61 protein-coding genes, 4 tRNA genes and 3 pseudogenes (1 of these 68 cut by a window edge) are annotated in these 54,686 nt (G+C 60.9%); 53 read left to right on the top strand and 15 right to left on the bottom strand.

Annotation, left to right across the window (positions count from 1 at the left end; translation table 11 throughout):
- Positions 1-694: 694 nt before the first annotated feature.
- The gene (locus G5V57_RS29715) at positions 695-1,624 is read left to right on the top strand and encodes a LysR family transcriptional regulator (RefSeq protein WP_165172166.1); all 930 of its coding nucleotides are present in this window, start codon (positions 695-697) and stop codon (positions 1,622-1,624) included.
- Here G5V57_RS29715 and G5V57_RS29710 read toward each other — a convergent pair.
- The 6 genes from G5V57_RS29710 to G5V57_RS35455 all read right to left on the bottom strand — a co-directional run bounded on the left by G5V57_RS29710 (position 1,614) and on the right by G5V57_RS35455 (position 6,159).
- Positions 1,614-2,075: a DUF302 domain-containing protein gene (locus G5V57_RS29710; RefSeq protein WP_165172164.1), complete on the bottom strand. Its 462-nt coding sequence runs from the start codon at positions 2,073-2,075 to the stop codon at positions 1,614-1,616. The genes G5V57_RS29715 and G5V57_RS29710 overlap by 11 nt on opposite strands.
- Positions 2,076-2,154: 79 nt before the next feature.
- Entirely contained in the window at positions 2,155-3,351 is a 1,197-nt protein-coding gene (locus G5V57_RS29705; protein WP_165172162.1) for an MFS transporter, read from the bottom strand.
- Positions 3,352-3,448: 97 nt separating this feature from the next.
- Entirely contained in the window at positions 3,449-3,925 is a 477-nt protein-coding gene (locus G5V57_RS29700) for a cupin domain-containing protein (protein WP_165172160.1), read from the bottom strand.
- Positions 3,926-4,179: 254 nt separating this feature from the next.
- Entirely contained in the window at positions 4,180-5,082 is a 903-nt protein-coding gene (locus G5V57_RS29695; RefSeq protein WP_165172158.1) for a LysR family transcriptional regulator, read from the bottom strand.
- 176 nt (positions 5,083-5,258) lie between these two features.
- A complete protein-coding gene (locus G5V57_RS35460) occupies positions 5,259-5,609 on the bottom strand; it encodes a LysR family transcriptional regulator substrate-binding protein (protein WP_371744688.1) in 351 nt (116 codons plus the stop codon).
- Positions 5,596-6,159: a LysR family transcriptional regulator gene (locus G5V57_RS35455; RefSeq protein WP_371744687.1), complete on the bottom strand. Its 564-nt coding sequence runs from the start codon at positions 6,157-6,159 to the stop codon at positions 5,596-5,598. The genes G5V57_RS35460 and G5V57_RS35455 overlap by 14 nt, the downstream gene beginning before the upstream one ends.
- Before the next feature lie 137 nt (positions 6,160-6,296).
- On the opposite strand from G5V57_RS35455, the gene G5V57_RS29685 reads away from it, so the two are divergent.
- The 8 genes and pseudogenes from G5V57_RS29685 to G5V57_RS29650 all read left to right on the top strand — a co-directional run bounded on the left by G5V57_RS29685 (position 6,297) and on the right by G5V57_RS29650 (position 14,291).
- Positions 6,297-7,124: a 3-hydroxybutyrate dehydrogenase gene (locus G5V57_RS29685; protein WP_165174326.1), complete on the top strand. Its 828-nt coding sequence runs from the start codon at positions 6,297-6,299 to the stop codon at positions 7,122-7,124.
- A gap of 13 nt (positions 7,125-7,137) precedes the next feature.
- A pseudogene (locus tag G5V57_RS29680) lies at positions 7,138-8,213 on the top strand (patatin-like phospholipase family protein).
- A gap of 274 nt (positions 8,214-8,487) precedes the next feature.
- Complete coding sequence (locus G5V57_RS29675) at positions 8,488-8,757, top strand: DUF2282 domain-containing protein (protein ID WP_165172156.1); 270 nt, start codon at positions 8,488-8,490, stop codon at positions 8,755-8,757.
- Positions 8,758-8,835: 78 nt separating this feature from the next.
- Positions 8,836-9,798, top strand: a complete 963-nt coding sequence (locus G5V57_RS29670) for a DUF692 domain-containing protein (protein ID WP_165172154.1) — start codon at positions 8,836-8,838, stop codon at positions 9,796-9,798.
- On the top strand, positions 9,791-10,552 hold the full coding sequence (locus tag G5V57_RS29665) for a DNA-binding domain-containing protein (RefSeq protein ID WP_165172152.1): 762 nt from the start codon (positions 9,791-9,793) through the stop codon (positions 10,550-10,552). Before G5V57_RS29670 ends, G5V57_RS29665 begins: the two co-directional genes overlap by 8 nt.
- 89 nt (positions 10,553-10,641) lie before the next feature.
- Positions 10,642-11,022 carry a DoxX family protein gene (locus tag G5V57_RS29660; protein WP_246737747.1) on the top strand — a complete coding sequence of 127 codons (381 nt, stop codon included), beginning with the start codon at positions 10,642-10,644 and terminating at the stop codon, positions 11,020-11,022.
- 7 nt (positions 11,023-11,029) lie between these two features.
- Positions 11,030-12,316: an NAD(P)/FAD-dependent oxidoreductase gene (locus G5V57_RS29655; RefSeq protein WP_165172150.1), complete on the top strand. Its 1,287-nt coding sequence runs from the start codon at positions 11,030-11,032 to the stop codon at positions 12,314-12,316.
- On the top strand, positions 12,267-14,291 hold the full coding sequence (locus G5V57_RS29650; protein ID WP_165172148.1) for an adenylate/guanylate cyclase domain-containing protein: 2,025 nt from the start codon (positions 12,267-12,269) through the stop codon (positions 14,289-14,291). Before G5V57_RS29655 ends, G5V57_RS29650 begins: the two co-directional genes overlap by 50 nt.
- Positions 14,292-14,544: 253 nt before the next feature.
- Here the strand turns inward: G5V57_RS29650 and G5V57_RS29645 are convergent, their stop codons facing one another.
- The 4 genes from G5V57_RS29645 to rlmB all read right to left on the bottom strand — a co-directional run bounded on the left by G5V57_RS29645 (position 14,545) and on the right by rlmB (position 17,959).
- The gene (locus G5V57_RS29645) at positions 14,545-15,285 is read right to left on the bottom strand and encodes a haloacid dehalogenase type II (RefSeq protein WP_165172146.1); all 741 of its coding nucleotides are present in this window, start codon (positions 15,283-15,285) and stop codon (positions 14,545-14,547) included.
- Between the two features lie 381 nt (positions 15,286-15,666).
- Positions 15,667-15,741: transfer RNA gene (locus G5V57_RS29640), tRNA-Thr, on the bottom strand.
- A gap of 66 nt (positions 15,742-15,807) precedes the next feature.
- Positions 15,808-17,031 (bottom strand): MFS transporter, encoded by a 1,224-nt coding sequence (locus G5V57_RS29635; protein ID WP_256378617.1) that lies wholly within the window; start codon positions 17,029-17,031, stop codon positions 15,808-15,810.
- Positions 17,032-17,194: 163 nt separating this feature from the next.
- Complete coding sequence (gene rlmB / locus G5V57_RS29630) at positions 17,195-17,959, bottom strand: 23S rRNA (guanosine(2251)-2'-O)-methyltransferase RlmB (protein ID WP_165172135.1); 765 nt, start codon at positions 17,957-17,959, stop codon at positions 17,195-17,197.
- Positions 17,960-18,127: 168 nt separating this feature from the next.
- On the opposite strand from rlmB, the gene G5V57_RS29625 reads away from it, so the two are divergent.
- The 12 genes and pseudogenes from G5V57_RS29625 (at position 18,128) to rpoC (ending at position 31,534) form a co-directional block, all read left to right on the top strand.
- Positions 18,128-18,212: transfer RNA gene (locus G5V57_RS29625), tRNA-Tyr, on the top strand.
- Positions 18,213-18,276: 64 nt separating this feature from the next.
- Positions 18,277-18,350 (top strand) — tRNA-Gly (locus G5V57_RS29620).
- 36 nt (positions 18,351-18,386) lie between these two features.
- A complete protein-coding gene (tuf, locus tag G5V57_RS29615; RefSeq protein WP_165172133.1) occupies positions 18,387-19,577 on the top strand; it encodes an elongation factor Tu in 1,191 nt (396 codons plus the stop codon).
- A gap of 11 nt (positions 19,578-19,588) precedes the next feature.
- Positions 19,589-19,664, top strand: a tRNA-Trp gene (locus tag G5V57_RS29610).
- An 18-nt stretch (positions 19,665-19,682) separates the two neighbouring features.
- A complete protein-coding gene (gene secE / locus G5V57_RS29605) occupies positions 19,683-19,877 on the top strand; it encodes a preprotein translocase subunit SecE (protein ID WP_165172131.1) in 195 nt (64 codons plus the stop codon).
- A 4-nt stretch (positions 19,878-19,881) separates the two neighbouring features.
- Positions 19,882-20,415, top strand: coding sequence for a transcription termination/antitermination protein NusG (gene nusG, locus G5V57_RS29600; RefSeq protein ID WP_165172129.1), 534 nt, complete (start codon positions 19,882-19,884; stop codon positions 20,413-20,415).
- Positions 20,416-20,606: 191 nt separating this feature from the next.
- Positions 20,607-21,041, top strand: coding sequence for a 50S ribosomal protein L11 (gene rplK / locus G5V57_RS29595; RefSeq protein WP_165172127.1), 435 nt, complete (start codon positions 20,607-20,609; stop codon positions 21,039-21,041).
- Position 21,042: 1 nt separating this feature from the next.
- Positions 21,043-21,744 carry a 50S ribosomal protein L1 gene (rplA, locus tag G5V57_RS29590; protein WP_165172125.1) on the top strand — a complete coding sequence of 234 codons (702 nt, stop codon included), beginning with the start codon at positions 21,043-21,045 and terminating at the stop codon, positions 21,742-21,744.
- A gap of 329 nt (positions 21,745-22,073) precedes the next feature.
- The gene (rplJ, locus tag G5V57_RS29585) at positions 22,074-22,592 is read left to right on the top strand and encodes a 50S ribosomal protein L10 (protein ID WP_165172123.1); all 519 of its coding nucleotides are present in this window, start codon (positions 22,074-22,076) and stop codon (positions 22,590-22,592) included.
- Between the two features lie 52 nt (positions 22,593-22,644).
- Positions 22,645-23,019, top strand: a complete 375-nt coding sequence (rplL, locus tag G5V57_RS29580; protein WP_165172121.1) for a 50S ribosomal protein L7/L12 — start codon at positions 22,645-22,647, stop codon at positions 23,017-23,019.
- Between the two features lie 141 nt (positions 23,020-23,160).
- Entirely contained in the window at positions 23,161-27,258 is a 4,098-nt protein-coding gene (gene rpoB / locus G5V57_RS29575; RefSeq protein WP_165172119.1) for a DNA-directed RNA polymerase subunit beta, read from the top strand.
- A gap of 105 nt (positions 27,259-27,363) precedes the next feature.
- Positions 27,364-31,534 (top strand): annotated as a pseudogene (gene rpoC / locus G5V57_RS29570) (DNA-directed RNA polymerase subunit beta').
- 77 nt (positions 31,535-31,611) lie between these two features.
- Here rpoC and G5V57_RS29565 read toward each other — a convergent pair.
- The 5 genes from G5V57_RS29565 to G5V57_RS29545 all read right to left on the bottom strand — a co-directional run bounded on the left by G5V57_RS29565 (position 31,612) and on the right by G5V57_RS29545 (position 36,113).
- Positions 31,612-32,337, bottom strand: coding sequence for an HAD family hydrolase (locus tag G5V57_RS29565; RefSeq protein WP_165172117.1), 726 nt, complete (start codon positions 32,335-32,337; stop codon positions 31,612-31,614).
- Positions 32,338-32,573: 236 nt separating this feature from the next.
- Positions 32,574-33,284: an AraC family transcriptional regulator gene (locus G5V57_RS29560; protein ID WP_165172115.1), complete on the bottom strand. Its 711-nt coding sequence runs from the start codon at positions 33,282-33,284 to the stop codon at positions 32,574-32,576.
- A gap of 16 nt (positions 33,285-33,300) precedes the next feature.
- Positions 33,301-34,044, bottom strand: a complete 744-nt coding sequence (locus G5V57_RS29555) for a sulfite exporter TauE/SafE family protein (protein WP_165172113.1) — start codon at positions 34,042-34,044, stop codon at positions 33,301-33,303.
- A gap of 130 nt (positions 34,045-34,174) precedes the next feature.
- Positions 34,175-35,479 carry an aspartate aminotransferase family protein gene (locus G5V57_RS29550; protein WP_165172111.1) on the bottom strand — a complete coding sequence of 435 codons (1,305 nt, stop codon included), beginning with the start codon at positions 35,477-35,479 and terminating at the stop codon, positions 34,175-34,177.
- A gap of 238 nt (positions 35,480-35,717) precedes the next feature.
- A complete protein-coding gene (locus tag G5V57_RS29545) occupies positions 35,718-36,113 on the bottom strand; it encodes a VOC family protein (RefSeq protein WP_165172101.1) in 396 nt (131 codons plus the stop codon).
- A 553-nt stretch (positions 36,114-36,666) separates the two neighbouring features.
- On the opposite strand from G5V57_RS29545, the gene rpsL reads away from it, so the two are divergent.
- From rpsL to rplQ, 32 genes and pseudogenes are all read left to right on the top strand, one after another.
- On the top strand, positions 36,667-37,038 hold the full coding sequence (gene rpsL, locus G5V57_RS29540; RefSeq protein ID WP_165172099.1) for a 30S ribosomal protein S12: 372 nt from the start codon (positions 36,667-36,669) through the stop codon (positions 37,036-37,038).
- Between the two features lie 14 nt (positions 37,039-37,052).
- Entirely contained in the window at positions 37,053-37,523 is a 471-nt protein-coding gene (gene rpsG / locus G5V57_RS29535; RefSeq protein WP_165172097.1) for a 30S ribosomal protein S7, read from the top strand.
- Positions 37,524-37,541: 18 nt separating this feature from the next.
- Positions 37,542-39,614, top strand: coding sequence for an elongation factor G (gene fusA / locus G5V57_RS29530; RefSeq protein WP_165172090.1), 2,073 nt, complete (start codon positions 37,542-37,544; stop codon positions 39,612-39,614).
- A gap of 31 nt (positions 39,615-39,645) precedes the next feature.
- The gene (tuf, locus tag G5V57_RS29525) at positions 39,646-40,836 is read left to right on the top strand and encodes an elongation factor Tu (protein ID WP_165172089.1); all 1,191 of its coding nucleotides are present in this window, start codon (positions 39,646-39,648) and stop codon (positions 40,834-40,836) included.
- Between the two features lie 6 nt (positions 40,837-40,842).
- Positions 40,843-41,151: a 30S ribosomal protein S10 gene (gene rpsJ / locus G5V57_RS29520; protein WP_119392468.1), complete on the top strand. Its 309-nt coding sequence runs from the start codon at positions 40,843-40,845 to the stop codon at positions 41,149-41,151.
- A 22-nt stretch (positions 41,152-41,173) separates the two neighbouring features.
- Positions 41,174-41,890, top strand: a complete 717-nt coding sequence (rplC, locus tag G5V57_RS29515; RefSeq protein WP_165172088.1) for a 50S ribosomal protein L3 — start codon at positions 41,174-41,176, stop codon at positions 41,888-41,890.
- Between the two features lie 11 nt (positions 41,891-41,901).
- Complete coding sequence (rplD, locus tag G5V57_RS29510; protein ID WP_165172087.1) at positions 41,902-42,522, top strand: 50S ribosomal protein L4; 621 nt, start codon at positions 41,902-41,904, stop codon at positions 42,520-42,522.
- Positions 42,519-42,812, top strand: coding sequence for a 50S ribosomal protein L23 (locus tag G5V57_RS29505; RefSeq protein WP_165172086.1), 294 nt, complete (start codon positions 42,519-42,521; stop codon positions 42,810-42,812). Before rplD ends, G5V57_RS29505 begins: the two co-directional genes overlap by 4 nt.
- Before the next feature lie 20 nt (positions 42,813-42,832).
- Entirely contained in the window at positions 42,833-43,657 is an 825-nt protein-coding gene (rplB, locus tag G5V57_RS29500; RefSeq protein WP_165172085.1) for a 50S ribosomal protein L2, read from the top strand.
- A gap of 11 nt (positions 43,658-43,668) precedes the next feature.
- Positions 43,669-43,965 carry a 30S ribosomal protein S19 gene (gene rpsS, locus G5V57_RS29495; protein ID WP_165172084.1) on the top strand — a complete coding sequence of 99 codons (297 nt, stop codon included), beginning with the start codon at positions 43,669-43,671 and terminating at the stop codon, positions 43,963-43,965.
- A complete protein-coding gene (rplV, locus tag G5V57_RS29490) occupies positions 43,962-44,342 on the top strand; it encodes a 50S ribosomal protein L22 (RefSeq protein ID WP_165172083.1) in 381 nt (126 codons plus the stop codon). Before rpsS ends, rplV begins: the two co-directional genes overlap by 4 nt.
- Positions 44,342-45,055, top strand: a complete 714-nt coding sequence (gene rpsC, locus G5V57_RS29485; protein WP_165172080.1) for a 30S ribosomal protein S3 — start codon at positions 44,342-44,344, stop codon at positions 45,053-45,055. The genes rplV and rpsC overlap by 1 nt, the downstream gene beginning before the upstream one ends.
- Positions 45,056-45,072: 17 nt before the next feature.
- A complete protein-coding gene (gene rplP / locus G5V57_RS29480; RefSeq protein WP_165172078.1) occupies positions 45,073-45,486 on the top strand; it encodes a 50S ribosomal protein L16 in 414 nt (137 codons plus the stop codon).
- A 14-nt stretch (positions 45,487-45,500) separates the two neighbouring features.
- Complete coding sequence (rpmC, locus tag G5V57_RS29475; RefSeq protein ID WP_165172075.1) at positions 45,501-45,701, top strand: 50S ribosomal protein L29; 201 nt, start codon at positions 45,501-45,503, stop codon at positions 45,699-45,701.
- A gap of 12 nt (positions 45,702-45,713) precedes the next feature.
- Positions 45,714-45,962 carry a 30S ribosomal protein S17 gene (gene rpsQ, locus G5V57_RS29470; RefSeq protein WP_165172073.1) on the top strand — a complete coding sequence of 83 codons (249 nt, stop codon included), beginning with the start codon at positions 45,714-45,716 and terminating at the stop codon, positions 45,960-45,962.
- A 63-nt stretch (positions 45,963-46,025) separates the two neighbouring features.
- On the top strand, positions 46,026-46,394 hold the full coding sequence (rplN, locus tag G5V57_RS29465; RefSeq protein WP_137857869.1) for a 50S ribosomal protein L14: 369 nt from the start codon (positions 46,026-46,028) through the stop codon (positions 46,392-46,394).
- Positions 46,395-46,399: 5 nt separating this feature from the next.
- Positions 46,400-46,717: a 50S ribosomal protein L24 gene (gene rplX, locus G5V57_RS29460; protein ID WP_165174322.1), complete on the top strand. Its 318-nt coding sequence runs from the start codon at positions 46,400-46,402 to the stop codon at positions 46,715-46,717.
- On the top strand, positions 46,710-47,285 hold the full coding sequence (gene rplE, locus G5V57_RS29455) for a 50S ribosomal protein L5 (protein WP_165172071.1): 576 nt from the start codon (positions 46,710-46,712) through the stop codon (positions 47,283-47,285). The genes rplX and rplE overlap by 8 nt, the downstream gene beginning before the upstream one ends.
- Before the next feature lie 27 nt (positions 47,286-47,312).
- Positions 47,313-47,618, top strand: coding sequence for a 30S ribosomal protein S14 (gene rpsN, locus G5V57_RS29450; protein ID WP_165172069.1), 306 nt, complete (start codon positions 47,313-47,315; stop codon positions 47,616-47,618).
- Positions 47,619-47,648: 30 nt separating this feature from the next.
- Positions 47,649-48,047, top strand: coding sequence for a 30S ribosomal protein S8 (gene rpsH / locus G5V57_RS29445; protein ID WP_165172056.1), 399 nt, complete (start codon positions 47,649-47,651; stop codon positions 48,045-48,047).
- Between the two features lie 10 nt (positions 48,048-48,057).
- A complete protein-coding gene (gene rplF, locus G5V57_RS29440) occupies positions 48,058-48,591 on the top strand; it encodes a 50S ribosomal protein L6 (protein WP_165172054.1) in 534 nt (177 codons plus the stop codon).
- 11 nt (positions 48,592-48,602) lie between these two features.
- The gene (rplR, locus tag G5V57_RS29435; RefSeq protein ID WP_165172052.1) at positions 48,603-48,965 is read left to right on the top strand and encodes a 50S ribosomal protein L18; all 363 of its coding nucleotides are present in this window, start codon (positions 48,603-48,605) and stop codon (positions 48,963-48,965) included.
- Between the two features lie 24 nt (positions 48,966-48,989).
- Entirely contained in the window at positions 48,990-49,553 is a 564-nt protein-coding gene (rpsE, locus tag G5V57_RS29430; RefSeq protein ID WP_165172050.1) for a 30S ribosomal protein S5, read from the top strand.
- A 12-nt stretch (positions 49,554-49,565) separates the two neighbouring features.
- Complete coding sequence (gene rpmD, locus G5V57_RS29425) at positions 49,566-49,760, top strand: 50S ribosomal protein L30 (protein ID WP_165172048.1); 195 nt, start codon at positions 49,566-49,568, stop codon at positions 49,758-49,760.
- 12 nt (positions 49,761-49,772) lie between these two features.
- A pseudogene (gene rplO / locus G5V57_RS34660) lies at positions 49,773-50,235 on the top strand (50S ribosomal protein L15); the annotation flags it as partial.
- On the top strand, positions 50,221-50,358 hold the full coding sequence (locus G5V57_RS34655; protein WP_246737774.1) for a hypothetical protein: 138 nt from the start codon (positions 50,221-50,223) through the stop codon (positions 50,356-50,358). The pseudogene rplO and the gene G5V57_RS34655, both read left to right, overlap by 15 nt.
- A 61-nt stretch (positions 50,359-50,419) precedes the next feature.
- On the top strand, positions 50,420-51,751 hold the full coding sequence (secY, locus tag G5V57_RS29415) for a preprotein translocase subunit SecY (protein ID WP_165172044.1): 1,332 nt from the start codon (positions 50,420-50,422) through the stop codon (positions 51,749-51,751).
- Complete coding sequence (locus G5V57_RS29410; RefSeq protein ID WP_165172042.1) at positions 51,748-52,398, top strand: adenylate kinase; 651 nt, start codon at positions 51,748-51,750, stop codon at positions 52,396-52,398. The genes secY and G5V57_RS29410 overlap by 4 nt, the downstream gene beginning before the upstream one ends.
- A 199-nt stretch (positions 52,399-52,597) precedes the next feature.
- A complete protein-coding gene (gene rpsM, locus G5V57_RS29405; protein ID WP_165172040.1) occupies positions 52,598-52,966 on the top strand; it encodes a 30S ribosomal protein S13 in 369 nt (122 codons plus the stop codon).
- Positions 52,967-52,977: 11 nt separating this feature from the next.
- A complete protein-coding gene (gene rpsK / locus G5V57_RS29400) occupies positions 52,978-53,367 on the top strand; it encodes a 30S ribosomal protein S11 (protein WP_119268751.1) in 390 nt (129 codons plus the stop codon).
- A gap of 98 nt (positions 53,368-53,465) precedes the next feature.
- Positions 53,466-54,488, top strand: coding sequence for a DNA-directed RNA polymerase subunit alpha (locus G5V57_RS29395; RefSeq protein WP_165172038.1), 1,023 nt, complete (start codon positions 53,466-53,468; stop codon positions 54,486-54,488).
- 20 nt (positions 54,489-54,508) lie between these two features.
- Positions 54,509-54,686, top strand: partial view of a 50S ribosomal protein L17 gene (gene rplQ / locus G5V57_RS29390; RefSeq protein WP_165172036.1) — the start only. Its footprint extends 254 nt past the window's final position; the window shows 178 of its 432 coding nt (coding positions 1-178); the start codon lies at positions 54,509-54,511; the stop codon falls past the right edge of the window.

Here is a 54,686-nt window from a genome sequence, read left to right as displayed (position 1 = left end):
ATAGGGCCCACTCCATTCAATCGTCCCAGGCGGCGTCTCGCCTGGCAGATCGGCGGACCCGGATGTCCGCCGTGCCGCGCTTAAGGTCTGCTTCTAGCCCGTTGCGTCATTTCGCTGCACTGCGGAATTGGCTGCTATCGGGGCATAGCGTACTCTGGTGAGTCGTCCGGCCCGGCAGATTTACGGGTTCGCAGCCTAGTCCGTGCTCCTCGCGATCATTCGATTTGCAGACTATGGCGGATCACTGATGAGACCAATTGTTGTGCCAACGCGTTGACGTACCTGTACTCGATCTCGCCATTCGGAAGATTGGCAATCTAGGTGAATCCGAAGGCACGGAGATGCTTAGGAGAAGTCTGAATGGGGTCGGCAGCCGGGTCAGTGCCAAATCTCCATCTCCGGATTGGGCCGAGAGATATGAACTACGCAAGGATCTCGCCGGCGGGTGCTCAATACCATCCGACCATCCCCAACCGAGCGCCGTCTTCGGCACCCTTGATAAGGTGGGTAAGATCCTCATCCGACTCGTCCGAATGAGTGAAACCAACGACAGAAAAGCCACAAAAGTCTATTCATGACACTATCCAGATGTCTGATGCCAGCAGTCTGCGGCTGCGACACCGGCAGCGCCAATGCCGACTGGACATTATTTTGATGATCTTGCTACGCTAGTTGCCCCGGTCGGGAGGCGGCGATGGAGCTCCATCAGGTACGCTATTTTCTGGCGGTCGCGGAGGAGCTCAACTTCTCGCGCGCCGCCGAGAAATGTAGCGTGTCGCAGCCGGCACTGTCCCGGGCGATCATTCTTCTCGAGCAGGAATTCGGCGGCTCGCTGTTTCACCGCGAACGTCGGCTGACCCATCTGTCGCCGCTCGGCCGGATGGTGCGCCCCTATCTCGAACTAATTGCCCGAGAATCGGACGCGACCTTGAAATTGGCTCGGCAACATGCGGGCGCGGAAAAGCACACGCTCAAGCTCGGCATCATGACAACCATAGCGCCGAACCAATTCACGGAACTGATCATGGCGGTGCCGCGTGCCTATGCCGGGGTCGACATGATGCTCTCGGACGCGAATTCCTTCGAGCTTGAACGCCGCCTCACGGCCGGTGAGATCGATGCCGCCATTTGTGCGCTGCCAGGCAGGGAGCCGGGACCCGAACTCCATCTTCTGCCCCTATTCCGGGAGCAGATGGTGATTGCCATCCATCCCAACCATCGCTTCGCCAATCAACCGGCGGTGCGGGTGAAGGACCTCGGCGGCGAAGCCTATATCCATCGCAATCACTGCGAATTTGCGGGCTATGCCGACGGCATATTGCACTCGCAAGGGGTCACTGTAGCGCCCGCCTACTTCAGCGACAGCGAGGAATGGACGCAGGCGATGATCGCCGCGGGGCTTGGCTTTGGCTTCATGCCCCGCCACAGCGTCAATCATCCCGGCGTCATCGCGCTCCCGGTGATTGAGCCCGAATTCTGGCGGGTCGTCAGCCTGGTGACGATGACGGAAAAGGCGCACTCGCCCGCGCTTGGCGTACTGGTCCGCGAAGCCATGCGCAAGGAATGGTTCGGCGCTAAGGCAATCGCGGCCAGCGAAACGGCGGCGGATCAGTCTATTTCTTGACCGACGATGTGATAGATGCGATGACTTCGGAGGCCATCTTGAAGGCAGCAGCGCGATTGCTGATATGATGCCGTCGGGCGATGTAGCCGAAGTCGTTGTAGATCGTCCAAACTTGGCCGTTCTTGTCCTCGATGACGAGCAGGCGTACCGGCCAATCGATGCCAGCTTGCGGGTTTGACGTCATGAACTGGGAACCGAGCGCCGGATTGCCGAAGATCAGCAGCGTTGAGGGTCCAAGCTTGATTCCGGCATCGGCTGCCAGCTTCGTCTGATCGATCTCGGCGAAGAATGTGATGCCCTTGGCGGCGACATCCTTCTTAAGGCGGTCGATGGTCTCGCTCATGGAATAGGCGCTTTTCCCTTCGACGATGCCATTCTGCGCAGCCTGGGCTGGGATGGGAATAAGGGCGGATATCGCCAGTGCGACGGCGAGGCTGCGGCGATTCAACATTTTTGATCTCCTGTTTTGAGTTACGCGGGTTTGATCCTCACCATCGCAAATGGTCTCTGTCCGTTGAAATGCCGTCTCGCTATCGTTGCGATGCGGGCGCGCTATCGTTTTCCGTCATGAAAGCCGCCAAGAGACATGCGGCGGTGAGTGCCGCGCCAAGGACGATAACGGCCGCCGTCCAACCGAAATGATCGAACACTTGCCCGATCACAATACTGCCGACGAGCCCGCCTGAATAATAAGAAGCGAGGTAGACACCACCCGCCGAGCCGCGCGCCGCGCCAGCGCTGCGGCTGACATAGCCGGTCGCGGCCGCCTGGGCGAAGAACGTGCCGGCTGCAAGGAGTGCCATCGCGCCGAGAACGAAGGTCAAATTGGGGACAAGTGACGCAGTCAAACCCAGGAGGGCAACCAGCAGCGACAGGATGATGACCGTTCCGGCACCCAGCCTGGTGCTGGCAAAACCGGCAAACGGCGTGATGATGACCGAGGGGATGAAAATGAGATAGACGAAACCAAGTTGCATCGCCGAAAGGTCGAGAGGCGGTCTGGTGAGCAGGAAGTTCACATAGGTGAATGTGCCGATGAACACGAAAAGGATGAGAAAGCCGATAGCGAAGGTGGCATTCAGCGAGCGTCGGCGGAAGAGGACGAGAATATTTGCCTGTGTGGTTCCAGTCCGGTACATCGCCTCGCCGCTCAGCAGGACAAAGGCCAAGGTAGCACCGGCGAGATTCAGTCCGGCGAAGATCAGAAAGTTCGCGGAAAGGCCCAAATGATCGGCGATGGCAGCCGACATCAGCCGGCCGAAGAGGTTGCTCGCGACATTTCCGGTAACATAGGCGGCAAGAGCTGCCGATATGAGATGCGGACTCGCAGTTTCAGCTATGTAGGTGATCGTCAGGCTGAAAGCGGCTGACATGAAAACGCCCTGCGCGAGGCGCAGGGCGGCGAACCATGGGAGCGTCGGCATCGTCGCCAGGAGCAAGGTGGGGAAGGTCAACAAGGCGAGACTCAAGACGACGCCCTTACGCCGTCCGATTCGATGGTTGAGCAGAGCGACGCCAAGGCCCGAGATCGCCATGCCCATGGTGCACAGATTGACGGCCGATCCCATGAGGCCCGGCGATACGCGATAAGCAGCGGCGAGAGAGGGTAGGATGGCTTGTGTCGCAAAGAGATCTACCAAGGTGAGAAAGCTGATGACGCCAATGGCGATCAGCCTGGCAACAGGCGGCGCAGCGATGCGCGGCGCGGTCTCGACGGCGCTTGTCATGGGTGTATCCGTGAATAGATTGGCGTGGCACTCGGTGAAGAGTGCCACGCATTGAAATCCCGGCCCCGAGGTCGCTCAAAAATGGGCCGGTCGGTTTTCACATCATATGAGCATCCATATCGGCGCTGTGGAAGATGTCGGCGGAGATCAGGACGGCTGGCTTGTTGCCGGTGTTCTTCCACCAATGGGCCAGCTTGTCACCGAACTCGGCGACGGTGTCGCCGGCCTTGTGAATGATAGGCACCTCGCAAGTGCTCCGATATTCGGTCACTGTTCCCGACACGACATAGATATTGGCGGGGCGGGTCTTGTGATCATGCCAGGGCACGACGCCACCCGGCTGGATGACAAGCTTGCGCAGGCGTAGCGTTTCGCCCTTGAAGGCTTCGCCCTTGGGTGTGAGGTCGATCGATGCCAAAACCTGGTCGGTTACCTTCTTGGGCATCATTTCGCCCGAAGTTACGGCGTTATCCTTCATCTTGCCGGACGGGCATTCCCCGGCCTGAGCGAAATTGGCCGCCGTGGCAAATGCCAAAGCAGCAATACCGATGCTTACGGTCAGATTAAGTTTCATCAACAGTCTCCATGTTTGCTGCGCGACATGAGGAGGCGCAGCTCCAGCGCTGAGACTGCCAAAGCCCGGTGTAAGGCTGAAATGCCGAAAGAGTTTGGATTCGATAGCCTGATCTTATGATACTCGATCCCCTCATTCAGGAGTGCCCCGCGCAGCAGGACCTCGAAGCATCCGCTAAGTTAGAATACGAGTGGTGAAGCATACCTTCGAGACTTGCTGCGCTCGCGCCTCAGGGTGAGGATTGTAGCTGGATGCTATGCAGTCACGGACGTGAACTGGCTCTCGGGCCAGGGATGCGCGCGGGCGAGCTTGACGAGTGCCGCGACTGCCGGGGAGTGCCGCCGACCCGCCATCCAGATGAGGCTGACATCCCGCGACACTTCCGGGTCGATCAGGGGGCGCAGCTGGATGCCCGGAATGACAGCGCTGAATTCGGGTATAATGCAGATTCCAAGGCCGCCTGCCACCATATTCTGGATCCAGTCCTCACGCTCGCTGGCAAAGACAAGGGGCGCGTCGGCATGGCATTCATCGGCAATCTTGGACAACGTGTCGCGATACTCGCAATTTATTCGGCGCAAATAGCTTTCGCCATGAATCTCGCGCATCGGGATGCCATTCATGGCGGCGAAACGATGCTGTTCGGGAAACGCGATCACGAAACGCTCGCCATAGAGGCTGTGGGCCTCGATGCGGTCAGAGAAGCCATCCGGATTGGCCATGATGGCGACGTCGATCTCGCCTTTCTCGATCTTGGTAGCAAGCTCCTTGGCGATGCCTTCGACGAGTTTGAGCGACACGCCAGGAAACTTCCGGCCAAATTCCGCGACAAGTCCGGTCAAACGGCGAGGTCCGATCGTGCACATGATGCCGAGCGTCACATTGGCGTCCTCGAGAGTCAGGAATCGCCGTGCATCACGTTTGACCTCGGTAAGGCCGTCCAGGATTTGCTGCAGACGTGGCTTCATAAGAAGGCCGAGATCAGTAACATGCGTCAGGTTGCGCTCGCGGCGGAAAAGCAGGCCGCCGACCTCTTCCTCGAGTTGCTGAATGGCGCGGCTCAGCGCCGGCTGAGTGACATTGCACTTCTCCGCTGCCCGCGTGAAGTTCAACGTCTCGCACACAGCGAGAAAATATCGGACGTGATGTATATCCAAGAATGACCCCGATATTAGGGTTCCAATCATAACGGCCTTACCTTGTCATGAACAGGTCAGATTTGACGTTGTTTCGTTAAGGATCCGACAGGTTCTTTTCGAAATGGAGGCGCAAAACTCCATAACCAACGGTCTTGTGGCCTCCGCGGGGAGGTATTGATTGCTTGCCATTGCCGTTAGACCGCTAGATCGAAACGGCTCGCCGGCCAGGGATACTCGCGAACCGCCTTGATGAAGCTCATCAGTGCAGGTGACATGCGCCGGCCGGACATGATGACCAGATTGATCTCGCGCCATACGTCGGGCTCGATTACGGGGCGCAATTCGAGGCCGGGGATCACGGCGCTGAATTCGGGGATGAAACAGATGCCGAGGCCGCCCGCCACCATGTTCTGGATCCAATCCTCCCGTTCACTCTGGTAACAGACATTGACGTCGCCCCCCGATTGGCGAATGAGATCGTCGATATTGTTCTGATACTCGCAATTGAGACGAAGCAGATAGTTCTCACCATTAACTTCCGGCATGCGCACCGCCTTCATGTGGGTAAAGCGATGGCCGGGGGGGGCAGGCGAGGAGGAAGCGCTCGCGATAGAGTAGTTCGAGGTCGAGACGCTCGGGATAACCGTCGGCCGATGCCATTACTGCTATGTCGATCTCGCCACGTTCGAGCTTACACGCAAGCGCCGCCGGCATACCTTCGATGAGCTCCAGTGAGACACCGGGATAGCGCATGCGGAAATCGGCCAGCAGACCTGTAAATCGGGTCGGACCCACGGTGCACATGATGCCAAGTCTGATCTGCGCATTTTCGAGAGTGAGAAACTGCCGGACCTCGCGTTTTACCTCGCCCACCGTCTCAAGGATCTGTTGCAGGCGTGGGCGCATCAGCATCCCCAGGTCGGTTAGATGGGTAAAATTGCGTTCGCGGCGAAACAGTTGCCCGCCGATTTCCTCCTCAAGCTGTTGGACAGCGCGGCTGAGGGCCGGTTGGGTGACATTGCAGGCCTCCGCGGCGCGAGTGAAATTAAGCGTCTCGCAGACGGCGAGAAAATAGCGAATGTGATGTAGATCCATGGCTTAGGACCGTAGCCAAGGTGGCGCCCGGCCGCCAATGCACGCTCGACATGGAAATAATAGCCGCTCGGCATTTCCGATGGCCGGCCGTTTTGTTCAAGCTCAGGACCACAAAACGCCGGAAGTCGGAGATTGAAATGCTGGTCTTGAATAGAAAAATGGATATGCAATCGTCACGCCGTCCGCTCGAGGGGCGCGCCGCTATCGTCACGGGTTCGACCAGCGGCATTGGCCTTGGCATCGCCAAAGCGCTGGCCGAAGCCGGCAGTGCCGTCATGCTCAACGGGTTCGGGCATCGTGATGACATCGAAATGCAGCGCCGGTCGCTGGCGGAAGCGCACGATGTGGATGTCGCTTATAGCGATGCCGACATGTCGCAAGCCGACGCTATCCGTTCCATGGCGGAGCAGGGCACACGCCGCTTCGGTCAAATCGACATAGTGATCAACAATGCCGGCATCCAGCACGTGGCCCCGGTCGAGTCCTTTCCTCCCGAGAAGTGGGACCAGATCCTCGCCATCAACCTGTCCTCGGCCTTCCATCTTGTGCGTGCCATCTTCGAAGGGATGAAGGCCCGCAACTTCGGTCGCATCGTCAATATATCGTCGGCACATGGCCTCATCGCCTCGCCGTTTAAATCGGCTTATGTCGCCGCCAAGCACGGCATCGTCGGCTTCACCAAGGTAGTCGCCCTCGAAGGAGCGGATGCGGGAGTGACAAGCAATGCCATCTGTCCGGGCTATGTTTGGACCCCGCTCGTCGAACGGCAGATCGATGACCAGGCAAAGTCGCATAAAATTCCGCGCGAAGCAGTTATTCGCGACGTCCTTCTGAAGAACCAGCCAAACAAGCGATTTGCCTCGGTCGAAGAGATCGGCGCGCTCACGGTTTTTCTGTGCAGCGATGGCGGAAGCTCGATTACCGGTGCGGCCATACCTGTCGACGGCGGTTGGACCGCGCATTGAAGGGAGAGACACAATGGACCACTCAAGCATCCCCACGACCCGACCTCATGCAAGGCGAAGGACAGCTTCAGGCTCAGCGACCAAGACACTCAATCTCGCTTTGCAGGGGGCGGTGCCCATGGCGCTTTCACCTGGGGCGTACTGGACCGCTTGCTCGAAGAGCCCAAGCTTGATTTCGAAGGTGTGGTGGCGACCAGTGCCGGCGCCATGAATGCGGCGGTCATGACATATGGGCTGGTCGAGGGCGGGCGCGAAGGCGCGCAGAAGGCGCTCGCCAATTTCTGGCGCCGGGTAAGCCATGCTGCGGCCTTCTCGCCGATTCAGCCCACGCCGCTCGACCGCCTCACTCGCAACCGGTCGCTCGAGAACTCGCCACCCTACGTCCTGTTCGATCTGGTGACGCGGCTGATGTCGCCCTACCAGTTCAACCCGCTTGATATCAATCCGCTGCGCCGCATTCTCGAGCAGTCGATGGACTTTGAGGCGCTGCGTTCAGCCCGCTGCAAGCTCAAACTCAACATCTGTGCCACCAATGTGCGTACCGGCAAGGTCAAGGTGTTCGACAATGACGACATCACCTGCGATGCGGTCATGGCCTCGGCCTGTCTGCCTTTCCTGTTCCGTGCCGTCGAGATCGGCGAGGACGCCTATTGGGACGGCGGCTATATGGGCAATCCCGCGATCTTTCCGCTGATCTATGGCTGCGAGTCGCCGGACGTCCTGGTCGTCCATATCAACCCGATGTCAAGGCCGGAGCTGCCGCGCACGGCGACTGAGATCATGAACCGGATCAATGAGATCAGCTTCAATTCGTCGCTGATGCGTGAAATGCGGGCAATCGATTTCGTCAGCAAGCTCATCGACAATGGCGCTTGCCCGACCCGCGATCTCAAGCGCATGCATATTCACGCGATATCGGCCGACGACATCATGCTGGGCCTGGGCGTCGCCAGCAAGCTTAACGCCGATTGGGAGTTCTTGACCGATCTGCGCGACGCGGGGCGCGAGCGCGCCTCTTCGTGGCTCGCCGACAAATATGACCAGATCGGACACCAATCGACCATCGATATCCATGGTGTCTATTTGTGACTTCCCCGCGCGGCCGTCCCGCTTCCCCTCTCGGCTGCACCTCAGGCCGTTCCCCTAAAAGGAGAGCGGCCTTTCTCTTTACTGAACGGCCATCTTCTCGTCAGCGCGCCGCACGCGAGAACACAGAGATAGATAGGCGACAGCGGGCGATCATAGAACGGCGCTATCGTTATCATGCTGATACGGCATTTCAGTTCGCCGCGCGATTGGCAGAAACTCCTTGGCGATCGGCCATCGCAGCCGTGCGAAATCAACATTCCCAATGGAGAGTCCAATGATCAATACCAAGTTTCTCGTCGGTTCGGCGCTCGCGGCGATCACCACGCTCGCGGCCAGCGGCGCCTTTGCCGGTCCGGCACCGCAACCCGATTATCAATTCGAGAAATGCTACGGCGTGTCGAAGGCCGGAACGAATGATTGCCAGACGGCGACGCATTCCTGCGCCGGGACCGCGAGCGCCGACAACCAGGGCGACGCCTGGATTTACCTCCCCGCCGGAAGCTGCGCCAAGCTGACCGGTGGCAGCAACGAACCCAAATCCTAATTTGCTTGGCGCGTGTTCCGCCGGAAACCGGATCACGCGTTCGCAGATCTCAAGCCAGTTCAACGAAAGGGTCCTGACATGCCGACGAAACCCCTCCGTTCTCCCCTGCCTCCCGTCGCCGGCATCGGCTTGCGCGGCCCCCATATGCCGCAAATACTGAAGCAGCGACCGTCCGCGGGCTGGCTTGAGGTCCATGCCGAAAACTACATGCATCCGAGCCCCGCCACGGCGGCGCTCGAACAGCTGTGCCGGCACTATACCTTGTCGATCCATGGCGTTGGTCTGTCGCTGGGTTCGGCGCAGGGCGTCGATACCGCCCATCTCGCGCGCCTCAAGTCGGTGTGCGACCGCTTCCAGCCGGCAATGGTCTCTGAGCATCTTGCCTGGTGCGTCGGTGACGGCATCTATCTGAACGACCTCATGCCGCTGCCTCATGACGAGGAAGCGCTCGCTATCGTCTGCCGCAATATCGATCAGACGCAAGAGGTGATCGGTCGGCGCATTCTGATCGAAAACCTGTCTGCCTATATCGGCTTTGCGCGCTCGACAATGGCAGAGCCTGAATTTCTCAGCGAGATCGCCAGGCGCACCGGTTGCGGCCTTCTGCTCGATATCAACAATGTCCATATTTCTGCGCGAAATCTCGGTTTTGATGCGCAAGCCTACATCGCCCGCCTGCCGGGCGATAGCATCGAGGAGATCCATCTTGCCGGCCATGCAACGAATGACACGCCCGACGGACCGGTCCTGATCGACAATCACGGTTCTGCCGTGGCTCCGGCGGTATGGTCGCTCTATCGCTTCGCGCTGGAGCGTATCGGGACGCGCCCAACGCTCATTGAATGGGATTCGGATATCCCGCCACTCGCTACGCTGCTTGGTGAAGCCATGTGGGCCGATCTCCTCGCCGAAACTGTCGCGAACGCCAAGCCTTCGGTTCTCCCATTCTTGCCGCCAAGCCGGTCGAAGATAGCGAAGGTGGGCATATGCGATCATCACCCGAGCCGGACCTACCAACCGCTGGAGCTCGCCCATGCGTAGTCTTGCACAACTGCAGGCATCCATGACGCAGGCCCTTCTCGACGGCAGCTCCGTCGATATCCAAAGCGAATTCACCGCCGCGCACGCCGACCCTGCGCGCCGTTATGCGATCTATCGCAACAACATGGTCCTGTCGCTCACGGCCCATTTGCGGACGGTCTTTCCAGTCACCGCAAGGCTCGGCGATGAGCGTTTCTTCGCCTATGCGGCACATCAGTTCATTTTGCGCGCGCCGCCACGCCAGGCGCGTCTTGCCACCTATGGCGACCGCTTTCCGCAATTCCTGTCTCGCTTTCCGGCCTGTCGGCATGCGCCGATCCTCGCCGAGATGGCTTCCCTCGAATGGGCGATTCACAGCACCCTGATCAGTACGCAACTGCCTTTCCTCAAAATTGCGGAAATGGCCGAGACCTCGACGCTCGATCTCCAGCCAAGCCTCCGCCTCGTTGTCTCGCGCTGGCCGCTCCTCGGCCTTTGGGCGCATCGGAGCGAAACTCCGCAGACTTTGCCGCGCCGGACCACCCGCATTGCGACTATCCGTCATGATGATGACATCAGGTTTTTCGAGCTCACGCCTGCGAGATTTGCCTTCTGGCGTAGCCTTGTCCGGTGCCGCTGCATCGAAACGGCGGCGGCCCGGGCGCTTGCACGCGACTCTGGCTTCGACCTCACGGGTGAAATCCTCTTCCTTTTGCGCAACCAGCTTGTGATCCGCGCTGATGCGCACAAGCCATTGAAAGGACAAGTATCATGATGAATCTCTCTTTGCCGGATACGGACAAATCGATTTTTTCGTTGACCGGCGCCTTCAGGAAAGCCGTGGCAGTCGCCGATGCCATACCGATGTCGGTCATTCAGCTCGCCGCGCGGGTCGCCATTGCCAATGTATTCTGGAATTCGGCGCAATCGAAATTGGTCAGTTGGCCTGTGACGCTGCAACTCTTCGCGATGGAATATCGCGTGCCGCTGCTGCCGCCGGATATCGCGGCACCCTTGGCGACCGCCACCGAATTGACCGGCTCGGTACTGATTTTTCTCGGCCTGTTCACACGTCTCGGCGCGCTGGCGCTTCTCGGCCTGGTCGCAGTGATTCAGATATTCGTCTATCCTGGGCATTGGGGCGAGCATCTCATGTGGGCAAGTTTGCTCGGTCTCCTTCTTGCGCGTGGTGCTGGTATCGTGTCGCTCGACCAGCTGGGCCGACGGCTGATTTTTGGGCAATAGGTGAGCCTTGGACGAATTTCCCGCAGACAAGCGAGCCGGACAAGCACTGGCCCGCCCACAGGTGGTCATTCTGGGCGCGGGCTTTGGCGGCCTCTCGGCCGCCACGGCGCTTCGCCATGCGCCGGTCGATATCACGCTGATCGATCGGCGCAACTATCACCTGTTCCAGCCATTGCTTTACCAGGTCGCCACCGCCGGCCTGTCCCCGGCCCAGATTGCATCGCCGATCAGGCGCATCGTCTCGCGGCAGAAGAACGTTACCGTGCTCATGGACAAGATAGTCGCAATCGATAAATCCGCTAGCGAGGTGGTGACATCCAAGCGCCGCATACATTTCGACTACCTGATCGTCGCCACCGGCGCCCGACACGCCTATTTCGGCCATGAGCAGTGGGAGGAATTCGCGCCGGGCCTCAAGAAGATCGACGAAGCGACGGAAATTCGCCGGCGCATCCTTCTCGCCTTCGAACAAGCCGAGGCGACGGTCGATGAGAACGAGCGCCGACGGTCCTTGACCTTCGTCGTCGTGGGTGGCGGACCAACCGGTGTGGAGATGGCCGGTGCCATTGCCGAGCTCGCGCATCGCACCATCGTACATGATTTCCGTCATATTAATCCGACGCAGACACAGATCATTCTCGTCGAGGCCGGAAGCCGGATTCTTCCCGCCTTTCCCGACAAGCTATCGGAATCGGCGGCCAGACAGCTGTCCCGATTGGGTGTCACGGTCATGACCGAGGCCGCCGTCACAGACTGCGGCAACGACGGCATAACCCTCAGGGATGGCCGGCGCATAGAGACGGCAACGATCATCTGGGCGGCTGGGGTCATGGCGTCACCAGCCGGAAAGTGGCTCGAGGCCCAATGCGACCGCGCTGGGCGGGTCGTCGTCGACGCCACGCTTCGTTTGCCGGGCTCCGACAATACATTCGTCATCGGAGATACGGCGATTGTGACGGATGTAAATGGCATTACTGTTCCGGGCATAGCGCCGGCCGCCAAGCAGATGGGGTATTTCGCGGCGGGATCGATCCTGGGCGATCTCAAAGGCAGTCCGCGCCGCAAGTTCAAATATCGCAACTATGGGAATCTGGCGACGTTCGGCCGAAGCTCGGCTGTTGCGGACTTTGGCGGCTTCACACTCTCCGGCTTCCCCGCCTGGCTGATCTGGTGCTTCGCCCATATCTGGTTCCTGATCGGCTTTCGCAACCGTCTTGTCGTTTTTCTTGATTGGATCGTGGCCTATGTCTCATTCAACCGCGGCGTCCGCCTCATCACAGGCGGCGAAAACTGACGTCATACCGCGCCTCAAAGTACGAATCGGCACAGCCCTCACCGGGCTGGTGCTCATCGCGGTTCTAGCGACCGCGCTCGTCGTGCACATCTCCTGGATGCGCACGGCGAGCCGGAATGTCGAGACGATCGTCGGCTCGATCAATGTCCAGACGGCGGGTGTCGTGAAAAAGGAGCTCGAGACTACGTTCCGGGCCTCGGAAGGGGCGGTCGAGGTCATCCGGTCCATCCTTTTCCAGGGCGCCATCAGCGCCGAGGACGAGGCCAAGCGCGAATTCGTCTTCCTGTCGGTCCTGCGCTCGCTGCCATCCGTGTCCTGGATCGGCTTCGGCTTTCCCGATGGTCGGTTCTTTGGCTCGCACATACTGATCGACAACAAGATCGAAATGGTCGAAATCGGCGCGCCCCTCGCCAATGGCAGGCGCAGCCTGCGCCGTGACAGATACAGGTCCATCCCTGAGGACATATTCTTCGAAGAGCGCAGCAAGGGCGAGTCGGCTTATGTGACGCTCGGCAGCAAATGGTATCGCGGCGCCGTTGGCGGACAGGGGGTGACGTGGACCATGGTTGACGTCCTGCCGAGCGGCTTCGAACCGGCGGCCGTGGCGGCGACGCGCTTCGATCTGCACAACCGCTTCCAGGGTGTAATCATGGTCTCACTCAATCTGCATCGCCTGGCTGATTTTCTGGGGCAGCTGGATGTGGCGCAAAAGGGTGCGGCGGTCATCGTCAGCGAAACCGGCACGGTCGTTGCCTCGTCGGTGCCAAAAATGAAATCAGCATCCCTGCTGGAACCAAGCGACAAATCGCAGATCATCACCGCGCTCAATCGGGCAAATGCCATGAAGTCGCCGGAAGGCATGGTCACGAGTGACGACGGAACTGTGTTCTATGGGACCAGGACGCCATTGAACTTTAACGGCTGGGCGCTCGTTACAGCGATACCGCGAGCCGCCTTCACCGCGGAGATCGATCGCAATACGCGCCGCCTTCTCGTGACGCTCATGCTCTTCGCCGCGCTGACCGCAGGGCTCGCCGCCCTGTTTGCGCACTACTCTGTCGCCAGGCCGATCCAACAAGTGGCGGGCGAACTCAAGCATATCGAGAGTTTCGCGCTTTCCAATGTCAGGCATGTCGCGACGCGGCTATTCGAGCTCGACAGTCTGTCGAACGCTCTGCATCGGATGGCCGGCAGCTTGAATGCTTTCCGCCTCTATGTCCCGAGTGATATCGTGCGCAGCCTCATCCAGCACGGGGTCGAGCCCAAGCCTGGCGGCGAATTGCGCGAGATCACTGTCATGTTCGCTGACCTTCCTGGCTTTACCCAGCTTACGGAGGATTATGGTCCCGACGTCGCACCGTTCCTGACCGAATTTCTAACTCTGGCGACCAAGGCCATTCATCGGGAAGGAGGCATCGTCGACAAGTTCATTGGCGACTGCATAATGGGCATCTGGAACGCGCCGGCAGCGAATGAGGATCATGCCTTGAGTGCCTGCCGTGCGGCTGAAACGATACGCCAGGCCATGCGCCAACTGGCGCGCCCGGATGGTCGAATGAGTGGACAATTCGTGCGCATTGGCATCAATAGCGGAATCGCCCTTGTCGGCAATGTCGGATCCGTCGAACGCCTGAGCTATACGGCCATTGGCGATGTAGTGAATGTCGCAAGCCGCCTCGAGGCGCTGGGCAAGGAGCTCGATGCCGAGATCCTGATGAGCGATGAGACCCGCAAGCTCGCCGGTCCCGCGATTGTTACGCGCTCGCACGGCGCGGCACCCGTCAAGGGACGGACCAGCAAGGTCAAAGTCTTTGAGCTTTTAGGTTTGGACGGTCCAGCATCGCTTGAAGCCGGAGAAGATGAACATGCAGTCGTTCGATTAGTCAAGACTCCTGAAGGGCGCTACACGGATGCGTTTCTGAACCGGCACCCGGCCAGAATGGGCGTGGGCGATGAGCGCGATCCATGGTTCTAGGATGATCAAGCGCCCAATTGATATGCTTGTGGCATTTCGTGACTCGGATTAGGTCCCTGAGCGACTGAGCACCCCGGTAGCCAAGACCTAGAGATACTCATCGGCCAAAAATTTCGTCCGCCCCCCAAAGCGCAACAGAATTGAGAGCGAGGCAACGGAGACAACCGTAATAGCCGGTCACTCAGAAGTAACACGCCAACTTCACAAAGTTCGTTACTCCTTGGCGTGAGAAGGGAGCACATGCCGCTCCGAGTCAGCCGTGCTCAAGTATCAATTGATCGAGAGCAGCAAGATCTCGACCTATGGCTATTATCTCACCGTCAAGGCGTTCAGGTGTTCCACCCAGCCGATTGACCCAAAACGTTGGATAGCCAAACCACGCGGCACCTGCCCCGTCCCATCCCGCGGAGGCCACAAAAGCGATCTGTTCCTTTGCAAGCCCGAAGCTATTAACCCCGAGCTGATAGGCCCTGGGATCCGGCTTGTAAGATTTGATCGCGTCGGTACTCAGCACGTGCTCAAAGACACGCTGGAGGCCTGAATTCGCTAAGCCAGTATTGAGCATGTCAGCCGTCATGTTCGACAGCAAACCGAGGCGAAGGCTTCTTGCCTTGAGCTTCTTCAGAGACTCGGCGGAATCAGGCCAGGCTTTGAGGTTCAAGAAAGCACATCTCAACCGCCCACGCGCTTCTTCACTCACTCGATCGCCGGTTTGCTCGGCGGCAAACACATGAGCATCGTCAACAATGGACAGGAAATCCTTATAGTGTGCGCCAAGTACTCGGAGCCACTGATATTCGAACATGCGCGCTTGAAACAGGCTCAAGAACGCATCTCCAGCCTGCGGATGCAGCCGCTTGGCTTGGGCAAGGGCGGGGCGCGGATCGAGAATGGCAAAACCGTCAAATGCCACCGCTCTGATCGATTGCGGAAGATTTGCAGCAAGCTCTGATTGCTTGGCGAGAAAGCCTGCCGCAGCCGTGGCAGCTATCATAGTCAACAAGCTTCTGCGAGTGCGGGACATCGTAACAGAGCCTCTTCGCATTTGTACGCATCGGTGACAGTAGATGTTACTTCCGGTCTAACATTTTTCGGGGGAGGAGATTGCGCCACCGCAGGCGGGGATACTCCGCACGCAAACTTTGCTGGGCCATTCTCGCCCTCGCACACCCCGGCATTCGATGGTGTCGCCGTCGATGGCGCAATTTGTAGCTGCCGGTGCAAAGCCGGAACGGCTTGCTGACGCACCGCCGCATAAAGGTCCGCCGACACTTAGGCGGCGCGCCTTTCCCCGATGCTGACGTTACCCTGACCACGCATCCTGATAGGAACCGTTTGTTGCAGCGCTCTAATAGTATGAATTTATTTGGCTAAATGGTGCCGGAAGAGGGGATTGAACCCCCGACCTTCGGTTTACAAAACCGCTGCTCTACCGCTGAGCTATTCCGGCGCCGCGCGACCCGCATATAGCTGGCCTGTTATCGCAGTGCAATCTCCTGATCGCCTGTCCGTCGCCTCAGGCCGCGGCTTTGGCCCGCTGCCGGCTGCCTTCGATATTGGGCAGGAACCAGGTCACGAGCCCGATGAGCGGCAGGAACGAACAGATCTTGAAGACATAGTTGATGCTGGTCATGTCGGCGATCTCGCCCAGAATGGCGGCGCCCAAGCCACCCATGCCGAAGGCCAGGCCGAAGAACAGGCCGGCGATCATGCCAGTCCGGCCAGGCACCAGCTCCTGCGCGAAGACGACGATGGCCGAAAAGGCCGACGACAGGATGAGCCCGATGATGATGGCAAGCACCAGCGTCCATTCGAGATTGGCGTAGGGCAGAGCGAGGGTGAACGGAACCGTGCCCAGGATCGAAAACCAGATCACATATTTCCGGCCGAAATAGTCGCCGAGCGGACCGCCGAGGAACGTGCCGGCGGCGACCGCGGCCAGAAACACGAAGAGATAGAGCTGCGAACTGTGGACCGACACGCCGAAGGTATCGATCAGATAGAAGGTCAGATAGTTGCCGAGGCTCGCCATGTAGACGAACTTCGAGAAGACCAGCGCCACCAGCACCGCAATGGCGAGCTTGATGCGCCCCGGCGAGAGATGCGCGATATGAGCGCGCTTCGTCGTGTTCGCGACGCGGGCGCGGCCATGAGTGGCGTACCAGCGCCCGACGAAGGTCAGAAGCCCCATGGCGACGATGCCCGCCGCCATGAACCAGGCGATGCTCTTCTGACCATTGGGCAGGATGATGAGGGCGGCAAGCAGGGGGCCGAGGGCCGAGCCGATATTGCCGCCGACCTGGAACAGCGACTGCGCAAAGCCGTGCCGGCCGCCCGAGGCGAGTCTCGCGACGCGCGATGATTCGGGGTGGAAGATCGCCGAGCCGATGCCGACGCAGCCGGCGGCGGCCAACAGCAGTGGATAGGAGTTGGCGGTGGCGATGAGACCGAGCCCCACCACCGTCATGCCCATGCCGACGGCCGCCGAATAGGGCTTCGGACGGCGATCGGTGTACATGCCGACAAGCGGCTGCAGCAGTGAGGCGGTGAGCTGGAAGGCGAGGGTGATGAAGCCGATCTGGCTGAAATCGAGCTGATAGGAATCCTTCAGGATCGGGTAGATCGAGGGCAGCAGCGACTGCATCATGTCGTTGAGCAGATGGCTGATGCTGAGCGCGGAGAGAACCGCAATGACCGTGTCGTCATGCGACGGCGCTTTGGTGGTCTCGGCAGTGGTCACGGCTCGGTTCCCGACTAGATCACGATGAGTTTGGATTGAATCAATCCAAACTCATAAACGTGATCGATTCTAACGTTTTAGCGCGGGATTGTTGCGAAAAACCGGTTTCCACTTTTTCGCATCCCGCGCTAATGGACGAGATTTCCTACCCGATCCCGCTGTTTCAGGCCCGCGCATTTTCGGAAGGCGAGCCACCCGAGCGATGCAGGGCATAAAGCGCGATCGCCGCCGCATTGGAGACGTTGAGGCTTTTGATCTCGCCCGGCATGTCGAGCCTTACCACCAGATCGCAGGTCTTGCGCGTCAACTGCCTGAGACCCTTGCCCTCGGCACCCAGCACCAGTGCCACGGGGCGCGATATCCGGGCGTCGCCGATATCCTCGGCCGCCTCGCTGTCGAGGCCGAGCAACAGGAAGCCATATTCCCTCAGTTCCTCCATGGCGCGGGCGAGATTGGTTACCTTGGCGAAGGGGACATGCTCATAGGCGCCCGAGGCCGATTTGAGCAGCACGCCCGAGGCTTCCGGGCTATGACGCGCGGTGGCGACGAGGGCCGTCGCTCCGAAGGCGGCGCAGTTCCTCATGATCGCTCCGACATTATGGGGGTCAGTCACCTGGTCGAGCAGGACGACGATTCCCTGGCGAGGGATCTGGTCGAGCCGGGGTTGACGTAAGGGCTCGCAGTCGAGGACCAGGCCCTGATGGACGGCGTCGGGGCCCAGCAGACGATCGAGCTCGCGGGGAAGGGCGGGTTCGACGGTGATTCTCGCCGTGGCGATCTCGTCCGTGAGTCGATCAGCGGCGTTCTTGGTCGCCAGAAGCTTGATAAATTTGCGTTTTGGGTTCTTCAGCGCCTCCGCTACGGTATGCACGCCGTAAAGGCGCTCAATTTCGTCGTTATGGGGCCGGTGCTTCTGGTGATCGGACATGGCCGCCCTTATATAGAAAGTCCTTTGCGGCTCAATCCCAGCGCGCCTTGTAGAAGCAGGACTTTTTGCGGTTGACACATTCCCGTGCGGCGCGCATAAAGCCGCCACTCAAGGGCCCGGGCAATCCCCGGGCTCCTTGGCGTTTGGCTCAAGCTCATACGGCGATTCGGGGGAATGTCCCGAGCGGCAAAGGGGGCGGACTGTAAATCCGCTGGCTTCGCCTTCGTAGGTTCGAGTCCTACTTCCCCCACCATCGCCATCGGGGGAGGGTCAAGCGCCGAGACTGAGGCCGAGCTTTGAGGAGTACGAGTTCCCGGGCGGGTGTAGCTCAATGGTAGAGCAACAGCCTTCCAAGCTGATGACGGGGGTTCGATTCCCCTCACCCGCTCCAACTTAAGATGTCCGAGCCTAGAACAGGGTTGTAGAAATGGCCAAAGAGAAATTCAACCGAGACAAGCCGCATTGCAATATTGGGACGATCGGCCATGTCGATCATGGCAAGACGTCTTTGACGGCGGCGATTACGAAGGTTTTGGCCGAGACCGGTGGGGCGACCTTCACGGCGTATGACCAGATCGACAAGGCGCCGGAAGAGAAGGCTCGCGGCATCACGATCTCGACGGCTCACGTCGAATATCAGACGAAGAACCGGCACTACGCCCATGTCGACTGCCCGGGCCACGCCGACTATGTGAAGAACATGATCACCGGTGCCGCCCAGATGGACGGCGCCATTCTGGTCGTGTCGGCCGCCGACGGTCCGATGCCGCAAACGCGCGAGCATATCCTGCTGGCCCGCCAGGTCGGCGTTCCGGCACTGGTCGTGTTCATGAACAAGGTGGATATGGTCGACGATCCGGAGCTTCTGGAGCTGGTCGAGATGGAGATCCGCGATCTACTCAATTCGTATCAGTTCCCGGGCGATGAGATTCCGATCGTCAAGGGTTCGGCTCTGATGGCGCTCGAAGGCAAGAGCCCGGAGCTCGGCCATGATGCGGTCCTGAAGCTGATGGAAGCGGTCGACAGCTACATTCCGCAGCCGGAGCGTCCGAAGGACCAGCCGTTCCTGATGCCGATCGAAGACGTGTTCTCGATCTCGGGCCGCGGCACGGTTGTGACGGGTCGTATCGAGCGTGGCGTCGTGAAGGTCGGCGAGGAAGTCGAGATCATCGGTCTGCGTCCGACGACGAAGACGACGGTTACCGGCGTCGAGATGTTCCGCAAGCTGCTCGATCAGGGCGAGGCTGGCGACAACGTGGGTGCGCTGCTGCGCGGTATCGACCGCACGGGTGTGGAGCGCGGTCAGGTTCTGGCGAAGCCGGGTTCGATCACGCCGCACAAGAAGTTCAAGGCCGAGGCTTACATTCTGACGAAGGAGGAGGGTGGCCGTCATACGCCGTTCTTCACCAACTATCGTCCGCAGTTCTACTTCCGCACGACGGACGTTACCGGCGTCGTGACATTGCCCGAGGGCACCGAGATGGTGATGCCTGGCGACAATGTGACGGTGGACGTGGAGCTGATCACGCCGATCGCGATGGAAGAGAAGCTGCGCTTCGCCATCCGTGAAGGCGGCCGCACCGTCGGCGCCGGCGTCGTCGCCAAGATCATCGAGTAACGGAGGCACATAGGGGTGTAGCTCAGTTGGTAGAGCGGCGGTCTCCAAAACCGCAGGCCGGGGGTTCGAGACCCTCCGCCCCTGCCACCCTCTAGAAAGAGACAAATGGCCAAGACAAACCCACTCGAGTTTCTCCAGGAAGTCCGCCAGGAAGCCAAGAAGATCACTTGGCCGAGCCGGCGCGAGACGATGATCACGACCGTCATGGTCCTGATCATGGTGGTGTTGGCGTCTGTCTTCTTCCTGGTCGTCGACGCCATCCTGAAATGGGGTGTCGAAAAGATGCTTTTCGGGATGTGAACGGATGACGAAACGCTGGTACATCGTTCACGCCTATTCGAACTTCGAGAAGAAGGTCGCCGACTCGATCAAGGAGCAGGCGACGCAGAAGGGCCTGGGCGACCTGTTCGAGGCGGTCATGGTACCGACCGAGGAAGTCGTCGAGATCCGCCGCGGCCGCAAGTTCAAGAGCGAGCGCCGCTTCTTCCCGGGCTATGTGCTGGTCAAGATGGACCTCACCGATCAGGCCTATCACCTGATCAAGAATACGCCCAAGGTGACGGGCTTCCTGGGATCGGACAACAAGCCGATCCCGATCACCGATGCCGAGGCCGCGCGTATCCTGAACCAGGTTCAGGAAGGCATCGAGCGGCCGAAGACATCGATCAGATTCGAGGTCGGCGAGCAGGTTCGCGTCGCCGATGGTCCGTTCGCTTCCTTCAACGGACTCGTCGAGGAAGTGGACGAACAGAGGGAACGCCTCAAAGTGGCAGTTTCCATTTTCGGCCGGCCGACGCCGGTCGAGCTCGAATACGGACAGGTCGAGAAGATCCGCTGATCGGATCGCCTGCCTGCGAGCATAATGCACCAAGACGCTCGCGTCTTGGTGATGACATTATGCTCCATATGAGAACGATCACGTTCATGACTTTTGACGGGGACCGTCAAAAGTCATCGTGATCTCCGGTGGGAGGCATTGCGCCGGACCACTAACCTCAGCTGCCGTCTTCGGACGGCGAGGGAAAGCAAATGGCTAAGAAAGTAGTCGGTTACGTTAAATTGCAAGTGCCGGCGGGACAGGCCAATCCGTCTCCGCCGATCGGTCCCGCGCTCGGTCAGCGCGGTCTTAACATCATGGAATTCTGCAAGGCCTTCAATGCGGCCTCGCAGGGCATGGAGCCGGGCTCGCCGGTGCCGGTGGTCATCACCGCCTATCAGGACAAGTCGTTCACCTTCGAGATGAAGGCGCCGCCGGCGTCCTATTTCCTCAAGAAGGCGGCCAAGATCAATGCCGGTTCGAAGGATCCGGGCAAGGGCGCGCCGATCGGCAAGGTCACGATGGCCCAGTGCCGCGAGATCGCCGAAAAGAAGATAAAGGGCATGAACGCGCGCGACCTTGAAGCCGCCACGCGTGAAATTGCCGGTTCCGCCCGCTCGATGGGCATCGAAGTGGTGGGGGACTGATATGGCCAAGATTGCCAAGCGCATTAAGAAGAACGCCGAAGGCCTGAGCCGCGAGAAGTTCTACGGCCTCGGCGAGGCGGTGAAGCTCATCAAGTCGCGCGCCACGGCCAAGTTTGACGAGACCATCGAGGTGGCGATGAATCTCGGCGTCGATCCGCGTCATGCCGACCAGATGGTCCGCGGCGTGTGCAACCTGCCGAACGGCTCGGGCCGTACGGTTCGCGTTGCTGTCTTCGCCAAGGGTGCCAAGGCTGAGGAAGCGAAGAAGGCGGGAGCCGATATCGTCGGTGCCGAGGATCTCTTCGAGATCGTCAACAAGGGCACGATCGACTTCGACCGCTGCGTCGCGACACCCGACATGATGGGCCTCGTCGGCCGTCTGGGTAAGGTGCTGGGCCCGCGTGGCATGATGCCGAACCCGAAGGTCGGCACGGTGACCATGGACGTCACGGCCGCCGTCAAGGCGGCCAAGGGCGGCGCCGTCGAGTTCCGTGTCGAGAAGGCGGGCATCATCCAGGCCGGCGTCGGCAAAGCGAGCTTCTCGGAAGAGCAGATCACCGGCAATATCAAGGCGTTTGTCGACGCCGTGATCAAGGCCAAGCCGCAGGGCGCCAAGGGCACCTTCGTCAAAAAAGTGTCTATTTCTTCGACTATGGGCCCCGGCCTGAAGCTCGACATTGCGAGCCTTACGGCTACCGCCTAACAAGTTTCTGGCTGAAAAGAGAAATTTTTTCAGTCAGTTAGCAGGAGATCTAAAAGTTTCCTGCGAACCTGTCCGAGATTGCTGGCGTGGGGCTTCGCTCCGCTTAAACATGAAAGCCCGCATGAGATAGGTCAAAGAGATCGTGTTCCCCTTCGGGAACAGTGATCGGTTTGAACCTTCAATGCCTCCGTCACCCAGCCACGGGATGCGCGGAGGGGACAGGCACATGAGCGCCGCTCGAGCCTCATCTGCCTCGCGCAGTCGGGTTCCGGCGGCTGGTGCATCGGCGCCTTCATCCTCGGAGAGGGCGCCAACTTAGGAGAGAGCAAGTGGAGAGAGCTGAGAAGAAAGAGCTCGTCACAGCGCTCAACAGGGTGTTCCAAGACACCACTGTTGTCGTTGTGGCCCACAATAAGGGCCTCACTGTCAATCAGGTCAACGACCTGCGCGGCAGGATGGCCCAGGCGGGCGCGACCATCAAGGTCGCGAAGAACCGTCTCGCTAAGCTTGCTCTGGATGGCACACCCGCAGCCGGTATCAAGGACCTGTTCACAGGTCCGACCATGGTGGCTTACGCCGCCGATCCGGTCGCAGCGCCCAAGGTCGCGGCTGAATTCGCCAAGGGGAATGAGAAATTCGTCATTCTCGGCGGCGCGCTCGGCACGACCATCATGGACGCCGCCGCGGTCAAGGCCCTCGCGGAACTGCCCTCGCTCGACCAGCTCAGGGCAAAGCTCATCGGCATGATCCAGACGCCGGCCACCCGCATCGCGGGCGTGGTCCAAGCGCCTGCCGGTCAGCTGGCGCGGGTGCTGAATGCCTATGCCACCAAAGACCAAGCTGCCTGACGGCTCGCTTTAGTAAAACCTGGTTCAAACTGATTGAAAGAGAGAATGTAAAATGGCTGATCTGTCCAAGATCGTTGATGATCTGTCCGCTTTGACGGTCCTCGAGGCCGCCGAGCTTTCGAAGCTTCTGGAAGAGAAGTGGGGCGTTTCCGCCGCCGCTCCGGTGGCCGTCGCCGCCGCTGCGGGTGGCGCTGCCGCCGCTCCGGTCGAAGAGAAGACCGAATTCACGGTCGTACTCGCCAAGGCCGGCGACAAGAAGATCGAAGTCATCAAGGAAGTCCGCGCGATGACCGGCCTGGGCCTCAAGGAAGCCAAGGACTTGGTCGAAGGCGCTCCGAAGGCCGTGAAGGAAGGCGTCAACAAGAAGGACGCCGAAGAGATGAAGAAGAAGCTCGAAGCCGTGGGGGCTTCCGTCGAGCTCAAGTAATGACTATATCACGGGGTCCGTTGGTGCGGGCCCCGTGATCCATAACTGGTATGATCAACAGCTTGCTTGAAACCCTTGAAATGAGGGTTTGAAGTAAGTTGTTGAATTGGCATGTAAAAGTTCACTTACGAAGGAAATAACATGGCTGAAGCGCAGACCGTCGCAAGTCGCAAAAGGGTTCGTAAGTTTTTCGGCAAGAATGCGGAAGTCGCGGAAATGCCGAATCTCATCGAAGTTCAGAAGGAAAGCTATGATCAGTTTCTGCAGGTCAGGGAACCTGCCGGTGGGCGGGCCAATGAGGGTCTGCAGGCCGTCTTCAAGTCGGTTTTCCCGATCAGCGACTTCACCGGTCAGGCCATGCTCGAATTCGTCCGCTACGAATTCGAACCGCCGAAATATGACGTCGACGAGTGCCAGCAGCGCGGCATGACCTTCGCGGCGCCGCTCAAGGTGACGCTGCGTCTGATCGTGTTCGAAGTCGATCAGGACACCGGCGCCAAGTCGGTCAAGGACATCAAGGAGCAGGACGTCTATATGGGCGACATGCCGTTCATGACGTCGAACGGCACCTTCGTCGTCAACGGCACCGAGCGCGTGATCGTTTCCCAGATGCACCGCTCGCCGGGCGTCTTCTTTGACCATGACAAGGGCAAGACCCATTCCTCCGGCAAGCTTCTCTTTGCCGCGCGCATCATTCCCTATCGCGGCTCCTGGCTCGATTTCGAGTTCGACGCCAAGGACATCATACATGTCCGCATCGACCGGCGCCGCAAGCTGCCGATCACCACGCTGCTTTACGCGCTGGGACTCGATAGCGAGCAGATTCTCAACTACTTCTACAAGACCGTTCCCTATACCCAGACCAACGAAGGTTGGCGGACCCCCTTCGACCCGCAGCGCTATCGCGGCCAGAAGCCGACGGTCGACTTGATCGACGCCAAGACCAAGCAGGTCGTGGTCGAAGCCGGCAAGAAGATCACGCCGCGCCTCGCCCGCAAGATCGCCGAGGACGGCGTGACCGAGCTCCTCGTGCGCAACGAGGACCTTTACGGCCTCTATCTCGCCAGCGAGCTGGTCGACGAAACAACCGGCGAGATCTTCGCCGAGGCGGGTGACGAGATTTCGGAGAAGCTCCTCAAGTCGCTGACCGAGGCCGGCTACTCCAAGCTCGACGTCCTCGACATCGACCACATCAATACCGGCGCCTATATCCGCAACACGCTCAAGGCCGACAAGGTCGAGAGCTACGAGCAGGCGCTCATCGAAATCTACCGCGTGATGCGCCCCGGCGAGCCGCCGACGCGTGAAACGGCGGAAGCTCTGTTCAACGGCCTGTTCTTCGACTCCGAGCGCTACGATCTTTCGGCGGTCGGCCGCGTGAAGATGAATATGCGCCTCGAGCTCGAAGCCGCCGACACGGTGCGCGTGCTGCGCAGGGAGGACATCCTCGCGGTCATCAAGACCCTGCACGAGCTGCGCGATGGCAAGGGCGACGTCGACGATATCGACCATCTCGGCAACCGCCGCGTGCGCTCGGTCGGCGAGCTCATGGAGAACCAGTATCGCCTCGGCCTCGTGCGCATGGAGCGTGCGATCAAGGAACGCATGTCGTCGGTCGATATCGACACCGTCATGCCGCATGACCTGATCAACGCCAAGCCCGCGGCCTCGGCGGTGCGTGAATTCTTCGGCTCATCGCAGCTGTCGCAGTTCATGGACCAGACCAACCCGCTCTCCGAGATCACCCACAAGCGCCGCCTGTCGGCGCTTGGTCCGGGCGGTCTGACGCGCGAGCGTGCCGGCTTCGAAGTGCGCGACGTGCATCCGACGCATTACGGTCGCATCTGCCCGATCGAGACGCCGGAAGGTCCGAATATCGGTCTCATCAACTCGCTTGCGACCTATGCGCGCGTCAACAAATACGGCTTCATCGAGACGCCGTACCGCAAAGTGATGAACGGCAAGGTGACCGACGAGGTCATCTATCTGTCGGCTATCGAGGAGGGCAAGCATCACATCGCCCAGGCGAACGTGCCGCTTACCAAGGAAGGCGCCTTCGAGGAGGAACTCGTCGTCGCCCGTAACCATGGCGACGTGCTGATCGTTCCGCGCGAGAAGATCGATTTTGTCGACGTTTCGCCGAAACAGCTTGTTTCGGTCGCCGCGGCGCTCATTCCGTTCCTCGAGAACGACGACGCCAACCGCGCGCTGATGGGCTCGAACATGCAGCGCCAGGCGGTGCCGCTCGTTCGAACCAACGCGCCGCTTGTCGGCACCGGCATGGAAGCCGTCGTGGCGCGCGACTCGGGTGCTGCGATTGCGGCACGCCGCACCGGCGTCGTAGACCAGGTCGATGCCAAGCGCATCGTGATCCGCGCCACGGAAGAGACCGATCCGACGAAGTCGGGCGTCGACATCTATACGCTGGCGAAGTTCCAGCGGTCGAACCAGAACACCTGCATCAACCAGCGTCCTCTGGTGCGCGTGGGTGACCAGGTGAAGCTCGGCGACATCGTCGCCGACGGCCCCTCGACCGATCTCGGCGATCTGGCTCTCGGCCAGAACGTGCTGGTCGCGTTCATGCCCTGGAACGGCTACAACTTCGAAGATTCGATCCTGCTTTCCGAGCGCATCGTGAAGGACGACGTGTTCACCTCCATCCACATCGAGGAATTCGACGTGATGGCGCGCGACACCAAGCTCGGCCCCGAGGAGATCACGCGCGACATCCCGAATGTCGGCGAGGAAGCGCTGAAGAATCTCGACGAAGCCGGCATCGTCTATATCGGTGCCGAGGTGAAGCCGGGCGACATCCTGGTCGGCAAGATCACGCCGAAGGGCGAGAGCCCGATGACGCCGGAAGAGAAGCTCCTGCGCGCCATCTTCGGCGAGAAGGCGTCCGACGTCCGCGACACTTCGCTGAAGCTGCCTCCGGGCGTTTCCGGCACGGTCGTCGAAGTGCGCGTCTTCAACCGCCACGGCGTCGACAAGGACGAGCGTGCGCTGGCCATCGAGCGCGAGGAGATCGAGCGTCTCGCCAAGGACCGCGACGACGAAATGGCGATCCTCGACCGCAACTCCTATGGCCGCGTGCACGACTTCCTGGTCAACAAGCCGGCCACCGGCGGGCCGAAGGGCCACAAGCTCGAAGGCAAGATCACGCCTAAGAACCTCGAGGACATCCCGCGCTCGCAGTGGTGGAACATCGCTCTCTCCAACGAGAAGTCGATCGCCGAGCTCGAGGCAATGAAGCAGCAATACGAGGAGTCGAAAAAGCGCCTTGAAAACCGCTTCCTCGACAAGGTCGAGAAGCTGCAGCGCGGCGACGAGCTGCCGCCGGGCGTGATGAAGATGGTAAAGGTCTTCGTCGCCGTGAAGCGCAAGATCCAGCCGGGCGACAAGATGGCCGGCCGGCACGGCAACAAGGGTGTGGTGTCGAAGATCGTTCCGATCGAGGACATGCCGTTCCTCGAGGACGGTACGCATGTCGATATCGTGCTCAATCCGCTGGGCGTGCCGAGCCGCATGAATGTCGGCCAGATCCTCGAGACCCATCTGGGCTGGGCCTGCGCCGGTCTCGGCAAGCAGATCGGCCAGATGCTCGAAGCCTATCGCGAGAACGGCAAGGCGAAGCCGGTGCGCGATCAGCTCAACGACATCTATGGCAAGAACGAGGAGATCGACGGGCTCGACGACAATCAGGTGATCGAGCTCGCCGGCAATCTGACCAAGGGCGTGCCGATTGCCACCCCGGTGTTCGACGGCGCCCGCGAGGAAGATATCGCGCATCTGCTGAAGGAAGCGGGTCTGTCGACCTCCGGCCAGGTCAGGCTGTTCGACGGACGCACCGGCGAGCAGTTCGATCGCCAGGTGACGGTGGGCTATATCTACATGCTCAAGCTGCATCATCTCGTCGACGACAAGATCCACGCCCGTTCCATCGGTCCCTACAGCCTGGTCACCCAGCAGCCTCTGGGCGGCAAGGCGCAGTTCGGCGGCCAGCGCTTCGGCGAAATGGAAGTGTGGGCGCTGGAAGCCTATGGCGCCGCCTACACCTTGCAGGAGATGCTCACCGTCAAGTCGGATGACGTGGCGGGTCGGACCAAGGTCTATGAGGCGATCGTGCGCGGCGATGATGCGTTCGAGGCGGGCATTCCGGAAAGCTTCAACGTGCTGGTCAAGGAAATGCGCTCGCTGAGCCTCAATGTGGAGCTGCAGAACTCGCAGCAGCAATCGTAATCAACGGGCAGGGCGGTCCGCCGCCCTGCCGGCACTTTCGTTTCGTCGCGTCCAGACAATCACCCTCTGCGGGGAGGCAAGCCCGCATAAAGGAGAACAGTGTCCATGAACCAAGAGGTCATGAACATCTTCAACCCGGCCCAGCCGCCGCAGACCTTCGATCAGATCCGCATCTCGATCGCGTCGCCTGAAAAGATCCTTTCGTGGTCCTTCGGCGAGATCAAGAAGCCGGAAACGATCAATTACCGCACCTTCAAGCCGGAGCGGGACGGCCTCTTCTGCGCCCGTATTTTCGGCCCGATCAAGGACTATGAGTGCTTGTGCGGCAAGTACAAGCGGATGAAGTACAAAGGCATCATCTGCGAGAAGTGCGGCGTCGAAGTCACGCTTTCGAAGGTCCGGCGCGAGCGCATGGGCCATATCGAGCTCGCCGCTCCCGTCGCCCATATCTGGTTCCTGAAGTCGCTGCCCTCGCGCATCGGCTTGCTCCTCGACATGATGCTGAAGGACATCGAGCGCGTCCTCTACTTCGAACAGTATATCGTGCTCGAGCCCGGCCTCACTCCGCTCAAGCCCTTTAGCCTCCTGACCGAGAGCGAGTATCTCAAGGCCCAGGAGGATTACGGCGAGGATTCGTTCACCGCTGGCATCGGCGCCGAAGCGGTGCGCGAGATGCTGATGGCGCTCAATCTCGAGAAGCTGCGCGAGGACCTGCGCGAGGAGCTCAAGGTCGCCACGGGCGATCTCAAGCCCAAGAAGCTCGCCAAGCGCCTCAAGATCGTCGAGTCCTTCATCGAGATCCGGCAACCGTCCGGAATGGATGATCCTCACCGTTGTTCCGGTCATTCCGCCGGAATTGCGCCCGCTCGTGCCGTTGGACGGCGGTCGCTTCGCGACATCCGATCTCAACGATCTCTATCGCCGCGTCATCAACCGCAACAACCGCCTGAAGCGTCTCATTGAGCTGCGCGCTCCCGACATCATCGTGCGCAACGAGAAGCGCATGCTGCAGGAAGCGGTCGATGCGCTGTTCGACAACGGCCGGCGTGGCCGCGTCATCACCGGCGCCAACAAGCGACCGTTGAAGTCGCTCGCCGACATGCTGAAAGGCAAGCAAGGCCGCTTCCGCCAGAATCTGCTCGGCAAGCGCGTCGACTATTCGGGCCGCTCGGTCATCGTGGTGGGGCCTGAACTCAAGCTGCATCAGTGCGGCCTGCCGAAGAAGATGGCGCTCGAATTGTTCAAGCCGTTCATCTATTCGCGCCTCGACGCCAAGGGCCTTTCGGCCACCGTCAAGCAGGCGAAGAAGCTGGTCGAGAAGGAAAAGCCGGAAGTCTGGGATATCCTCGACGAGGTCATCCGCGAGCATCCGGTGCTGCTCAACCGCGCTCCGACCTTGCACCGGCTCGGCATCCAGGCCTTCGAGCCGGTGCTGATCGAGGGCAAGGCTATTCAGCTCCACCCGCTCGTCTGCGCGGCGTTCAACGCCGACTTCGACGGCGACCAGATGGCCGTGCACGTACCGCTGTCGCTGGAAGCGCAGCTCGAAGCGCGCGTCCTCATGATGTCGACCAACAACATCCTGCATCCGGCCAACGGTCAGCCGATCATCGTGCCGTCGCAGGACATCGTTCTCGGCCTCTACTATCTGTCGCTGATGCGCCAGAACGAGCCGGGCGAGGGCAAGGCCTTCGGTTCGATGGCGGAGCTCGACCATGCGCTCGCGCAAGGCGCCATCACGCTGCACACCAAGGTCAAGGGGCGCGTCAAGGAGATGGACGCCAATGGCGCGCTCAAGACGCGTATCGTCGAGACGACGCCGGGCCGCATGAAGATCGGCGAGCTTCTGCCGCTGAACAAGGGCGTGTCCTACGACCTGTGCAACCGACTGATGACCAAGCGCGACATCTCCAAGATGATCGACGCCGTCTATCGGCATTGCGGCCAGAAAGAGACGGTCATCTTCTGCGACCGCGTCATGGGCCTCGGCTTCTTCAACGCCTACAAGGCGGGCATTTCCTTCGGCAAGGATGACATGGTCATCCCCAAGACGAAGGAGAAGTTCGTCAATGAGACCCGCGAGCTCGCCACCGAATACGAGCAGCAGTATATCGACGGTCTCATCACCCAGGGCGAGAAGTATAACAAGGTCGTCGACGCCTGGGCCAAGTGCACCGATCGCGTCGCCGACGAGATGATGAAGCAGATCTCGTCCGTGCAGATGGACAAGGAGACCGGCCGCGAAAAGCCGATCAATTCCATCTACATGATGAGCCATTCGGGTGCGCGCGGCTCGCCGGCGCAGATGAAGCAGCTCGCCGGCATGCGCGGCCTCATGGCCAAGCCGTCGGGCGAGATCATCGAAACCCCGATCATCTCGAACTTCAAGGAAGGACTCACCGTTCTCGAGTACTTCAACTCGACCCACGGCGCCCGCAAGGGTCTGGCCGACACGGCGCTCAAGACGGCGAACTCGGGTTATCTCACCCGTCGTCTCGTCGACGTGGCGCAGGACTGCATCATCACGACGGAAGATTGCGGCACCAAGTCGGCCATCACCGCGCGTCCGATCATCGACGCGGGCGAGGTCATCGCTTCGCTGGGTCTGCGCATCCTCGGCCGCACCACGGCCGAAGACATCAAGGATCCGGTCAGCGGCGACGTCATCGTCGAGGCGGGCAATGAGATCCTCGAGAGCCACGTGGAGATCATCGAGAAGGTCGGCATCCAGGAGGCCCGTATCCGTTCGGTGCTGACCTGCGAGACCAAGTTCGGTGTCTGCGGCAAGTGCTATGGGCGCGATCTCGCCCGCGGTACGCCCGTCAATATGGGCGAAGCGGTCGGCGTCATCGCGGCGCAGTCGATCGGTGAACCGGGCACCCAGCTCACCATGCGCACCTTCCATATCGGCGGCACGGCGCAGGTGCTCGATCAGTCCTTCGTGGAGTCGAACCACGAGGGCACGATCAAGTTCCGCAACAAGAACGTGGTCCGTGATTCCTCGGGCAAGCTCATCGTCATGGGCCGCAACGTCGCCATCGTCGTCGAGGACGGCAAGGGCAACGAGCGCGCTATCCATAAGCTGACCTACGGCACGCGCCTGTTCGTCGACGAAGGCGACCAGATCAAGCGCGGCACCAAGGTCGCCGAATGGGATCCCTATACGCGTCCGATCATGACCGAGGCCGACGGCACGGTCGAGTTCGAGGACGTCGTCGAGGGCGTTTCGGTGAACGAAATCGCCGACGAGGCGACCGGCATCACCAATCGCGTGATCATCGATTGGCGCAGCAATCAGCGCGGCTCGTCGCTGAAGCCCGCCATCGTTGTCAAGGGTGCCGACGGCCAGGTGGCGAAGCTCGCCCGTGGCGGCGAGGCTCGCTATCTGCTTTCGGTCGACGCCATTCTCTCGGTCGATCCGGGTGCCAAGATGAAGGCCGGCGACGTGCTGGCGCGTATTCCGCTCGAAAGCGCCAAGACCCGCGACATCACGGGTGGTCTGCCGCGCGTGGCCGAACTCTTCGAAGCGCGCAAGCCCAAGGACCATGCGATCATCGCCGAGATCTCGGGCCGCGTCGAATTCGGGCGCGACTACAAGAACAAGCGGCGTATCCGCATCGTCCCGCAGGACGATACGATCGAACCGGTCGAGTATCTCATTCCGAAAGGCAAGCACTTGCCCGTGCAGGAAGGCGACTTCATCGAAAAGGGCGAGTACATTCTCGACGGCAACCCGGCGCCGCATGACATCCTGGCGATCAAAGGCGTGGAGGAACTCGCTTCCTACCTCGTCAACGAAATCCAGGAAGTCTACCGGCTGCAGGGCGTGAGCATCAACGACAAGCACATCGAAGTGATCGTCCGCCAGATGCTGCAGAAGGTCGAGATCACCAATACCGGTGAATCGACGCTGCTGGTCGGCGAACAGATCGATCAAGTCGAACTTGACGACATCAACGACAAGCTGATCGCCGATGGCCGTCAGCCCGCTTCCGGGGTGCCGGTGCTGCTCGGCATCACCAAGGCGTCGTTGCAGACCCGCTCCTTCATCTCGGCGGCATCCTTCCAGGAGACGACAAGGGTGCTCACCGAAGCCTCGGTCGTCGGCAAGATCGACACGCTCGAAGGCCTCAAGGAGAACGTCATCGTCGGCAGGCTCATCCCGGCCGGCACGGGTGGCATGCTCTCGCGCTTCAAGACGGTCGCCGACCGGCGCGACACCCTCATCCTCGAGGAGCAGGCCAAGGGCGCCGAAGTTCTGCCCGCCGCCGAGTAAACGGCAGCGGACCAAAATTAAAAAAGGCCCGGTGGAGCGATCCGCCGGGCCTTTTGCTTGCGCGCATGAGAAAAAGCCTATGCGCCGATCTGCCGGCGATGCGCCTCGGCGAGCTCGGCCAGGCTCTTGAAATGGAAATCGACCTTGGGCGGGTTCTTGGGGAGCAACGTTGCGCCGCCGCCCGCTTGGCCGAAGCGCCGGTCGATCCAGGCGCGCGCGAGGCCGGCTTTCTCGGCCGGCACATGGTCGTGATGCAGGCTCTGCGCGGTGTGCAGGATGTCGGCCTTGCCGATGCCGAGCTCGGCGTCGAGATGCTTTAGCAGGAAGGCGAAGTTGCGGGCGTCGGGCTTGTAGGAGCCGATATCCTCGGCGGTGTAGACTGCATCGAACGCGACGGCGAGCTTGCGGTTGCTGGCGGCAAAGCTCACGCGGTCGGTGTTCGACAGGATAATGAGCTTGTAGTGACGCTTAAGATAGCTGAGCGCCTCGGCCGAGTCCGGGAAGGCGGGCCAGTCCGGCACGGAGGCGCCGAAACGCTCGTGCAGATCGGAATGGACCGCGGTGCTCCAGGCCCTGGCGAGGCGCGCATGGACGGTGGCGAGCAGGGTGGAGTAGCGCAGCGACGGGGTCTCGAGTTCCTGGTCGGTTTCGAGGCGGCCGAACAGGTTGAGCGCCTCCTCGCGGGCGATCGTCAGCTGTCCAGCCGAGATGAGCGGTTGCAGCGCATTCCAGATGCCGGTCTCCCAATCGATCAGCGTGCCATAGCAATCGAAGGTCAGGGCCTTGTAGTCCGTCAGTTTCATCTTTCGGTCCTCCGCAAATGCTGAAGAGGCTAGTGTGCTGGACGCAAAGTTCCTGATATCAGGCGGCTTGCACCGACAGGAACTTCGCGTTCAAAAGCACACTAGAATCATTAAGTTTTCTAGTGTCCTTCCGAATCCGAAGTTCGCTCGGAAGGTCCCGCTAGCTGTGGCGAACTTCGGATTCGGGACACTAGCTAAAGACATACGTGTTGTGATGAGCCGAAGCTCCGGCGGGCTTAGCCGTTCCTGCGCCCGGCGGCGCGGAATTCCGATGGCGTCACTCCGAAGCGCTGCTTGAACAGCCGGTTGAAGGACGAGACATTCTGATAGCCGAGATCATAGGCGATCTCGGAGATGGGATCCGGGGTGCCGGTCAGCCGGTCTACGGCGCGGTCGAGCAGTCGGCGCAGCCTGAATTGTTTCGGCGACTGCCCGGTCGTCGCGCGGAAGAGAGCGTGGAACTGGCTCTGACCGAGGCCGGTCCGGCGCGCCAGGCCGGCAACACTCTCGTCGCTGCGTGCGAGCGCCGCGAGGATGCGCTCGTCGACGCGCGGCGCCGCTGTAGGAACGGGCTTGACCAGCTGAAGTCCGGTCAAGGCCAGACGCGCCGCATCGGCGGCGCGGTGCTGGTCGGCGGCGATCTCGTCGCCGATGAGGTTGAACAATCGCCACAGGAATGGATCGACCTGCGTGACGATCGAGGCCGGCAGGTCGCCGGCGATCTCGCTGCGGTCCACATCGAGCACCATCAGGCGGCAGTCATGGCTGGGGACGAAATCATGCTCGTGGCCTTCCGGGATGACGGCGAGCCGGTGGTTCGACACAACATTGCGCTCGCCTTCGATGTCGATCCGCATTGCGCCCCGCATCGGGAACAGGATCTGGACGAAGTCGTGGGCGTGCCGGCCGCCGCCGCGATACTGCCGGATCTCGATCTGGGCGGACATAAGCGGGCTCTCCTCTTCACCAATAGGCGGCGATGCCCTGGAGGCCGGATAGAACGGCAAGAAACGCGAGCAGCGCCAGCACCCATTTGCGGAAGACCCGGGGGTCGGCGCCCTTGAAGCTCTTCGCCCCGAGCCAGATTCCGATGAACAGTGCAGGCAGGAAGATAAACGCCAGATAGAGGGAATTCCAGCCGATAAGCGATTCTTGGCTCATGAAAGCGAGGCCGATGAGATCGGTCATCAGGAAAAAGGCGATGAGCGAGGCGCGGCCCGCGATGTTGCCGGCGGGCGAGGCGAAGTAGAACAGGATCACCGGCGGCCCGCCAATGCCGAAGGCGCCGTTGAAGAGACCGGAGGCGACGCCGACGCCCGCCGAAGCTGTCATGCCGGGCATGCTCTTCAGCGTGAAGCCGCGCCACATGAAGCCGGTGATGATGAGAACGAAGACGGCGAGCGCGATCTGCATCGGTGGGGCGGGGACATTGGTGAGAAGCCAGACGCCGAGTGGCGTGCCCACCAGGCAGCCAACGATGAGGGGCGCCAGCGAGCGCCAATGAATGTCCTTCCAGATGCCGGGGAGCATATGCAGGCTCGCGGCGATCTCGAGCATGAAGACCGCCGGGATAAAGGTCTGGGGCGGCATCAGTAGCGAGAGCGAGGTGATGACCAGCAGCGAAAAGCCGAAGCCCGAATAGCCGCGAACGATGGCGGCCAGGAAGACGAAAAGCGAGCCGAGCGCGAGATCAGGAATAGTCAGCACCGGTCTTCCGTCCGATCACGCGCCGAATAGCCGAATAGAATTGTGCGATCACGTTTGTCATGTCAGGTCGGGCCAGTTCGAGGTGACCGTGATCCCACGTCGGGGCGGGCATGTATCCAGTTGATATCAATCAATAGCCTGCAAAGCAGCGGTCGAGCGCCTCCTCGACCCAGGCTACGTCGTCGAGCTTGATGCACATCGGCGGCACCATGCGCAAGATATTTCGGCTGGCGCCTGATTTGCTGACCACGATGCCGTTTTCGCGTGTCTTCTCGAAGATGTCCGCCGTTTCCTTCGTCGCCGGCGTCTTGCTGCGGCGGTCGCTGACGAGCTCCAAAGCCAGCATCAGGCCGTGGGCGCGCACTTCGCCGATGATCTCGTATTTCTGGTGCAGGCGGTCGAGGACCGCCTTGAGCGCCGCGCCAACGGTCTTGGAGTTCTCCTGAAGCTTCTCCTCGTCGATCACTTTGAGCACGGCGCGCCCGGCGGCGCAGGCCATCGGGCTTGCGCCATAGGTGTTGAAGAAGAACTTCTTGGCCAGCACCTCGGCGACGTCGCGGCGCGCCACCACGGCGCCGAGCGGAAAGCCATTGCCGATTCCCTTCGCCATCACGACGATCTCCGGCAGCACATCGTGGTGCTCGAAAGCCCAGAAATTGTCGCCGGTCCGGCCGAAGCCCGACTGCACCTCATCGACGATCAGGACCCCGCCGGCGTCGCGAATCTTTCCGGTCGCGGCCTTGAGGTATCCTTTGGGCAATTCGACGATGCCGCCATAGCCCTGGATCGGCTCGACGATGAAACCGGCGAGCTTGCCGGGCGTCGCGAACTGGATGGTGCGGTCGATCTCGGCCAGATACGCGTCGGTATCGCCCTCGAAGACCCCGCGATAAGGGTCCGGATTGGCGATGTGATGGATGCCGCCGAGCAGGGGGATGTTATGGCGGAAGCCGCTGATGCCGGTCAGCGACTGGGCGCCGATCGTGGCACCATGATAGGCGTTGCGCAGGGCCAGCATGTCGATATTGCCGCTGAAGCTCTGGGCCATGATGAGGGCGAGGTCGATCGCCTCGGTGCCGCTATTGGTGAAGTGGACCACCCAGTCCTGGCCCTTGGGCATGCGGGCGGCGAGTTCCTCGGCAAAGTGCGCCGGTACCGGGTGGTAGAACATGGTGGTGCAATGCTGGAGCTGACGGATCTGCTCTTCGACGGCGCGTGTCACCGTCGGGTGCGCGTGGCCCACCGAAATGCAGACATTCATGCCGAGGAGATCGAGATATTTCTTGCCGGTCTCGTCCCATAGATACTGGCGCTCGCCGCGCGAGAAGATCAGAGGAGTCTTGTACGGGACGAACGCTCTCTGGGAGGCAGCGTAATATTTGTCTCGCCGCCCGATAATGGCCTCGGTCGACCAGTCGGTATCGAATTCCGCCATGAGCCCCTCGCGCAATCTTGCTAGCGCGAGATGCGAAAAAGTGGGTACCGGTTTTTCGCGAGAATCCCGCGCTAAATATAAAGATCGATCACGTTTATGAGTTTGGATCGATTCGATCCAAACTCATCGTGATCTAGGCCAGTCTTTCAGATTTGGAACGCGATGCTAGAACCAATTCGGAATGAGAAACGGGGCCATATGGCCCCGCATCCAAAATTACCGTTACGTCATATAATCTTCAGTTCGCCATGGCGACATTGCGCTCGGGCTCGATGAGGCCGATCAGGGCACCGGCCGAGTCGGCCACCACCGCCAGCTTTCCGACACCCGGAATATGAGCGGAGGGACGCATCACCTCGCCACCTTCGCGCAGCGTATCCTGTTCGGCCTTGTCGATATCGGACACGGCCAGATACGTCATCCAGTGGGACGGGATGTCGGTATACTGCGGAGAGGTGAGTTCGAAGATGGCGCCGACGGCCTTGTTGTCCTTGCGGGCGATCCAGTAGGTCCCGCCATTGGGCAGGGAGGTCGAATCGAATTTCCACCCCAGGGTGCGGCCATAGAAAGCTAAAGCGGTTTCGGGTTCCCAGGTATTGAGTTCATGCCACCAGGCAGGCTGGGCCAGCATCATCGATATTCTCCCTCTCGAATCTCTGGATTTGCCGTCCATAGCCATCATGTCGGGGGGAAGGGGCGAGGTTATGGCGCGATTGCGGCAATGTCGCGCCCCGGCTGATTCCCATCCCGGGACGATCCTGGATAGAATCGGGGCCCCGATGGCGGGTCGGGCGGCGGCTGACGGTCATTTCCGGGGGAGACGAGCCCGGAATTCCGGTCTCTGAGGGGAAATGTCACCCCAATTCGGGTTTCAAGCCCCGCCGGTTCCGCAAGCTGCGGCATAATAGCGAAACTTTCTTGCGTTCCGGGGTTGACGGGGGTGGGGTGTCTCAGTATGTTCCGCTCGTTTTCAGGCGGCAGGCAGTAGGTGCTTCGCGCTCCTAAACGCTGGCGGAAAACACATTTTGAACATTCAAGGTCAAGACCACAAGGCCTGCCGGCTGTGGTCCTCTGGTTTTGAGGCGCTGTGCACCTTTGTGAGCCAGGTGCGCCAGCGTCTTTGTCATGTGCGATGTGAACCATCGCTCGGGCTCACAACAGTTTTGCGAAGGTAGAGACAAGGCCCTATGCCGACGATCAACCAGCTCATCCGCAAGCCGCGCTCCGCGCCGACATACCGGAGCAAGGTGCCAGCGATGCAGGCATGCCCGCAGAAGCGCGGCGTCTGCACGCGCGTCTACACCACCACGCCGAAGAAGCCGAACTCGGCCCTGCGGAAGGTGGCGCGTGTTCGTCTCACCAACGGTTTCGAAGTCACGAGTTATATTCCTGGCGAAGGCCACAACCTGCAGGAACACTCGGTGGTCATGATCCGCGGCGGCCGCGTGAAGGACCTCCCGGGCGTCCGCTATCATATCGTTCGCGGCGTGCTCGACACCCAGGGTGTCGTGAAGCGTCGGCAACGCCGTTCGAAGTACGGCGCCAAGCGTCCTAAGTAAGGGGAGGTCAGAGCATGTCGCGCCGTCACCGCGCTGATAAAAGAGAGATTAATCCGGATCCGAAGTTCGGCGATCTCATCGTGTCCAAGTTCATGAACAACCTCATGTACGAAGGTAAGAAGTCGGTCGCCGAGTCGATCGTCTATGGCGCCTTCGACAAGATTCACGGCAAGACCAAGCAGGATCCGCTCGGCGTCTTCCATCAGGCGCTCGACAATGTCAGCCCCGCGATCGAAGTCCGCTCGCGGCGCGTCGGCGGCGCCACCTACCAGGTGCCGGTCGAAGTCCGCACCGAGCGCCGTCAGGCCCTGGCGATCCGCTGGATCATCATCGCCGCCCGCGCCCGCAACGAGAACACCATGGTCGACCGCCTGTCGGGCGAGCTCATGGATGCCGCCAACAACCGCGGCACCGCCGTCAAGAAACGCGAAGACACCCATCGCATGGCTGAAGCGAACCGCGCCTTCTCGCATTATCGCTGGTAGCCCTGAGGAACTGAGATCATGCCCCGCACGCACGCCATCGAAGACTATCGCAATTTCGGCATCATGGCCCACATCGATGCCGGAAAGACGACGACGTCCGAGCGTATCCTTTACTACTCCGGCAAGAGCCACAAGATCGGCGAAGTCCATGACGGCGCCGCTACCATGGACTTCATGGAGCAGGAGCAGGAGCGCGGCATCACCATCACCTCGGCCGCCACGACCACCTACTGGAACGGCAAGCGTCTCAACATCATCGATACGCCCGGCCACGTGGACTTCACCATCGAAGTCGAGCGTTCGCTGCGCGTCCTCGACGGCGCCGTCTGCGTGCTCGATTCGAACCAGGGCGTCGAACCCCAGACCGAGACCGTGTGGCGCCAGGGCGACAAGTACAACGTGCCGCGCATCGTGTTCTGCAACAAGATGGACAAGACCGGTGCGTCCTTCGAGCAGTGCATCAAGGATATCAGGGAGCGTCTTGGCGCCAAGCCGGTTCCGATCCAACTGCCGGTTGGCTCGGAATCCAATTTCAAGGGCATCATCGATCTCGTCCGCATGAAGGCGGTGATCTGGGAGGAGGAATCCCTCGGCGCCAAGTTCAACGACGCGGAAATTCCGGACGACCTCAAGGACGCCGCTGAAGCCGCCCGTGCCGAGATGATCGAAGCCTGCGCCGAACTCGACGAGCAGGCGACCGAGGACTTCCTCAACGGCAAAGAGCTCTCCAACGAGACCATCAAGAAGCTGCTGCGCAAGGCGGTCGTCACCGGCGCTTTCTTCCCGGTGCTGTGCGGCTCCTCGTTCAAGAACAAGGGCGTTCAGCCGTTGCTCGACGCGGTTGTCGATTATCTGCCGTCGCCGCTCGACCGCCCGTCGATCAAGGGCATCGACGTCAAGACCGGCGAAGAGACCGTCCGCAAGTCCTCGGACTCGGAGCCGCTGTCACTCCTAGCTTTCAAGCTGATGGACGATCAGTACGGTATCTTGACCTTTTGCCGTCTCTATTCGGGCTCCCTGTCGAAGGGCACTTCGCTTCTCAATTCGACCCGCGAGAAGACCGAGCGCGTCGGCCGCATGGTTCTCATGCATGCCAATATGCGCGAGGAAATCTCGGAAGCCTATGCCGGCGACATCGTCGCTCTGGTCGGCCTCAAGGATACGCGCACCGGCGATACGCTGTGCGATCCCGCGAAGCCGGTGATCCTCGAAAAGATGGATTTCCCGGATCCTGTCATCGACATGTCGATCGAGCCCAAGACCAAGGCTGATCAGGAAAAGATGGCGATCGCGCTGTACAAGCTTGCGGCCGAAGATCCGTCCTTCCGCGTTTCGACCGATAGCGAGTCCGGGCAGACGATCATCAAGGGCATGGGTGAGCTTCATCTCGACATAAAGGTCGACATCCTGAAGCGTACCCACAAGGTCGAAGTGACTGTCGGCGCGCCGCAGGTTGCTTATCGCGAAACGATCACCCGCGCGGCGGAAGTTGATTATACCCATAAGAAGCAGACCGGCGGTACTGGTCAGTTCGCTCGCGTCATTCTCGAGATCGAGCCGAATGAAAAGGGCGCCGGCTACGAGTTCGAGTCCAAGGTCGTCGGCGGTTCGGTGCCGAAGGAATTCATCCCCGGCGTCGAAAAGGGTATCAATTCGGTCATGTCTTCGGGCGTGGTTGCCGGGTTCCCGGTGCTCGACGTGAAGGTCGCGCTCACCGACGGCGCCTACCACGAAGTCGACTCCTCGGCGATCGCCTTTGAAATCGCGGCGCGTACCGCGATGCGGGAAGGCCTGCAGAAAGCCGGATCGGTCCTGCTCGAGCCGATCATGAAAGTCGAAGTCACCACCCCTGAGGATTATCTCGGCGGCGTGATCGGTGATCTCAACTCCCGCCGCGGACAGATCATGGGCACCGGCAACCGCGGTAACGCGCAGATCGTCAACGCGATGGTCCCGCTCGCTAACATGTTCGGCTACGTGAACAGCCTGCGCTCGATGAGCCAGGGCCGCGCCAGCTACACGATGCAATTCGACCACTATGAGCAGGTGCCGACGGCAGTTGCTCAGGAAGTCCAGAAGAAATTCGCGTAATTAAGTTTAAGACCAAAGACGGAGTAGTCCGATGGGCAAAGAGAAATTCAACCGAGACAAGCCGCACTGCAATATTGGGACGATTGGCCATGTCGATCATGGCAAGACGTCTTTGACAGCGGCGATCACGAAGGTTTTGGCTGAGACCGGTGGGGCGACCTTCACTGCGTATGACCAGATCGACAAGGCGCCGGAAGAGAAGGCTCGCGGTATCACGATCTCGACGGCTCACGTCGAATATCAGACGAAGAACCGGCACTATGCCCATGTCGACTGCCCGGGCCACGCCGACTATGTGAAGAACATGATCACCGGTGCCGCCCAGATGGACGGTGCGATTCTGGTCGTGTCGGCCGCCGACGGCCCGATGCCGCAGACGCGCGAGCATATTCTGCTGGCCCGTCAGGTCGGCGTTCCGGCGCTGGTCGTGTTCATGAACAAAGTGGACATGGTCGACGATCCGGAGCTTCTGGAACTGGTCGAGATGGAGATCCGCGATCTGCTCAATTCGTATCAGTTCCCGGGCGATGAGATTCCGATCGTCAAGGGTTCGGCTCTGATGGCGCTCGAAGGCAAGAGCCCGGAGCTTGGCCATGATGCGGTCCTGAAGCTGATGGAAGCTGTCGACAGCTACATTCCGCAGCCGGAGCGTCCGAAGGACCAGCCGTTCCTGATGCCGATCGAAGACGTGTTCTCGATCTCGGGCCGCGGCACGGTTGTGACCGGTCGTATCGAGCGCGGCATCGTGAAGGTCGGCGAGGAAGTCGAGATCATCGGTCTGCGTCCGACGACAAAGACGACGGTTACGGGCGTCGAGATGTTCCGCAAGCTGCTCGATCAGGGCGAGGCTGGCGACAACGTGGGTGCGCTGCTGCGCGGTATCGACCGCACGGGTGTGGAGCGTGGCCAGGTTCTGGCGAAGCCGGGCTCGATCACGCCGCACAAGAAGTTCAAGGCCGAGGCTTACATTCTGACGAAGGAGGAGGGTGGCCGTCATACGCCGTTCTTCACCAATTATCGTCCGCAGTTCTACTTCCGCACGACTGACGTGACCGGCGTCGTGACATTGCCCGAGGGCACCGAGATGGTGATGCCTGGCGACAATGTGACGGTGGATGTGGAGCTGATCACGCCGATCGCCATGGAAGAGAAGCTGCGCTTCGCCATCCGTGAAGGCGGTCGTACCGTCGGCGCCGGCGTCGTCGCCAAAATCGTAGAGTAAGAGAAGATGCAAGCGAACAACATCCGCATCCGTCTCAAGGCGTTCGACCATCGTATCCTCGATACGTCGACGCGCGAGATCGTGAACACGGCGAAACGTACGGGCGCGCAAGTGCGCGGGCCCGTGCCCCTGCCGACCCGCATCGAGCGTTTCACCGTGAACCGCTCGCCGCATGTCGACAAAAAGAGCCGTGAGCAGTTCGAAATGCGGACGCACCGGCGTCTTCTGGATATCGTGGATTGGAATCCGCAGACGGTCGATGCGCTGATGAAGCTCGACCTGGCGGCGGGTGTTGATGTCGAGATCAAGCTCTAATTGAGCTATTAGGAGTAAAGCGATGCGTTCTGGCCTCATCGCACAGAAATTGGGCATGACCCGGATTTACACGGACGAAGGTGCGCAAGTGCCGGTCACCGTGCTGAAGGTGGACAATTGCCAAGTGGTCGCCCACAAGACCGCCGATAAGCATGGCTATACAGCCCTGCAACTCGGCGTGGGCACGCCCAAGATCAAGCGCCTCTCGGCGGCTCAACGCGGTCATTTCGCCGCGCAGAAAGTCGAACCGAAGCGCAAAGTGCAGGAATTCCGTGTCAGCCCCGACAACGTGATCGCGGTCGGAGCTGAGATCACTGTCGACCACTTCGTCCCCGGCCAGCTGGTCGATGTGACAGGCACGTCGATGGGCAAGGGCTTCGCCGGCGGCATGAAGCGCTGGAACTTTGCCGGTCTGCGCGCCTCGCACGGCGTGTCGATCAGCCACCGCTCGATCGGTTCCACGGGCAACCGCCAGGATCCGGGCAAGGTCTTCAAGAACAAGAAGATGCCTGGCCATCTCGGCGCCGAACGGGTTACGACGCAGAACATCGAGGTCGTCAAGACCGACAAGGATCGTGGCCTGATCATGGTTCGCGGCTCCGTGCCCGGCGTCAAGGGCGGCTGGGTCTCGGTGCGCGACGCGATCAAGCGCAAGCTCCCGCAGCAGGCGCCCCGGCCGGGCGCGTTCAAGGCTCCGGTCCAACAAGCTCCCGCGGCTGAATCCGCGGTCAAGGAATAAGGATGCCAGTCATGAAAGCCGACATCCAAACCATCGAGGCCGAGAAGGCCGGATCGGTCGATCTCGCGGACCACATTTTCGGTCTCGAACCGCGCGCCGATATCCTGCATCGAGTCGTTCTGTGGCAGCTCAACAAGCGCCAGGCCGGCACGCATCACAGCAAGACCCGCGGCGAGATCAACCGCACTGGCAAGAAATTCGGCAACCAGAAGGGTTCCGGTGGCGCCCGTCACGGTTCGCGTCGTTCCGGCATCTTCGTCGGCGGCGGCAAGGCCTTCGGGCCGCGCTCGCGCAGCCATGAGACCGATCTGCCGAAGAAAGTCAGGGCGCTTGGCCTTCGCCACGCGCTTTCGGCCAAGGTGAAGTCGTCCGAGCTCATCATCCTGGACAAGGCGGAAATCGGGGAAGCCAAGACGAAGGCGCTCAAGTCGGCCTTCGTCAAGCTCGGCCTTGACAATGCGCTGATCATCGACGGCGCCGAATTGAACAAGGGCTTTGCCGCGGCGGCGCGCAACATCCCGCATATCGACGTCCTGCCGATCCAGGGCATCAATGTGTATGACGTTCTTCGCCACAAGAAACTCGTGCTGACCAAGGCGGCCGTCGAAGCGCTGGAGGCGCGGTTCAAATGAGCAAGGAACACTACTTCGACATCATCCGGGGGCCGGCGATCACCGAAAAGGGCACGCTGGTTTCCGAGAGGAACCAGGTCGTTTTCAACGTCGCCTCGACCGCAACCAAGCCGCAGATCAAGGCCGCCGTCGAGGGCCTTTTCGGCGTGAAGGTCAAGGCCGTTAACACGCTGGTGCGCAAGGGCAAGCTCAAGAATTTCAAGGGCAAGGCGGCGCGCCTCAGCGACGTGAAGAAAGCCTTCGTGACACTGGCCGAAGGCCAGAAGCTCGATGTGACGACCGGTCTGTAAGGTTCAAGGATTGCTGAAAGATGGCACTCAAAACATATAACCCGACCAGCGCCGGCCAGCGCCATATGGTGATGGTCGATCGCAGCCACCTGTGGAAGGGCAAGCCGGTCAAGATGCTGACCGAAGGCTTGACCAAGAGCGGTGGACGCGGCAATTCCGGCCGCATCACGTCGCGCCGCAAGGGCGGCGGCCATAAGCAGGCCTATCGCTTGGTTGACTTCCAGCGCGGCAAGATCGATGTCGCGGCGACGGTCGAGCGCCTCGAATATGATCCAAACCGCACCGCCTATATCGCGCTGATCAAGTACACCGATGGCGAGTTGGCCTATATCCTGGCGCCGCAGCGCCTGGCGGTCGGCGACACAGTGATCTCCGGCGCCACGGCTGACGTGAAGCCGGGCAATGCGATGCCGCTGTCGGCGATGCCGGTCGGCACGATCATCCACAATATCGAGACGAAGCCCGGCAAGGGTGGCCAGCTCGCGCGTGCGGCCGGCACCTATGCGATGCTCGCCGGCCGCGATCAGGGCTATGCGCTGCTCAAGCTGAAGTCGGGCGAGACCCGCATGGTGCGTGCCGAGTGCATGGCCACCGTCGGCGCCGTTTCCAATCCCGACCACGTCAACGAGATCGTCGGCAAGGCCGGCCGTGCTCGTTGGAAGGGTGAGCGTCCGGTATCGCGCGGCATCGCCCGCAACCCGGTCGACCATCCGAACGGTGGCCGCACCAATGGCGGTAAGCACTGGGCGACCCCCTGGGGCAAGCCGACCAAGGGCAAGAAGACCCGTAACAACAAGGCGACGCAGAAGCTCATCCTGCGCAGCCGTCATGCCAAGAAAGCTTAAGAGGTAGTCCGGTGTCACGCTCGCTATGGAAAGGCCCGTTCGTCGACGGGTATCTCTTGAAGAAGGCGGATGCGGCGCGTTCGAGCAGCCGCAACACTCCGGTCAAGACCTGGAGTCGCCGTTCGACCATTCTGCCGCAGTTCGTGGGCCTGACGTTCCAGGTCCATAACGGCCACAAGTTCGTGCCGGTTCTGGTGTCGGAAGACATGGTCGGGCACAAGCTCGGCGAGTTCGCGCCGACGCGCAGTTTCCACGGCCACAGCGTCTCCGACAAGAAGGCGGCGCCAGCTAAGGATGCGAGGAAATGAGCAAGAAAGCCAAAAAGCGGTCTCTCGCCGATAACGAGGCGCGCTGCGTGACCTGCTCGATCCGGGTATCGCCGCGCAAGCTCAACGACGTCGCTGCTTCTATCCGCGGCATGAAGGTCGACAAGGCTCTCGCCGAGCTCACCTTCTCGCGCCGCCGTATCGCCGGTACCATCAAGAAGACGCTCGAATCGGCGATCGCCAATGCCGAGAACAACCATGACCTCGACATCAATCAGCTGATCGTCGCCGAGGCCCATGTCGGCAAGAACCTGGTGATGAAGCGCTGGACGCCGCGTGCGCGCGGCCGCGTCGGTCACATTCATAAATTCTTCAGCCAGCTGACGATTGTCGTGCGTGAAGTGAAGGAGGCCGCCTGATGGGGCAGAAAGTTAATCCGATCGGTTTCCGACTCGGAATCAACCGCACCTGGGATTCGCGCTGGTTCGCCAACCGCCGCGAGTACGGCAAGCTTCTTCATGAGGACATGAAGATCCGCAGCTACCTGAAGGAACAGCTCAAGCAGGCTGGCGTCTCCAAGGTGCTGATCGAGCGTCCGCACAAGAAGTGCCGCGTCACCATCTTCTCGGCGCGTCCGGGCGTGGTGATCGGCAAGAAGGGCGCCGACATCGAAAAGCTGCGCAAGAAGGTCGCTGAAATGACCGGTTCGGAAGTTCACCTCAACATCGTTGAAGTGCGCAAGCCCGAAACCGATGCGACGCTGGTGGCCGAGAACATCGCCCAGCAGCTGGAGCGCCGCGTGGCGTTCCGCCGGGCCATGAAGCGCGCCGTGCAGTCGGCGCAGCGCATGGGGGCCGAAGGCATCAAGATCACCTGCGCCGGCCGACTGGGCGGCGCCGAGATCGCGCGCACCGAGTGGTATCGTGAGGGCCGCGTGCCGCTGCACACGCTGCGCGCCGACGTCGATTACGGCACCGCGACCGCCATCACCGCCTATGGCACCAATGGCGTCAAGGTGTGGATATTCAAGGGTGAGATCCTCGAGCACGATCCGATGGCGCAGGACAAGCGCAATGCGGAAAGCCAAGAGGGTCAGCGCCCGCGCCGCGAGCGCGAAGCGACTGCGGCCTGAAGTTAAGGTAACGAACCATGCTGCAACCGAAACGTACAAAATTCCGCAAGGCCCACAAGGGCCGCATTCATGGCAAGGCGACGAGCTGCGCTAATCTGGACTTTGGCGCCTTCGGCCTGAAGGCCCAGGAGCCGGAACGGCTGACCGCCCGCCAGATCGAAGCGGCCCGCCGGGCTCTGACCCGCGGCATGAAACGCGCCGGCCGCGTGTGGATCCGCGTCTTCCCGGACGTGCCGGTGTCGAAGAAGCCTGCCGAAGTGCGCATGGGTTCCGGCAAGGGCTCGACGGAATACTGGGCCTGCCGGGTCAAGCCGGGCCGGGTCCTGTTCGAGGTCGACGGCGTGAGCCGTCAGATCGCTGAGGAAGCGCTCGCCCTGGCGGCGGCGAAACTTCCGATCAAGACGCGCTTCGTAGCGCGGCTTGGCGAGTGATGGAGTAGGGCGCCATGAAGGCTAGTGATGTGAAAGCAATGACCCCGGATCAGCTCAAGGACGAGCTGCTCAAGCTGAAGAAAGAGCAGTTCAACCTGCGCTTCCAGAAGGCGACGGGCCAGATCGAGAACACGGCTCGCGTCCGCAAGATCCGCCGCGATATCGCGCGGATCAAGACGTCGCAGCAGCAGCGCGCCCTGAGCGCGGCGAAGTAACGGAGAGATGTGATGCCGAAACGCGTCCTTGAAGGCGTTGTGGTGAGCGACAAGAACGACAAGACCATCGTGGTCAAGGTCGAGCGGCGTCTGACCCATCCGGTTCTGAAGAAGACCGTGCGCCTGAGCAAAAACTACCATGCGCATGACGAGAACAACACCGCCAAGGTCGGTGACGTCGTGTGGATCGAAGAGACCAGGCCGATATCGAAGCAGAAGCGTTGGCTTTTGCTTGAGAAGGTCGGCGGGGCCAAGGGCTGAGTTTGGATCGATAGGGAAATTTAGGCTTGGGGTCCGCCCCGGCCGGAGAAGACAGGTGAAGCCATGATCCAGCAAGAAACGAATCTCGATGTCGCCGACAATTCCGGCGCCAAGCGCGTCCAGTGCATCAAGGTGCTGGGCGGTTCGAAGCGGAAATACGCCTATGTCGGCGACGTGATTGTCGTCTCCGTCAAGGATGCCATTCCGCGCGGCCGCGTGAAGAAGGGCAACGTCATGAAGGCGATCGTCGTGCGGACCGCCAAGGACATCCGTCGCGCCGACGGCTCGGTCATTCGTTTTGACCGCAATGCCGCGGTGTTGATCAATGCTCAGGGCGAGCCGGTTGGCACCCGCATCTTCGGACCGGTGCCGCGCGAGCTGCGCGCCAAGAACCAGATGAAGATCATTTCGTTGGCGCCGGAGGTGCTGTGATGGCGTTGAAGCTGAAGATACGCAAGGGCGACAAAGTCGTCGTCCGAACCGGCCGCGACAAGGGCAAGGTCGGCGAAGTGCTGCGCGTCTTCCCTGAAGACAACCGCGCGCTTGTCCAGGGCGTCAATGTGGTGCGCAAGCACCAGAAGCAGACCCCCGGCCAGGAGGGCGGCATCGTCTCCAAGGAGATGCCGATTCACATTTCGAACATCGCGCTGCGCGATCCCAAGGACGGCAAGCCGACCCGCGTCGGCTACAAGGTCCTCAAGGATGGCAAGAAAGTGCGGTTCGCCAAGACTTCCGGAGAAGTGATCGATGGCTGACAAATACACGCCGCGGCTACGCAAGCAATATGACGAAGAGATCGTCAAGAAGCTGACCGAGCAGTTCGGCTACACGAACCCGATGGAAGTGCCGAAACTCGACAAGATCGTGCTCAATATGGGCATCGGCGAAGCGACGGCCGATTCCAAGCTGGTGCAGGTCGCCGTCGGCGAGCTCGAGAAGATCGCCGGTCAGAAGGTCGTCATCACCAAGGCCCGCAAGGCCATCGCGACCTTCAAGATCCGCGAGAACCTGGCCATCGGCGGCAAGGTTACGCTGCGCAAGACGCGCATGTACGAATTCCTCGACCGGCTCATCACCATTGCGCTGCCGCGCGTACGTGACTTCCGCGGCCTGTCGTCCACCAGCTTCGACGGCCATGGCAACTATGCCATGGGCATCAAAGAGCACCTCATTTTCCCGGAGATCGACTACGACAAGATCGATCGCGTCTGGGGTCTCGATGTGATCGTCTGCACCACGGCCAAGTCCGACGACGAAGCCCGTGCGCTGCTCGAAGCGTTTAATTTCCCGTTCCGCAAGTCTGCCCGTAGGCAGGCGGCGTAATGGTCACGATGAACTGAGGTAGCCCAAATGGCGAAGAAGAGCTCGGTTGAGAAGAACGAAAAGCGGCGCAAGATGGCGAAGAAGTTCGCCGCCCGGCGCGCGCGTCTCAAGGCGATCACCAAGAACCAGACGCTTTCGATGGAAGAGCGTTTCGCAGCGCAGCTTAAACTTGCGGTGCTGCCGCGCAATTCCTCGCCCAACCGCATTCGCAACCGGTGCGAGTTGACCGGGCGTCCGCGCGCCTATTATCGCAAGCTTAAGATGTCGCGCATGGCGCTGCGCGAGTTCGGCAACAAGGGCCAGATCCCCGGCCTAGTCAAGTCGAGCTGGTAATAGACGCGGACGGAAAAGGAGAACAGGCAAATGAGCTTTACCGATCCGATCGGCGACATGCTGGCACGCATCCGCAATGCGCAGGAGCGCGGCAAGTCGAAGGTGACGACGCCGGCGTCGAAGCTGCGCGAGCGCGTGCTCAACGTGCTGCAGCAGGAAGGTTTCATCCGCGGCTTCGCCACCGTTCAACACGATGGCGGCCAGGCTGAGATCGAAATCGAACTCAAGTATTTCGACGGCGCGCCCGTGATCCACGAGATCCAGCGTGTGTCGAAGCCGTCGCGCCGGGTCTATGCCTCGGTCGACAGCATTCCCACCGTCTACAATGGACTTGGGATCTCCATTCTTTCGACGCCGAAAGGTGTCATGTCGGATGCAGAAGCGCGTGCCCAGAATGTGGGTGGCGAAGTGATCTGCACCGTATTCTGAGGACTGAACGATGTCGCGCATTGGCAAGAAACCTGTTCCGGTTCCGACGGGCGTCACCGTCAATCTCTCGGGCCAGAACGTCTCGGTCAAAGGACCGAAGGGCGAGCTCAAATTCGTGCTGGTCGAGCATGTGCTGGCCAAGCTCGAAGACGGCAAGGTCGCGGTCGATCCGCGCGACGAGTCGAAGCTGGCGCGCTCGTGCTGGGGCATGTCGCGCACCATGATCTCCAATATGATCAAGGGTGTGACGCAGGGCTACAGCCGTTCGCTCGAAATCAACGGCGTCGGCTATCGCGCCGCCATCCAGGGCAAGGTACTGCAGCTCAATCTGGGCTTTAGTCACGATGTCAACTATGCGATCCCGGAGGGCATCGAGATCAAGACGCCGAAGCCGACCGAGATCGTGATCAGCGGCATCGACAAGCAGCGCGTCGGTCAGGTCGCAGCCGAGATTCGCGATTTCCGCGGTCCCGAGCCCTATAAGGGCAAGGGTATCAAATATTCAGACGAACGCATCTTCCGCAAGGAAGGCAAGAAGAAGTAACGGGTGTCATTATGTCGACCAAGCTCGTAAAAATGAATTTCCGGCGTTCGCGCGTGCGCAAGGCGCTCAACGCGGCCGGCAAACTGCGTCCGCGCCTTTCGGTGTTTCGCTCGTCGAAGAACATCTACGCCCAGGTCATCGACGACCAGCGCGGCGTGACGGTCGCGGCGGCATCGACCCTGGAAGAAGGCTTCAAGAAGGGCGGCAAGACCGGTGCCGACAAGGCTGCGGCAACGGCGATCGGCAAGCTCGTCGCCGAGCGTGCGGTCAAGGCCGGCATCGACAGCGTCGTCTTCGATCGCGGTGCCTATCTCTATCATGGTCGCGTCAAGGCGCTGGCCGATGCGGCTCGCGAAGGCGGCCTCAAGTTCTAATTCGTTTCGAGGAAGGCAAGGATCATGGCACCAAGGGAACATGGCGGAGATCGCGGCAGGGATCGCGAAGAACGCGATTCCGAGTTTCTTGACAAACTCGTGCACATCAACCGCGTCGCCAAGGTGGTGAAGGGCGGTAAGCGCTTCGGTTTCGCCGCCCTCGTCGTCGTCGGCGACCAGAAGGGCCGCGTCGGTTTCGGCCACGGCAAAGCGCGCGAAGTTCCGGAAGCGGTGCGCAAGGCGACCGAAAGCGCCAAGCGCGGGCTCGTCCGCGTGCCGCTGCGCGAAGGCCGCACGCTGCATCACGACGTTGACGGTCGCTGGGGCGCAGGCAAGGTCGTGCTGCGTTCGGCGCCTCCGGGAACCGGCATCATCGCCGGCGGTCCGATGCGCGCCGTCTTCGAGTCGCTGGGCATGCAGGACGTCGTCGCCAAGTCGAAGGGCTCCTCGAACCCGTACAACATGGTCCGCGCCACCTTCGACGCGCTGAAGAAGCAGGCGAGCCCGCGCGCCGTCGCGGCCCGCCGCGGCAAGAAGGTCAGCGATATTCTTTCCCGCCGCCGCGATATCGATGCGACGGCAGAGTAATCAGGTGTGACCATGGCGAAAGAGAAGACCAACAAGACCGTGACGGTCGAACAGATCTACAGCCCGGCACGGCGTCCCGCCGACCAGCGCGCTACGCTGATCGGCCTCGGCCTCAACAAGCGCCACAAGCGCAGCACTCTGCAGGATACGCCCGCGGTTCGCGGCATGATCGCCAAGGTCCAGCACCTTGTGCGCGTCGTCGAGTAAGGAATAGATGCGATGAGACTCAATCAGATTTCCGACAATGAAGGCGCTCGGCGTCCGCGTAAGCGGCTCGGCCGCGGTATCGGTTCGGGCCTCGGCAAAACGGCGGGTCGCGGCGGCAAGGGCCAGACGGCCCGTTCCGGCGGCGCCAAGGCGGGCTTCGAAGGCGGCCAGATGCCGATCTATCGGCGTCTTCCGAAGCGCGGCTTCAACGTTCCGTTCCCGGTCGAGTATAACGAGATCAATCTCGGCCGGATCCAGCAGGCGGTCGATGCCAAGAAGCTCGACGTATCCGCTCCGGTGACGCTCGATGCTCTCGTCAAGGCCGGCGTCATCACCAAGGCGCGTGCGGGTCTGCGCCTGCTCGCCTCGGGAGAGTTCAAGGCAAAGCTCGCCTTTGAGGTGGATCATGCCTCCAAGGGCGCAATAGCCGCGGTCGAAAGAGGCCGGCGGCAGCGTCAAGGTGCTGAAGGCTGCGAAGCCCGAGGGCGAGCCGGTCAAGGCGGAAGCCAAGGCGAAAGCCGCCAAGCCTGCCGCCAAGTCGGAAGAGAAGCCGGCGGCCAAGGCGAAGAAAGAAGAGAAGCCGGTAAAGTCGAAGTGAGTTGCGGGCGCCGGCCCGGCACCCCATCTAGGGGATTTGGGTCGGGTCCTGAGGGAAGCACATGGCATCGGCAGCTGAACAACTTGCAGCCAACATAAATTTCTCGGCCCTGGCCAAGGCCGAGGATCTCAAGAAGCGTATCTGGTTCACGCTCGGCGCCCTCATCATCTACCGGCTCGGCACCTATATCCCTATGCCGGGGGTCGATACGATCGAGCTCGCCCGCTTCGCGGCGCACAACTCCACAGGCATTCTGGGCTGGGTCAACGGGCTCGCGGGCGGCGCCCTCGGGCGCATGGCGATCTTCGCCCTCAACATCATGCCGTATATTTCGGCATCGATCATCATACAGCTGCTGACCACCGTCTCGCCGCATCTTGAGCAACTCAAGAAGGAAGGCGAGTCGGGCCGCAAGAAGATCAATCAGTATACCCGCTATGGCACGGTGGTCATCGCCGCGCTGCAGGCCTACGGCATCGCCGTGGGTCTCGAGGGGCAGGGGAGCATCGTGCTCGATCCGGGCCTCTTCTTCAGGGCCAGCACGGTCATTACGCTGACCGGCGGCACCGTCTTCCTGATGTGGCTTGGCGAGCAAATTACTGCGCGCGGAATCGGCAACGGCACCTCGCTCATCATCTTCTCGGGCATCGTCGCCGGCCTCCCGACGGGTCTCGCAGCACTCCTCGAGCTCGGTCGCACCGGCCAGATGTCGACGTTCCTCATCCTCGGCATCTTCATCATCGCGCTCGCCGTCATCGCCTTCATCGTCTTCGTCGAGCGGGCCCAGCGCCGGCTGCTGATCCAGTATCCGAAGCGCCAGGTCGGTATGAAGGTCACGCAGGGCGACAGTTCGCACCTGCCGCTCAAGCTCAACACGTCGGGCGTCATCCCGCCGATCTTCGCGTCCTCGCTGCTCCTGCTGCCGATCACGGTCGCCAATTTCACCCAGGGCCAGGGGCCGGATTGGCTCAACCGCATTACGGCTCTTCTGGGCCATGGACAGCCGCTCTTTCTCACCTTCTACGCGCTGCTGATCGTCTTCTTCGCGTTCTTCTATACGTCGATCATGTTCAACCCGAAGGACACGGCCGACAATCTGAAGAAGTATGGCGGCTTCATTCCGGGAATCCGCCCGGGCGAGCGCACCGCGGAATATATCGACTATGTGCTGACCCGCATAACCGTGCTCGGCGCCCTTTATCTTGCGATCGTCTGCTTGCTGCCGGAGTTCCTCATCGGTTATGCCGCCATGCCGTTCTATTTCGGCGGCACGTCGCTCCTCATCGTAGTGAGCGTGACCATGGATACGGTGGCGCAGGTTCAGGGCCATCTGCTTGCCCAGCAGTATGAAGGCTTGGTCAAGAAGGCGAAGCTTCGGGGAGCGCGCCGTTGAATCTGATCCTGCTCGGACCGCCTGGCGCCGGCAAAGGCACTCAGGCGAAGCTGCTCGAAGACAAGAAGGGCTACAAGCAGCTCTCCACCGGCGACATGCTCAGGGGCGCGGTTGCCGCCGGCACCGAAATGGGCCGCAAGGCCAAAGAGGTGATGGACAAGGGACAACTCGTCTCCGACGACATCGTCATCTCCATCATCTCGGAGCGACTGGACCAGCCTGATGTCAAGAAGGGCTTTATCCTGGACGGCTTCCCGCGCAATACGGCACAGGCCGAAGCGCTCGACCGGATGCTCGGGGAGAAGGGGCACAAGCTCGACGCCGTCATCGAAATGGAAGTCGATGACGAGGAACTCGTGAGGCGCATAGCTGGTCGCTATACCTGCGCCAAGTGCGGCAAGGGCTATCACGACGAGTTCGAGAAGCCGAAGAAGCCCGGCGTTTGCGACGTCTGCGGATCGACGGAGTTCGCGCGGCGCGCCGACGACAATGAGAAGACGGTCAGGGACCGTCTGGTAGTTTATAACAAGCAGACTGCTCCGCTGGTCGATTATTACGGCCGGACGGGGGTGCTGCATACGGTAAACGGTATGGCGGAGATCACGGAAGTGACCCGCCAGATCGAGGATGTGCTGGGACAGGCATGACGGTCGGGTGTGGCATCTAAGCGGTTGACGCAACTGCGATTCAGCCTTAGATACACCCCGTTATGACCGACATGAAGGCTGGCTTCAGGAGGGGAAACCTCCGGAGGCACGGCCTTGTGCCATTTAGGCGCCGGCACCGCGTTTGAGTATTGACGGAGACTATGGGCGTAAGCCCTTGTAAGGCTTAGGAGAAAATAAAGTGGCCCGCATCGCAGGCGTTAACATTCCGACCAATAAGCGCGTTGAAATCGCCCTTCGCTATATCCATGGCATCGGCCCGGTCAATGCGAAGGTGATCTGCAAGCAAGTCAGCATCCCGACGTCCAAGCGCGTCAATGAGCTGTCTGACGCCGAAGTGCTGCAGATTCGCGAAATCATCGACCGCGACTATGTGGTCGAGGGCGACCTCCGCCGCGAGGTCTCGATGAACATCAAGCGTCTGATGGATCTCGGCACCTATCGGGGCCTGCGTCATCGCAAAAGCCTGCCGGTCCGCGGCCAGCGCACCCACACCAATGCCCGCACGCGCAAAGGCCCGGCCAAGGCCATCGCCGGCAAGAAGAAGTAAGAGAGAGCCCCATGTCGAAAGAGCCCGTCCGTCCGCGCCGCAAAGAGCGCAAGAACATCACTTCTGGCGTCGTGCATGTGAATGCGTCGTTCAACAATACGATGATCACCATCACCGACGTCCAGGGCAATACCATTTCCTGGGCCTCGGCAGGCAAGCTCGGCTTCAAGGGCTCGCGCAAGTCGACGCCATATGCCGCTCAGGTCGCGGCCGAGCAGGCCGGCAAGTCGGCCATGGAACACGGCATGAAGACCGTGGAAGTGGAAGTCAGCGGACCGGGGTCGGGCCGTGAATCGGCGCTGAGAGCTCTGCAGTCCTGCGGACTTCAGGTCACCGCGATCCGTGACGTGACGCCGATCCCGCACAACGGGTGCCGTCCGCCGAAGCGTCGTCGCGTCTGACGAGATTTTCCGGAAGCGGCGTGCCCGCTTCCCTAGCACAGTGAATAGTGACCTGAGCGCCGGCCCGCCGGCAGCAAGGTTCTGAACAGGATGACACCATGCATGTGAATCAGAAGAACTGGCAGGAACTCATCCGTCCGAGCAAGCTCGAAGTCTCGGCCGGGCGTGACCGCAAGCGCGTGGCGACACTCGTCGCCGAGCCGCTCGAGCGCGGCTTCGGCACGACACTCGGCAATGCGCTGCGCCGCGTCCTTCTTTCCTCGCTGCAGGGTGCGGCGGTGAGCTCGGTGCAGATCGACGGTGTCCTGCATGAATTTTCCTCGATCGCGGGGGTGCGCGAGGACGTCACCGATATCGTCATCAATATCAAGGAAATCGCGCTCGCCATGCATGCGGAGGGCCCGAAGCGGCTCGTCCTGCGCAAGGAGGGCCCGGGCGTGGTCAAGGCCGGCGATATCCAGCAGACCGCCGATGTGCAGATTCTCAATCCGGACCATGTCATCTGCACGCTCGACGAGGGTGCCGAAGTGCGCATGGAGTTCACCATCAACAACGGCAAGGGTTATGTGCCCTCCGAGCGCAACCGTCCCGAGGACGCGCCGATTGGCCTGATCCCGGTCGACAGCATCTACAGCCCGGTCCGCCGCGTGTCGTACAAGATCGAGAACACCCGCGAAGGCCAGATCCTCGATTATGACAAGCTGATCATGACGGTCGAGACCAACGGCTCGATGAGCCCCGAGGACGCGGTCGCCTATGCGGCGCGCATCCTGCAGGACCAGCTGTCGGTCTTCATCAATTTCGACGAGCCGTCGAAGGTCGTTCACGAGGACACCCGTCCGGAGCTGGAATTCAACGCCGCCCTTCTCAAGAAGGTCGACGAGCTCGAGCTCTCGGTGCGCTCCGCCAACTGCCTGAAGAACGACAACATCGTCTATATCGGCGACCTCATCCAGAAGAGCGAGGCGGAGATGCTCCGTACCCCGAACTTCGGGCGCAAGTCGCTCAACGAGATCAAGGAAGTGCTCGCGCAGATGGGGCTCCATCTCGGCATGGAAGTGCCGAACTGGCCGCCCGAGAACATCGACGAGCTCGCCAAGAAATACGAAACGCATTACTGAGAATTTGAGGAGACGTAATCATGCGTCACGGATTTGCCGGCCGCCGCTTCAACCGCTCGGCTTCACACAGGAAGTCGATGCTCGCCAATCTGGCGGCATCGCTGATCAAGCATGAGCAGATCGTCACCACGCTGCCCAAGGCCAAGGACCTGCGTCCGGTGGTCGAGAAGCTGGTGACACTCGGCAAGAAGGGCGATC

This window comes from Nordella sp. HKS 07, assembly GCF_011046735.1.
In the GTDB taxonomy this organism is placed as follows: Bacteria; Pseudomonadota; Alphaproteobacteria; order Rhizobiales; family Aestuariivirgaceae; genus Taklimakanibacter.
The sequence above is the reverse complement of the archived record's forward strand: the minus strand, read 5'-3'. Positions and strand labels throughout refer to the sequence as shown.

Bases quoted from the DNA above. Each gene is read 5' to 3' on its own strand.
- rpsK (WP_119268751.1), top strand. From the start codon at position 52,978: ATGTCGAAAGAGCCCGTCCGTCCGCGCCGCAAAGAGCGCAAGAACATC.
- rpmC (WP_165172075.1), top strand. From the start codon at position 45,501: ATGAAGGCTAGTGATGTGAAAGCAATGACCCCGGATCAGCTCAAGGAC.
- rpsQ (WP_165172073.1), top strand. From the start codon at position 45,714: ATGCCGAAACGCGTCCTTGAAGGCGTTGTGGTGAGCGACAAGAACGAC.
- G5V57_RS29560 (WP_165172115.1), bottom strand. From the start codon at position 33,284: ATGTCCGCCCAGATCGAGATCCGGCAGTATCGCGGCGGCGGCCGGCAC.
- tuf (WP_165172089.1), top strand. From the start codon at position 39,646: ATGGGCAAAGAGAAATTCAACCGAGACAAGCCGCACTGCAATATTGGG.
- G5V57_RS29715 (WP_165172166.1), top strand. From the start codon at position 695: ATGGAGCTCCATCAGGTACGCTATTTTCTGGCGGTCGCGGAGGAGCTC.
- rpsE (WP_165172050.1), top strand. From the start codon at position 48,990: ATGGCACCAAGGGAACATGGCGGAGATCGCGGCAGGGATCGCGAAGAA.
- rpoB (WP_165172119.1), top strand. From the start codon at position 23,161: ATGGCTGAAGCGCAGACCGTCGCAAGTCGCAAAAGGGTTCGTAAGTTT.
- rplR (WP_165172052.1), top strand. From the start codon at position 48,603: ATGTCGACCAAGCTCGTAAAAATGAATTTCCGGCGTTCGCGCGTGCGC.
- secE (WP_165172131.1), top strand. From the start codon at position 19,683: ATGGCCAAGACAAACCCACTCGAGTTTCTCCAGGAAGTCCGCCAGGAA.
- rpmD (WP_165172048.1), top strand. From the start codon at position 49,566: ATGGCGAAAGAGAAGACCAACAAGACCGTGACGGTCGAACAGATCTAC.
- G5V57_RS29700 (WP_165172160.1), bottom strand. From the start codon at position 3,925: ATGAAACTTAATCTGACCGTAAGCATCGGTATTGCTGCTTTGGCATTT.
- rlmB (WP_165172135.1), bottom strand. From the start codon at position 17,959: ATGTCCGATCACCAGAAGCACCGGCCCCATAACGACGAAATTGAGCGC.
- rplF (WP_165172054.1), top strand. From the start codon at position 48,058: ATGTCGCGCATTGGCAAGAAACCTGTTCCGGTTCCGACGGGCGTCACC.
- rplP (WP_165172078.1), top strand. From the start codon at position 45,073: ATGCTGCAACCGAAACGTACAAAATTCCGCAAGGCCCACAAGGGCCGC.
- rpsL (WP_165172099.1), top strand. From the start codon at position 36,667: ATGCCGACGATCAACCAGCTCATCCGCAAGCCGCGCTCCGCGCCGACA.
- fusA (WP_165172090.1), top strand. From the start codon at position 37,542: ATGCCCCGCACGCACGCCATCGAAGACTATCGCAATTTCGGCATCATG.
- G5V57_RS29545 (WP_165172101.1), bottom strand. From the start codon at position 36,113: ATGATGCTGGCCCAGCCTGCCTGGTGGCATGAACTCAATACCTGGGAA.
- G5V57_RS29665 (WP_165172152.1), top strand. From the start codon at position 9,791: ATGCGTAGTCTTGCACAACTGCAGGCATCCATGACGCAGGCCCTTCTC.
- rplC (WP_165172088.1), top strand. From the start codon at position 41,174: ATGCGTTCTGGCCTCATCGCACAGAAATTGGGCATGACCCGGATTTAC.
- rplA (WP_165172125.1), top strand. From the start codon at position 21,043: ATGGCCAAGATTGCCAAGCGCATTAAGAAGAACGCCGAAGGCCTGAGC.
- rplD (WP_165172087.1), top strand. From the start codon at position 41,902: ATGAAAGCCGACATCCAAACCATCGAGGCCGAGAAGGCCGGATCGGTC.
- G5V57_RS29395 (WP_165172038.1), top strand. From the start codon at position 53,466: ATGCATGTGAATCAGAAGAACTGGCAGGAACTCATCCGTCCGAGCAAG.
- G5V57_RS29710 (WP_165172164.1), bottom strand. From the start codon at position 2,075: ATGTTGAATCGCCGCAGCCTCGCCGTCGCACTGGCGATATCCGCCCTT.
- G5V57_RS29650 (WP_165172148.1), top strand. From the start codon at position 12,267: ATGTCTCATTCAACCGCGGCGTCCGCCTCATCACAGGCGGCGAAAACT.
- G5V57_RS29705 (WP_165172162.1), bottom strand. From the start codon at position 3,351: ATGACAAGCGCCGTCGAGACCGCGCCGCGCATCGCTGCGCCGCCTGTT.
- G5V57_RS29685 (WP_165174326.1), top strand. From the start codon at position 6,297: ATGCTGGTCTTGAATAGAAAAATGGATATGCAATCGTCACGCCGTCCG.
- G5V57_RS35455 (WP_371744687.1), bottom strand. From the start codon at position 6,159: ATGGATCTACATCACATTCGCTATTTTCTCGCCGTCTGCGAGACGCTT.
- G5V57_RS29675 (WP_165172156.1), top strand. From the start codon at position 8,488: ATGATCAATACCAAGTTTCTCGTCGGTTCGGCGCTCGCGGCGATCACC.
- nusG (WP_165172129.1), top strand. From the start codon at position 19,882: ATGACGAAACGCTGGTACATCGTTCACGCCTATTCGAACTTCGAGAAG.
- tuf (WP_165172133.1), top strand. From the start codon at position 18,387: ATGGCCAAAGAGAAATTCAACCGAGACAAGCCGCATTGCAATATTGGG.
- secY (WP_165172044.1), top strand. From the start codon at position 50,420: ATGGCATCGGCAGCTGAACAACTTGCAGCCAACATAAATTTCTCGGCC.
- G5V57_RS29670 (WP_165172154.1), top strand. From the start codon at position 8,836: ATGCCGACGAAACCCCTCCGTTCTCCCCTGCCTCCCGTCGCCGGCATC.
- rpsC (WP_165172080.1), top strand. From the start codon at position 44,342: ATGGGGCAGAAAGTTAATCCGATCGGTTTCCGACTCGGAATCAACCGC.
- rpsJ (WP_119392468.1), top strand. From the start codon at position 40,843: ATGCAAGCGAACAACATCCGCATCCGTCTCAAGGCGTTCGACCATCGT.
- rpsG (WP_165172097.1), top strand. From the start codon at position 37,053: ATGTCGCGCCGTCACCGCGCTGATAAAAGAGAGATTAATCCGGATCCG.
- G5V57_RS29645 (WP_165172146.1), bottom strand. From the start codon at position 15,285: ATGATAGCTGCCACGGCTGCGGCAGGCTTTCTCGCCAAGCAATCAGAG.
- G5V57_RS35460 (WP_371744688.1), bottom strand. From the start codon at position 5,609: ATGCCGGAAGTTAATGGTGAGAACTATCTGCTTCGTCTCAATTGCGAG.
- G5V57_RS29505 (WP_165172086.1), top strand. From the start codon at position 42,519: ATGAGCAAGGAACACTACTTCGACATCATCCGGGGGCCGGCGATCACC.
- rplB (WP_165172085.1), top strand. From the start codon at position 42,833: ATGGCACTCAAAACATATAACCCGACCAGCGCCGGCCAGCGCCATATG.
- rplK (WP_165172127.1), top strand. From the start codon at position 20,607: ATGGCTAAGAAAGTAGTCGGTTACGTTAAATTGCAAGTGCCGGCGGGA.
- G5V57_RS29550 (WP_165172111.1), bottom strand. From the start codon at position 35,479: ATGGCGGAATTCGATACCGACTGGTCGACCGAGGCCATTATCGGGCGG.
- rpsH (WP_165172056.1), top strand. From the start codon at position 47,649: ATGAGCTTTACCGATCCGATCGGCGACATGCTGGCACGCATCCGCAAT.
- G5V57_RS29565 (WP_165172117.1), bottom strand. From the start codon at position 32,337: ATGAAACTGACGGACTACAAGGCCCTGACCTTCGATTGCTATGGCACG.
- rplL (WP_165172121.1), top strand. From the start codon at position 22,645: ATGGCTGATCTGTCCAAGATCGTTGATGATCTGTCCGCTTTGACGGTC.
- rpsN (WP_165172069.1), top strand. From the start codon at position 47,313: ATGGCGAAGAAGAGCTCGGTTGAGAAGAACGAAAAGCGGCGCAAGATG.
- rplV (WP_165172083.1), top strand. From the start codon at position 43,962: ATGAGCAAGAAAGCCAAAAAGCGGTCTCTCGCCGATAACGAGGCGCGC.
- rplN (WP_137857869.1), top strand. From the start codon at position 46,026: ATGATCCAGCAAGAAACGAATCTCGATGTCGCCGACAATTCCGGCGCC.
- rplE (WP_165172071.1), top strand. From the start codon at position 46,710: ATGGCTGACAAATACACGCCGCGGCTACGCAAGCAATATGACGAAGAG.
- G5V57_RS29660 (WP_246737747.1), top strand. From the start codon at position 10,642: ATGTCGGTCATTCAGCTCGCCGCGCGGGTCGCCATTGCCAATGTATTC.